44 protein-coding genes, 2 pseudogenes and 1 riboswitch (1 of these 47 running past the window's edge) are annotated in these 57671 nt (G+C 53.5%); of the genes and pseudogenes, 26 read left to right on the forward strand and 20 right to left on the reverse strand.

Annotation, left to right across the window (positions count from 1 at the left end; all coding sequences use genetic code 11):
• Window positions 1-62 precede the first annotated feature (62 nt).
• Both tnpA and asnS read right to left on the reverse strand, forming a co-directional pair.
• Window positions 63-497, reverse strand: a pseudogene (gene tnpA / locus ACMHXH_RS01755) (IS200/IS605 family transposase).
• 162 nt (window positions 498-659) lie between these two features.
• A complete protein-coding gene (gene asnS / locus ACMHXH_RS01760) occupies window positions 660-2060 on the reverse strand; it encodes an asparagine--tRNA ligase (RefSeq protein ID WP_039035280.1) in 1401 nt (466 codons plus the stop codon).
• A gap of 200 nt (window positions 2061-2260) precedes the next feature.
• Between asnS and ACMHXH_RS01765 the strand changes: the two genes are divergently transcribed.
• Window positions 2261-2596: a hypothetical protein gene (locus ACMHXH_RS01765; protein WP_039035279.1), complete on the forward strand. Its 336-nt coding sequence runs from the start codon at window positions 2261-2263 to the stop codon at window positions 2594-2596.
• A gap of 135 nt (window positions 2597-2731) precedes the next feature.
• Here ACMHXH_RS01765 and ACMHXH_RS01770 read toward each other — a convergent pair whose 3' ends face one another.
• Together ACMHXH_RS01770 and pabB are read right to left on the reverse strand one after the other, a co-directional pair.
• A complete protein-coding gene (locus tag ACMHXH_RS01770) occupies window positions 2732-3301 on the reverse strand; it encodes a CoA pyrophosphatase (protein ID WP_039035278.1) in 570 nt (189 codons plus the stop codon).
• A gap of 97 nt (window positions 3302-3398) precedes the next feature.
• A complete protein-coding gene (gene pabB / locus ACMHXH_RS01775) occupies window positions 3399-4808 on the reverse strand; it encodes an aminodeoxychorismate synthase component 1 (protein ID WP_335911711.1) in 1410 nt (469 codons plus the stop codon).
• 255 nt (window positions 4809-5063) lie between these two features.
• On the opposite strand from pabB, the gene ACMHXH_RS01780 reads away from it, so the two are divergent.
• Both ACMHXH_RS01780 and ACMHXH_RS01785 read left to right on the forward strand, forming a co-directional pair.
• Window positions 5064-6581 carry a fumarate hydratase gene (locus ACMHXH_RS01780; protein WP_039035276.1) on the forward strand — a complete coding sequence of 506 codons (1518 nt, stop codon included), beginning with the start codon at window positions 5064-5066 and terminating at the stop codon, window positions 6579-6581.
• Window positions 6582-6647: 66 nt separating this feature from the next.
• Complete coding sequence (locus ACMHXH_RS01785; protein ID WP_335911710.1) at window positions 6648-8693, forward strand: S9 family peptidase; 2046 nt, start codon at window positions 6648-6650, stop codon at window positions 8691-8693.
• A gap of 479 nt (window positions 8694-9172) precedes the next feature.
• Here the strand turns inward: ACMHXH_RS01785 and fadE are convergent, their stop codons facing one another.
• On the reverse strand, window positions 9173-11623 hold the full coding sequence (gene fadE, locus ACMHXH_RS01790; protein ID WP_335911709.1) for an acyl-CoA dehydrogenase FadE: 2451 nt from the start codon (window positions 11621-11623) through the stop codon (window positions 9173-9175).
• Window positions 11624-11876: 253 nt separating this feature from the next.
• Between fadE and ACMHXH_RS01795 the strand changes: the two genes are divergently transcribed.
• A complete protein-coding gene (locus tag ACMHXH_RS01795; RefSeq protein WP_039035273.1) occupies window positions 11877-12677 on the forward strand; it encodes a class II glutamine amidotransferase in 801 nt (266 codons plus the stop codon).
• Here the strand turns inward: ACMHXH_RS01795 and ACMHXH_RS01800 are convergent.
• Window positions 12621-13349: a DUF3108 domain-containing protein gene (locus ACMHXH_RS01800; RefSeq protein ID WP_243757109.1), complete on the reverse strand. Its 729-nt coding sequence runs from the start codon at window positions 13347-13349 to the stop codon at window positions 12621-12623. The two genes, ACMHXH_RS01795 and ACMHXH_RS01800, sit on opposite strands and share 57 nt — an antisense overlap.
• Before the next feature lie 19 nt (window positions 13350-13368).
• Window positions 13369-13731 (reverse strand): MGMT family protein, encoded by a 363-nt coding sequence (locus ACMHXH_RS01805; protein WP_413737535.1) that lies wholly within the window; start codon window positions 13729-13731, stop codon window positions 13369-13371.
• Window positions 13732-13907: 176 nt separating this feature from the next.
• Between ACMHXH_RS01805 and def the strand changes: the two genes are divergently transcribed.
• A complete protein-coding gene (gene def / locus ACMHXH_RS01810; RefSeq protein WP_039035272.1) occupies window positions 13908-14402 on the forward strand; it encodes a peptide deformylase in 495 nt (164 codons plus the stop codon).
• Here def and ACMHXH_RS01815 read toward each other — a convergent pair.
• Window positions 14399-15826 carry an ATP-binding protein gene (locus ACMHXH_RS01815; RefSeq protein WP_335911708.1) on the reverse strand — a complete coding sequence of 476 codons (1428 nt, stop codon included), beginning with the start codon at window positions 15824-15826 and terminating at the stop codon, window positions 14399-14401. The genes def and ACMHXH_RS01815 overlap by 4 nt on opposite strands.
• Before the next feature lie 209 nt (window positions 15827-16035).
• On the opposite strand from ACMHXH_RS01815, the gene ACMHXH_RS01820 reads away from it, so the two are divergent.
• The 4 genes from ACMHXH_RS01820 to ACMHXH_RS01835 are packed head-to-tail and all read left to right on the forward strand — an operon-like array spanning window position 16036 to window position 22759.
• The gene (locus ACMHXH_RS01820) at window positions 16036-17151 is read left to right on the forward strand and encodes a hypothetical protein (protein WP_413737537.1); all 1116 of its coding nucleotides are present in this window, start codon (window positions 16036-16038) and stop codon (window positions 17149-17151) included.
• Window position 17152: 1 nt separating this feature from the next.
• On the forward strand, window positions 17153-18886 hold the full coding sequence (locus tag ACMHXH_RS01825) for a DNA polymerase Y family protein (RefSeq protein WP_335911706.1): 1734 nt from the start codon (window positions 17153-17155) through the stop codon (window positions 18884-18886).
• On the forward strand, window positions 18886-22104 hold the full coding sequence (locus tag ACMHXH_RS01830) for an error-prone DNA polymerase (RefSeq protein ID WP_413737539.1): 3219 nt from the start codon (window positions 18886-18888) through the stop codon (window positions 22102-22104). The genes ACMHXH_RS01825 and ACMHXH_RS01830 overlap by 1 nt, the downstream gene beginning before the upstream one ends.
• 28 nt (window positions 22105-22132) lie before the next feature.
• Window positions 22133-22759 (forward strand): tRNA-uridine aminocarboxypropyltransferase, encoded by a 627-nt coding sequence (locus tag ACMHXH_RS01835; protein WP_335911704.1) that lies wholly within the window; start codon window positions 22133-22135, stop codon window positions 22757-22759.
• A 74-nt stretch (window positions 22760-22833) separates the two neighbouring features.
• Here the strand turns inward: ACMHXH_RS01835 and trhA are convergent, their stop codons facing one another.
• Window positions 22834-23514 (reverse strand): PAQR family membrane homeostasis protein TrhA, encoded by a 681-nt coding sequence (gene trhA / locus ACMHXH_RS01840; RefSeq protein ID WP_234500593.1) that lies wholly within the window; start codon window positions 23512-23514, stop codon window positions 22834-22836.
• 376 nt (window positions 23515-23890) lie between these two features.
• Window positions 23891-24094, reverse strand: coding sequence for a hypothetical protein (locus ACMHXH_RS01845; RefSeq protein WP_143078444.1), 204 nt, complete (start codon window positions 24092-24094; stop codon window positions 23891-23893).
• 24 nt (window positions 24095-24118) lie between these two features.
• Here ACMHXH_RS01845 and ACMHXH_RS01850 point away from each other — a divergent pair, with 24 nt between their 5' ends.
• From ACMHXH_RS01850 to ACMHXH_RS01885, 8 genes are all read left to right on the forward strand, one after another.
• On the forward strand, window positions 24119-25048 hold the full coding sequence (locus ACMHXH_RS01850) for a hypothetical protein (protein WP_335911703.1): 930 nt from the start codon (window positions 24119-24121) through the stop codon (window positions 25046-25048).
• A 164-nt stretch (window positions 25049-25212) separates the two neighbouring features.
• A riboswitch (TPP riboswitch) is annotated at window positions 25213-25312 on the forward strand.
• A 228-nt stretch (window positions 25313-25540) separates the two neighbouring features.
• Window positions 25541-27643 carry a phosphomethylpyrimidine synthase ThiC gene (gene thiC / locus ACMHXH_RS01855; protein WP_335910627.1) on the forward strand — a complete coding sequence of 701 codons (2103 nt, stop codon included), beginning with the start codon at window positions 25541-25543 and terminating at the stop codon, window positions 27641-27643.
• 1 nt (window position 27644) lies between these two features.
• On the forward strand, window positions 27645-30233 hold the full coding sequence (gene thiE, locus ACMHXH_RS01860; RefSeq protein WP_335911702.1) for a thiamine phosphate synthase: 2589 nt from the start codon (window positions 27645-27647) through the stop codon (window positions 30231-30233).
• Window positions 30223-30423, forward strand: coding sequence for a sulfur carrier protein ThiS (gene thiS / locus ACMHXH_RS01865; protein WP_039035260.1), 201 nt, complete (start codon window positions 30223-30225; stop codon window positions 30421-30423). Before thiE ends, thiS begins: the two co-directional genes overlap by 11 nt.
• A 1-nt stretch (window position 30424) precedes the next feature.
• On the forward strand, window positions 30425-31204 hold the full coding sequence (locus ACMHXH_RS01870; RefSeq protein ID WP_039035259.1) for a thiazole synthase: 780 nt from the start codon (window positions 30425-30427) through the stop codon (window positions 31202-31204).
• The gene (thiH, locus tag ACMHXH_RS01875; protein ID WP_208184732.1) at window positions 31197-32354 is read left to right on the forward strand and encodes a 2-iminoacetate synthase ThiH; all 1158 of its coding nucleotides are present in this window, start codon (window positions 31197-31199) and stop codon (window positions 32352-32354) included. Before ACMHXH_RS01870 ends, thiH begins: the two co-directional genes overlap by 8 nt.
• A gap of 124 nt (window positions 32355-32478) precedes the next feature.
• The gene (locus ACMHXH_RS01880; protein ID WP_025888106.1) at window positions 32479-32733 is read left to right on the forward strand and encodes a hypothetical protein; all 255 of its coding nucleotides are present in this window, start codon (window positions 32479-32481) and stop codon (window positions 32731-32733) included.
• Between the two features lie 360 nt (window positions 32734-33093).
• On the forward strand, window positions 33094-34140 hold the full coding sequence (locus tag ACMHXH_RS01885; protein ID WP_413737543.1) for a putative metalloprotease CJM1_0395 family protein: 1047 nt from the start codon (window positions 33094-33096) through the stop codon (window positions 34138-34140).
• A 141-nt stretch (window positions 34141-34281) separates the two neighbouring features.
• On the opposite strand, the gene ACMHXH_RS01890 is transcribed toward ACMHXH_RS01885, so the two are convergent.
• The 10 genes and pseudogenes from ACMHXH_RS01890 to cmoA all read right to left on the reverse strand — a co-directional run bounded on the left by ACMHXH_RS01890 (window position 34282) and on the right by cmoA (window position 44854).
• Entirely contained in the window at window positions 34282-34827 is a 546-nt protein-coding gene (locus ACMHXH_RS01890; RefSeq protein ID WP_144361517.1) for an NMCC_0638 family (lipo)protein, read from the reverse strand.
• Between the two features lie 275 nt (window positions 34828-35102).
• A pseudogene (locus ACMHXH_RS01895) lies at window positions 35103-35189 on the reverse strand (Mobile element protein); the annotation flags it as partial.
• Window positions 35190-36071: 882 nt separating this feature from the next.
• Window positions 36072-36968, reverse strand: coding sequence for a LysR family transcriptional regulator (locus ACMHXH_RS01900; protein WP_028779246.1), 897 nt, complete (start codon window positions 36966-36968; stop codon window positions 36072-36074).
• A gap of 58 nt (window positions 36969-37026) precedes the next feature.
• A complete protein-coding gene (locus ACMHXH_RS01905; RefSeq protein WP_335911700.1) occupies window positions 37027-38097 on the reverse strand; it encodes a DUF3541 domain-containing protein in 1071 nt (356 codons plus the stop codon).
• Entirely contained in the window at window positions 38057-39895 is a 1839-nt protein-coding gene (locus ACMHXH_RS01910) for a M3 family metallopeptidase (RefSeq protein ID WP_221052858.1), read from the reverse strand. Before ACMHXH_RS01910 ends, ACMHXH_RS01905 begins: the two co-directional genes overlap by 41 nt.
• Window positions 39867-40814, reverse strand: a complete 948-nt coding sequence (locus tag ACMHXH_RS01915) for an alpha-L-glutamate ligase-like protein (protein ID WP_025009688.1) — start codon at window positions 40812-40814, stop codon at window positions 39867-39869. Before ACMHXH_RS01915 ends, ACMHXH_RS01910 begins: the two co-directional genes overlap by 29 nt.
• A 1-nt stretch (window position 40815) precedes the next feature.
• Window positions 40816-42321 carry an inactive transglutaminase family protein gene (locus ACMHXH_RS01920; RefSeq protein WP_039032904.1) on the reverse strand — a complete coding sequence of 502 codons (1506 nt, stop codon included), beginning with the start codon at window positions 42319-42321 and terminating at the stop codon, window positions 40816-40818.
• An 8-nt stretch (window positions 42322-42329) separates the two neighbouring features.
• Window positions 42330-43094, reverse strand: a complete 765-nt coding sequence (locus ACMHXH_RS01925; protein ID WP_039032905.1) for an ATP-dependent zinc protease — start codon at window positions 43092-43094, stop codon at window positions 42330-42332.
• Window positions 43095-43157: 63 nt separating this feature from the next.
• Window positions 43158-44126 (reverse strand): tRNA 5-methoxyuridine(34)/uridine 5-oxyacetic acid(34) synthase CmoB, encoded by a 969-nt coding sequence (gene cmoB, locus ACMHXH_RS01930; protein WP_039032906.1) that lies wholly within the window; start codon window positions 44124-44126, stop codon window positions 43158-43160.
• Window positions 44123-44854, reverse strand: a complete 732-nt coding sequence (cmoA, locus tag ACMHXH_RS01935; RefSeq protein WP_039032907.1) for a carboxy-S-adenosyl-L-methionine synthase CmoA — start codon at window positions 44852-44854, stop codon at window positions 44123-44125. The genes cmoB and cmoA overlap by 4 nt, the downstream gene beginning before the upstream one ends.
• 156 nt (window positions 44855-45010) lie before the next feature.
• On the opposite strand from cmoA, the gene ACMHXH_RS01940 reads away from it, so the two are divergent.
• The 9 genes from ACMHXH_RS01940 to ACMHXH_RS01980 form a co-directional block, all read left to right on the forward strand.
• Complete coding sequence (locus tag ACMHXH_RS01940) at window positions 45011-47818, forward strand: diguanylate cyclase domain-containing protein (RefSeq protein WP_412513576.1); 2808 nt, start codon at window positions 45011-45013, stop codon at window positions 47816-47818.
• A gap of 188 nt (window positions 47819-48006) precedes the next feature.
• A complete protein-coding gene (gene aspS, locus ACMHXH_RS01945; protein ID WP_335911698.1) occupies window positions 48007-49788 on the forward strand; it encodes an aspartate--tRNA ligase in 1782 nt (593 codons plus the stop codon).
• Between the two features lie 106 nt (window positions 49789-49894).
• A complete protein-coding gene (locus ACMHXH_RS01950; RefSeq protein WP_039032909.1) occupies window positions 49895-50641 on the forward strand; it encodes a YebC/PmpR family DNA-binding transcriptional regulator in 747 nt (248 codons plus the stop codon).
• A gap of 11 nt (window positions 50642-50652) precedes the next feature.
• A complete protein-coding gene (ruvC, locus tag ACMHXH_RS01955) occupies window positions 50653-51174 on the forward strand; it encodes a crossover junction endodeoxyribonuclease RuvC (RefSeq protein WP_039032910.1) in 522 nt (173 codons plus the stop codon).
• Window positions 51171-51788, forward strand: a complete 618-nt coding sequence (gene ruvA, locus ACMHXH_RS01960) for a Holliday junction branch migration protein RuvA (protein ID WP_039032911.1) — start codon at window positions 51171-51173, stop codon at window positions 51786-51788. The genes ruvC and ruvA overlap by 4 nt, the downstream gene beginning before the upstream one ends.
• Before the next feature lie 35 nt (window positions 51789-51823).
• A complete protein-coding gene (gene ruvB / locus ACMHXH_RS01965) occupies window positions 51824-52828 on the forward strand; it encodes a Holliday junction branch migration DNA helicase RuvB (protein ID WP_039032912.1) in 1005 nt (334 codons plus the stop codon).
• A gap of 341 nt (window positions 52829-53169) precedes the next feature.
• The gene (locus tag ACMHXH_RS01970) at window positions 53170-55158 is read left to right on the forward strand and encodes a cation:proton antiporter (RefSeq protein ID WP_071476682.1); all 1989 of its coding nucleotides are present in this window, start codon (window positions 53170-53172) and stop codon (window positions 55156-55158) included.
• 174 nt (window positions 55159-55332) lie between these two features.
• Window positions 55333-56067: a 5,6-dimethylbenzimidazole synthase gene (gene bluB / locus ACMHXH_RS01975; RefSeq protein ID WP_071476681.1), complete on the forward strand. Its 735-nt coding sequence runs from the start codon at window positions 55333-55335 to the stop codon at window positions 56065-56067.
• A 252-nt stretch (window positions 56068-56319) separates the two neighbouring features.
• Window positions 56320-57671, forward strand: partial view of an acyl-CoA dehydrogenase family protein gene (locus ACMHXH_RS01980; RefSeq protein ID WP_071476680.1) — the 5' portion only. It continues 421 nt past the right edge of the window; the window shows 1352 of its 1773 coding nt (coding positions 1-1352); the start codon lies at window positions 56320-56322; its stop codon lies off the right edge, out of view.

The raw sequence follows: 57671 nt of genomic DNA on the forward strand, positions 1-57671 counted from the left end.
AGTAAAGAATCCACCTTCTGAAGAAGGTGGCTTTGTATATGCCCCCTCAAAGGGGGCGTTGTTTACTCCAGCGTTAACTGAGTTTGCTCCTGCTTTTCTTCTTTCTCTTGATGCCGGACATAACGCCTTATTATCTCTTCATTTATTCCAACCGTATCGACAAAGTATCCTCGCTGCCAAAAATGGTTACCCCACATTTTGTTCTTCCTCAAGTATGGATATTTACTAAATAGTTTTAGTGCTATTTTGCCTTTGAGCGCTCCCATCAGTCTTGATATCGATAACTTTGGCGGAACTTTTATAACTAAATGAACATGGTCTACCTGAACATTTAACTCTACTACTTTGCACCCAAGTTACTCACTGTAAACGTGAATACAGCGGTAAACCTCCTTACCTACTTTGTTTTTGAGAATCCTAAAACGGTACTTTGGAGTCCAAACTATATGATATTGACATCGCCAATACACATGCGATGCTTGCTCGTATCTACTCATGCTTTTTGTCCTTTGACTTCGCTAAAAATCAAAAGAGCAATTAGCATGGGTAGCCTTTACAGGCCAAGCCTAAATTGATGATAACCACCTACTGAAGTAGGTGGTTTAGGGGCTGAAAATAAAAAACGCGCCCGGAAGCGCGTTTTTTTGGATAAGAACTCGTTAGAAGTTGGCGCTTCTTGGGGCGCGAGGGAAGGGGATTACATCGCGGATGTTGGAAACACCGGTAACGTAAGACACCAGACGCTCGAAGCCCAGACCGAAGCCTGAGTGAGGCACAGTGCCGTAACGACGCAGATCTCTATACCACCAGTAATCTTCCTTGTTGAGATTCATCTCGGCCAGGCGCATATCCAGTACGTCCAGACGTTCTTCACGCTGTGAACCACCGATAATTTCACCAATGCCGGGGGCCAATACGTCCATCGCTGCCACTGTCTTGCCATCTTCGTTGAGACGCATATAGAAGGCCTTGATATCTTTTGGATAGTTCTTCACGACCACAGGAGCCTTGAAGTGCACTTCGGCCAGATAACGCTCGTGCTCGGATTGCAGATCTATGCCCCATTCGACATCATACTCAAACTGCTTGCCGCAGTTTTTGAGGATCTCAACGGCATCTGTGTAGTCCACCTGGGCAAAGTCACTGCTGACAAAGTTTTCCAGGCGCTCAATCACGCCTTTATCGACGCGCTGGGCAAAGAACTGCAGGTCGTCCATTCGCTCTTCCAGCACCGCCTTGAAGGCGTACTTGAGCATAGCTTCGGCCAGACCGGCAATGTCGTTCAGATCGGCAAAAGCCACTTCCGGCTCAACCATCCAGAACTCGGCCAAGTGGCGGCTGGTGTTGGAGTTTTCAGCACGGAAAGTTGGGCCAAAGGTGTAAATCTTCGACAGGGCACAGGCGTAGGTTTCACCGTTGAGCTGACCCGATACGGTCAAAAATGCCTCTTTACCGAAAAAGTCTTCTTCGTAATTTACCTTGCCATCGGCGGTACGTGGCAGGTTTTCCATGTCCAGCGTTGATACCCGGAACATTTCACCGGCGCCTTCACAGTCGGAGGCGGTGATAAGTGGGGTAGAAACCCAGATAAAGCCGTTTTCGTGATAGAAGCGGTGAATCGCCTGTGACAGGCAGTTACGTACTCGGGCAACCGCGCCAATGATGTTGGTACGTGGACGCAGGTGCGCCAGTTCCCTCAGGTGTTCAACCGAGTGACGTTTGGCCGCCATAGGATAGGTATCAGGATCTTCCACCCAACCTGTGACTTCCACTTGGGTCACTTGCAGTTCAAAGTCCTGGCCTGAGCCTGGGCTTTCAACCACTTCACCTGTGACAATCACGGAGCAGCCGGCAGTGAGCTTCAGCACTTCGTCATTGTAATTGGGTAAGCTATTTGGCACCACGCCCTGGATAGGATCGAAACAGGAACCATCATAGACGGCAAGAAACGAGATGCCGGCCTTGGAATCACGACGGGTTCTTACCCAGCCACGTACAGTGACCTGTGAACCGACCGCATGCTCGCCTTTAAATACAGATGCGACAGATGCAATGCTCATTATTGCTTAGTTCTCCAATGAAACGTTTTATGCTTCAATTCGCCCCGAAAATAGTTCGAGAGCAGAAATCAGGCAAATCCCTGACTATATTGATGACACAGGAAAAAATTTGGAGGTTAATATTACCTTGCTGGTGGCTTTTCTCAAGCTGAAAAAGGTATTCTGGGGACAATATCCCCCTTCAGACGGAAGGAGTTTGGATGAAAAAGGTCAAAATCTTTCAATATCTGTTGGCGAGCCTGTCGATTATTGGTTGGTCACTGGCGATTTACGCCCTGCTGATATTTGATAAAGCGCGGCCCGATAGGGCCGTAGGCTATTTCTTCAGCAAAGGGGCGCCGGTGCGTTTGTACTGGGACCCTCAGCAGACCATGCTATTGGAATATATCATCTGGGCTTGCGCTGCCATCAGTTTCATTAGTCTGGCTTTCAACTGGTATGTGGCTCATCACAGCCGCTTGGGTTATTGGTTCAATATTCCACTTTTGCTGCTCTCATCCACCGCCGCTGGCTTGTATCTGCGTTTCTTCATCTAAGGAAGGTGCGAATAAGTCCTCGCGGCCTTCTCTTTTGTAGAGAGTGGCTTACACAGCAATTGGCATTCAAGGCATCTGACTGAAGGCATGCCGGGGCCTGTCAAAGTCTTCCCTAACTGCCTTTATGCTGTGCTGTCAGCGCAGTTGTCGACAAAGCATATCGATAATCGCCGCGGTGGCGCCCCAGATAAAGTGCCTGCGATAGGGAATAAAGGTGACAGGGTAGAAATGGCCGCGGCGCTCGAACATAGCCGTGTGACGATTTTCCTCTTCCAGTAAAAACGCCAGCGGCACCCGAAATAGCTCCTGCACTTCGGCCGGGTCAATTTGGGCCTCAAAGGGTGACTTTACCCAGCCAAGCACAGGGGTGATCTCAAAGCCGGTAAAGGTGGGATGATTGGGCAGTTGACCTATGATTTCGACATTATCCGGCGCCAAGCCTATCTCTTCTTCAGCTTCTCTGAGGGCTGTCATGATAAGGTTCTGATCTTCGGCTTCCGGTTTGCCGCCGGGAAAGCTCACTTGACCTGGATGAGCCTTAAGATGCTTCGGTCTCTGGGTCAGGATAAGTTCCGGCCCCTGCAAACCCGGCTCCAGCGCGATAAGTACCGCCGCGGCCCTGAGTTTGGCCGGGAGCAAAGGACTTGAATGGTATCGACTCAGGGCCCTGAGTTGAAAACGGGTCAGTAGCTCGTCTTTATCCATAGCGTCCTTGAAGTAAATTGAAGTAATCAATAACCCAAGCCATTACTGTCCTGTCTTCGCAAAGAACTATCATCAAGCTTAAATGGCAAGCTTAAGGCTAAGGCGAGTCTGGCTCAGGGGTCAATAGCGGCAGTATTCGACTCACTTTATCATAGGTTTCCTGGTATTCGGCATCCACGTCTGAGTCGGCTACTATCCCGCCGCCGGCCCAGCAATAGAGTTGTCCGGAATCGGCAACCAGGGTTCGAATGGTGATGCTGCTGTCCATTTTGCCATCCTGACTCAGATACCCGATGGAGCCGCAGTAGAGTGAGCGGCGACTGGGTTCCAGCTCTTCGATAATTTCCATGGCGCGGATTTTGGGCGCGCCTGTGATTGAGCCGCCGGGGAAGGCGGCTCGCAGCAAGTCTGTGGCCTGATAACCCGGTGCCAGTTCGGCAGTCACTGTACTGACCAGATGGTGCACCGCCGGAAAGCTTTCTATGGCAAACAGATGCGGCACGGCCACACTGCCTGGGCTGGCAACCTTACCGATATCGTTGCGCAGCAAGTCCACTATCATCAGGTTTTCGGCTCTGTCCTTTTCCGACTCCGCCAGCTGTTTGGCAAGCTGCCTGTCTTGCTGTTCATCGGCACTGCGGGGCAGGGTGCCCTTGATGGGCTTGGTTTCAATATGGCGGTTGGGATCCAGGGCAATAAAACGCTCGGGTGAGATGGACAGGATGCAGTTGTGCTCCAGGCGAATAAAGGCAGAGAAGGGCGCGCCGTTGGCTTGTCTTAGCTTACGATAGGCTTGCCATTCATCGCCTTGATAGTCGGCCTGGAATCTTTGGGTCAGATTGATTTGATAGCAATCGCCGCTGTGAAGATATTGCTGCACTTGGGCAAACTTGTCGCCATATTGCTCGCGGCTAAGCTGCGAGCGCCACTTACCACTGAGCCGGAACGCTTTCTGGTCAAGGTGCTTATTGGGACTGTTTGCGACTTTGGACGTCAGCCGCGACAGGGTGTCAATCAGCGCCTTTTCACCGCGGTAGTGCACCAACTGCCAGCACGCTGATTCCTTATCTCGAATAAGGGCCCAGTTATAGAGGCCGACATTCATCTCCGGCAGAGCGATATCGGCTGCGGCCAGTTTCGGCAGTTTTTCCAGTCTGCGGCCAAGATCGTAGCTGAAGGCGCCCACAGCGCCGCCGCTGAAAGGCAGATTGACCGGCATGGCGTTGGGAAAATACTGTTGCAGCAGTTGTTGCAGCAAGGCAAAAGGATCGTCACTTGAGCGTCGTACGCTGCCTGCCTCAGCGATTTGGGTGGTTTCACCTGTGGTGACTAGCGTGGCTATCGGCTCGGCGACTATGATGTCGTATCTGGCGTCAGAGTGTTTGGCATCGGCCGAATCCAGCAGCATGGCCCAAGGCTCACCGCTGAAGTGGGAAAACAGCTCTAAGGTTGATAATTGCCAGTCAAGAAGGCGAATGGCGGGAGGGCAAATAGCCTGCTGGTACATCGAACGACCCTATCTGAAAATGTGATGTAGCCCAAAAAGGAACGAAAGAGTATCATAACGGCCACAAAAAACTAATAAAACCACCCCTGGCCCTTGGTGAAAACGCGTTGTATCACGGCTTTGCTATCGTTTTGAGCATTTTTGTGTCGCAAAACCGGCAAGCGGAGCCTGAAATTCAAGGCTTTGGCTTGAATCTCTGTTGAGCGTTGATCCTGAGCTGAAGGGGCGGATCCTTAGGCTAATGGAGCGCCAAACATGTCTGTAATCAAGCAAGCTGACTTTATCGACAGCATCACTGATGCCCTGCAATATATCTCCTATTACCATCCGAAAGATTTTATCGATGCCATGGCTGCCGCCTATGAGCGTGAGCAGAGCCAGGCTGCCAAGGATGCGATTGCCCAGATTTTGATCAACTCGCGCATGTCTGCCGAAGGGCACAGACCCTTGTGTCAGGATACCGGCATTGTGACCTGTTATGTCTATCTGGGGATGGGCGTGCAGTGGGACAAGACAGATATGACAGTACAGCAGATGGTGGATGAAGGCGTACGCCGCGCTTACACCAATCCTGATAACCCGTTGCGGGCTTCAATTGTGGCCGACCCGGCCGGCAGCCGTAAAAACACCCGCGATAACACGCCTTCTGTGGTGCATATTCAGATGGTTCCCGGCGATCATATCGAAGTGGCCATTGCCGCCAAGGGCGGCGGCAGTGAAAACAAGGCCAAGATGGTGATGCTCAATCCGTCTGACGATATCGCCGCCTGGGTTGAGAAGACACTGCCAACCATGGGCGCCGGCTGGTGTCCACCGGGTATGCTGGGAATCGGCATTGGCGGCACCGCCGAGAAAGCCGCTGTGCTTGCCAAGGAAGCCTTGATGGAGAGCGTGGATATTCATGAACTGATGGAACGCGGCGCCGAAACCACGGAAGAGAAGCTGCGTTTGGATATCTTCGAGCGCGCCAATAACTTAGGCATTGGTGCCCAGGGCCTGGGCGGTTTGACTACTGTACTGGACGTTAAAATCAAGACAGCGCCAACCCACGCCGCCTCCAAGCCTGTGGTGATGATCCCCAACTGCGCCGCCACCCGCCATGTACATTTCCATCTTGACGGCAGCGGCCCAGCCGAGCTGACTCCGCCAAGCCTTGATGACTGGCCGGAAATCACCTGGGAAGTGGGTGAGAGCGTGCGCCGGGTCAATCTCGATACCGTTACCCAGGAAGAGATTGAAAGCTGGAACAGCGGCGATACTCTGCTGCTCTCGGGTAAGATGCTCACCGGCCGTGACGCGGCTCACAAACGGATCCAGAGCCTGATTGAAAGCGGTGAAGGCTTGCCTGAAGGGGTTGATTTCACTGGTAAATTCATCTATTACGTAGGTCCGGTCGACCCCGTAGGTGATGAAGTGGTTGGCCCGGCCGGTCCGACAACCGCTACCCGTATGGATAAGTTCACCGATCTCATGCTGGATAAGACAGGGTTGATGGGCATGATAGGCAAGGCTGAACGTGGTCCGGCCACTGTCGAATCTATCCGCAAGCACAAGGCGGTATACTTGATGGCCGTCGGCGGCGCCGCTTATCTGGTGTCCAAGGCGATTAAGCAATCCCGTGTGGTGGCGTTTGAAGATCTCGGAATGGAAGCTATCTATGAGTTTGACGTCAAGGATATGCCTGTTACTGTAGCGGTTGACTCCAACGGGGTGAATGCGCACGAAACCGGCCCGGCAATCTGGAAGGTGAATATCCAGAACGCCAAGGCTTAAGCTGAACCTTGAGGGGCCTATTGGCCCCTTTTGCATTGCAATCAACAACCAATAAGAAGATTTATAATGAAAACCAACCCACTATTGATGGCGCTGCTCGCCGCAGGACTGGCTCAGCCGGCGCTGGCTGCCGATAAGGCCCCTTTTACTGTCCAGGATCTGGTCAAGCTCAACAAACTTCATTCTGCCGCTGTATCCAATGACGGCACCAAGCTTATCTACGGCCTGAAAAAGGTTACCGATGATGGCAGCAGCTCAGATCTCTATCTGTTGGATCTCAGCGACAAGCATGCGACTCCCAAGCAGCTGACTTCTGCACCGGGTACCGAACACGATGTGGCCTTCAGCAGCGACGATAAGCAAGTCTATTTTATTGCTGCCCGTGATGGTAGCAGCCAACTGTATCGCTTGCCGCTGGATGGTGGTGAAGCCCAGGCCGTATCTGATCTGCCTCTGGGTATCGACGGCTACAAATTATCGGCCGATGGCAAGCAGGTGGTGATGAGCATTCGTGTGTTTCCCGAGTGCGACACCCTGGAATGTTCAAAAGCCAAGTTTGATAAAGAAGCCGAGCGCAAGAGTACAGGTCGTGAATACGATCAGTTGATGGTGCGTCACTGGGACACTTGGTCTGACCATGCCCGTAATCACCTGTTTGTGGCGCAGCTTGAAAACGGCAAGCTGGGTAAGCCGGTGGATGTGACCCAAGGCCTGGATACCGAAACCCCGCCAAAGCCATTTTCCGGCATGGAAGAGGTGACATTCAGCCCGGATGGCAAATATATTGTCTACAGTGCCAAGGCTCCGAGTAAAGATCAGGCCTGGACCACCAACTACGATCTCTGGCAGGTGCCGGTCACAGGTGGCAAGGCCAAGAATCTCACCGAAGATAACCAGGCCTGGGATGCTCAGCCGGTGTTTTCCGCCGATGGCCGTTATCTGGCCTATCTGGCGATGAAAAAGCCTGGGTTCGAGGCCGACAGATACCGCATCATGCTCAAAGACACAGTCACGGGTCAGAGCAAGGAAGTGGCGCCTATGTGGGACAGAAGCCCAGCCTCACTGAGCTTTGGTAAAGATAACAACACCCTGTATGTGACCGCTCAGGATCTGGGCCAGGTGTCTGTATTTGCCATCAACACCCAGTTTGGTGATGTGCGCGCCATCTACAACGATGGCAGCAACAGCCTGGTGGGTCTGGCGGGCGATCGTTTGATCATCAATCATAAGTCTTTGGTGGAACCGGGCGATCTCTACTCCATCAACATGGAAGGGCAAAACCTGACCCGTTTGACTGAAGTCAACAAGGCCAAGCTGGACAAGGTCAAGTTCGGTGAGTTTGAGCAGTTCAGCTTCAAGGGCTGGAACAACGAAGAGGTTTATGGTTACTGGCTCAAGCCGGCGAATTTCCAGAAAGGCAAGCAGTATCCGGTGGCCTTCCTGGTACACGGCGGCCCACAAGGTTCATTCGGCAACAGTTTCAGCTTCCGCTGGAATCCTCAGCTGTGGGCCGGTGCCGGATATGCGGTGGTGATGGTGGATTTCCACGGCTCTACCGGCTATGGTCAGGCCTTTACCGATTCCATCAGCCTGGATTGGGGCGGTAAGCCTTTGGAAGATTTGCAAAAAGGTCTGGCTGCGGTTGCCAAACAGCAGAAGTGGATCGATGCCGATAACGCCTGCGCCCTCGGCGGCTCCTACGGCGGTTACATGATGAACTGGATCCAGGGTAACTGGAATGACGGTTTCAAGTGCCTGGTTAACCACGCGGGCTTGTTCGATATGCGCTCCATGTACCATGTGACCGAGGAACTCTGGTTCCCTGAGCATGAGTTTGGCGGCAGCTATGAGCAGGCCAAGGATCTTTATGAGAAGTTCAATCCGGCCAACTATGTGGAAAATTGGAAGACTCCTATGCTGGTGATCCACGGTGAGAAAGACTTCCGGGTTCCTTACGGTCAGGGTTTGGCGGCGTTCAGCTATATGCAGCGCAACAATATCCCTTCGGAGCTGCTGATCTATCCGGACGAGAACCACTGGATCCTGAATCCCAATAACCTTGAGCAGTGGTACGCCAAGGTGCTGGGCTGGATGGACCGCTGGACCAAGTAGAACAGGGAAACATGGCACAAGCTTGGTTATATGTTGCAGCGACATATACAGTTTATAGCCACAGATGCTGACTTGAACCACAAAGAGCCAAATCCGACGACTTCAGGTTGTCGGATTTTTTGTGTCTATAAGTAAAAATTTGATATCAGCGACGGTTAATAGCCGTTTTTAATAGGATGTTTTGCTAACAGAGAAAACGCTATCTATACGACAAGCATAAAGGCGTCATTTTCTTGGGAATGAGATCTACTGTTAACTTCTGAATACGGGGCCAATCATCTGATTGTTTTACCTATTTTAATGCTGTGCAGACTGCTTTTTACACCTGGGTTAACTATGTCCCCATTTATTCTTTAAGTTTTGATGCTAGTTATCTTGAATGAAGACCAACTATTGAAGTGAAGGTTGGGAAGGACAATAAAAATGCCGTCCACAATTGTGAACGGCATTTTGTGTTTCCAGTGATATTATCGACAGTCTTAAGCGGCTTGTTCTTCGCGGTTTTCCGGCTCCAGGCTCTGAGCCTTGAGTTCGGCGGGGTCAAAGTCATCCACGTTGATGGACTTCATTCGGCCGATTTCAGCGCGCTCCAGCAGGGCCACTTCTGCATCGCTCAGAACACCCAGCGCCTTGCCTTCTGCGGCCACTTTATCCAGCCACATGAAGGGCAGACGTTTGCCGGCAGCCTTACAGACTTTGTCATACAAGGGCTCTGCCGCCAGTATGTCTTTGAAGGTCTGTTCCTGAATACCTACGGCATTATTGTCGCAGGCTTCCCAGAATTGTCCCTTACCCAGACGGTCACGGCTGGCACAAGGGGTCTGCATTATCTTGGCTACCTTGTGGTCCAACACATCACTTGGGCGCTTCAGTGGTCGACCGAAGGGGAACAACACCAGGCGCAGTACGCCGCCGAGGCCAGCAGGGAAGTTATCCAGCAGCTCATCCAGAGAAGACTGCAGCTTGTAGAGCGCGTCTTCAACCGCCCACTGTACCAGTGGCAGATCTTCACTTTGACGGCCTTCATCCTGATAACGCTTGAGGGTTGCCGATGCCAGATACAACTGGCTGAGCAAGTCACCCAGGCGGGCAGAGATCCGCTCCTTACGTTTGAGGTTACCCCCTAAGGTCGCCATCGCCAGATCCGACAGCAAGGCCAGGTTGGCACTGAAGCGGTTCATATGCTGATAGTAACGCTTGGTCTTGTCGGCAAAAGGCGCATTGGAGAAGCGACTGCCGGTGAGGCCCATCCACAGGCTGCGGATAAGGTTACTTGTGGTAAAGCCGATATGGCCAAACAGCGCCGCATCAAAGTTATTCAGGCCGCGGTTTACGTCGGTATCAAAGGCTGACTCCATCTCTGCCAGCACATACGGATGGCAGCGAATGGCACCTTGACCATAGATGATCATGGAGCGGGTCAGAATGTTGGCCCCTTCAACCGTAATGGCGATAGGTGCCGCTTGATATCCGCGTCCCAGATAGTTGTTGGGGCCAAGACATACGCCTTTACCACCGTGAATATCCATGGCGTCGATAACGCATTTCTGCATTCTGTCGGTCAGGTGATATTTGACTATCGCCGAGATGACGGAAGGCTTTTCACCCAGATCAATACCTGTGGTGGTCAAGGAGGTTACAGCGTCCATCAGATAGGCGTTACCGCCGATGCGCGCCATTGGCTCTTCAATGCCTTCCAGCTTACCGATAGGCAGCTTGAACTGACGACGAATGCGGGCATAGGCACCGGTTGCCAAAGCCGCGGTTTTAACGCCACCGGCTGAGTTGGAGGGCAGGGTGATGCCGCGGCCAACCGACAGGCATTCCACCAGCATGCGCCAGCCTTGTCCCGCCATTTTCGGGCCACCTATGATAAAGCTCAGAGGAACAAACACCTCATTGCCTCGGGTTGGACCATTTTGGAACATACAGTTGAGCGGGAAGTGACGACGGCCGGTTTCCACACCTTCAACATCGGTTGGGATCAGGGCGCAGGTAATGCCCAGCTCTTCCTTATCGCCAAGCAGATGCTCGGGATCTTTAAGCTTGAATGCCAACCCCAAAACTGTGGCAACAGGTGCCAGGGTGATATAGCGCTTGTTCCAGGTCAGTTTCATCCCCAGCACTTCTTCACCTTGCCATTGGCCTTTGCAGACTACACCGAAATCCGGAATGGCGCCGGCATCTGAGCCGGCTTCAGGACTGGTCAGGGCAAAGCAGGGAACTTCCAAACCTTTGGCCAGGCGGGGCAGGTAGTGATCCTGCTGCTCCGGGGTACCATAGTGCTGCAGCAGCTCACCCGGGCCCAGTGAGTTGGGCACACCTACGGTCGAGGCCAATTCACTGCTGACACCGGCCAGTTTTTGCAGTACCCGGGATTGGGCGTAGGCAGAGAATTCCAGACCACCGTACTTCTTCTTGATGATCATCGCAAAGAAGCCTTTGTCTTTGAGGAACTGCCATACTTCGGCAGGCAAGTCCGCCAATTGATGGGAAACCAGATGTTGGTTAACCATGCGGCAGACCTCATCCACAGGTCCTTCCAGGAAGGCATGTTCTTCGGCGCTCAGACGGGCAACCGGATAGTTGTGCAGCTTCTTCCAGTTGGGATTACCGGCGAAGAGATCGGCTTCCCACCAGGTAGTACCGGCTTCAATCGCCTCTTTTTCGGTGGAAGACATCTCCGGCATGATGCCGCGATAGAGTTTAAGTAATGGCCGGGTTATCACACTCTGCCTGAAGGCACTCAGGTTCAGCGGCAGGGCAATAACCAGGAAAATTATCCAGCTAATCAGTCCAGTTACATCCAGCAGGCTGCCTGCTGCCATGACCACTGCGGCGGCTATGGTTGCAGTCAGCAGGGATACTCTGAGGTACGCTGCTGCTCCTAAAACCAAGAGCAATGCCAGGATCCATAGTAGGGTAGTCACTGTTTGTTCTCCTTAATAAAACGACCACTTTATTCAGTGTAGAACGCCTCGCTTGAGAGCGATCAAGATCACAATTATAGTATGTGGTCAGACCTGTGTCGCAATAAAATTAAACCTAAGCGAAATCGAATACAAGCATTTTTCAAACAATTGTTTAAATTTTTTATTGCAAGCAATAATTCCCCTGCCGACAAGGCTTGGCTACAATGCCGCAGATAATGAAATAACAGATTCAGTGACAGGAAAAACCAAGATGTGTGAGCTGCTGGCGATGAGTGCCAATGTGCCAACGGATATTGTCTTCAGCTTTACCGGGCTGGCGGAGCGAGGCGGGGTGACCGGGCCCCATGTGGATGGTTGGGGGATCACCTTTTATGAAGGCAAGGGCAGTCGCACCTTCAAGGATGCCAGCCCCAGCAGCCAGTCCCATGTGGCAAGCCTTATCAAGTCATACCCGATCAAGAGTGAAGTGGTGGTCAGCCATATTCGGCAGGCCAACCGCGGTGAAGTCTCGTTGGAAAATACCCACCCCTTTACCCGCGAGCTTTGGGGGCGCTACTGGACCTATGCCCACAACGGCCAGTTGTCTGACTATGAACAGAAGTTTCAAAGCGGCCGCTTTCAGGCCGTAGGTGATACAGACAGTGAGCAGGCCTTTTGCTGGATAATGAGCCGCCTGGCCGAGCGTTTCGGTGAATCCGAGCCGGATGATATTTTGCCCGTGTTTGAATATGTCGCCCAGCTTGCCGAGGAGATCCGCACTCTAGGGGTGTTTAATATGATCCTCAGCGATGGCCGTTATTTGATGAGTTATTGCAGCAATAACCTTTGCTACATCACCCGCCGGGCGCCCTTTGGCCGGGCTCAGCTGATAGACACGGATGTGGTGATTGATTTCGACACCCAGACCACCCCCAAGGATGTGGTCACTGTCATAGCCACCCGGCCGCTGACCGGCAATGAAAACTGGCAGCTATTGGCGCCGGGGGATTGGAAATTATTCCGTCTTGGCGAGCTGGTTATTGACTTCCGAGCCCAGGCTCAGCTTGGCTAACTTGATATCGAGCTGCTTGCTGCCTGACTCGAAATGGGTCAGGCGCACCGGCAGCCAGCCGAGATCCGGTGCCATCCAAATAAAGGTCTGCCGTTTGCTGCTGTCGCGGACCACTTCCAGTTTCACCGTGTTATAAACGCCACTGTCCAGTGTCATCCGCTCTTTGCCGACTATCTTGAAACTATAGTCATCTATCTCGTTGTCCTTGACCAGCTCATAGGCCAGTGGCTCCTTGCCGGCGGCGAGATCCAGCCGAAACTGCAGCTGTACCATCAGGGCATCGTAGAGGGCGCCTGAGTAGTCCAGCTTGCTCTTTTCATCCTTGTAGCGACTGAAAATTTTGCCCTGCTCCTTGGCAAAGGCTATCTGCTCATTGAAGTTGGGGCCTGTGCCGGTTCGCTGATGGCTGAAGCGCAGCGGCGTCAGCTGACCATCCTGATAGGTAAATTCACTGCGGATATGGCGTTTATCGCTCAGCACCAGCAGGCTGAGATCGCTGTCCAATTTGTATTGATAGAAGTCGCCCTCTGGCGGCAACAGCATAAAACGGGCGCCACCGAGATTGATTTCGCCATAATTGACCTGATATTCGGCGGTATGGGGTGCCAGGGGGCTGGTCTGCGCCCATAGCGACAAGGGCAGTAACAGTACAAAGAGTTGAAGTGAACGGATCAAAGGCAGTCTCCTGTGGTTAAAACGGCATGGACAAGACCAGAGTGGCCATATCCGGCCGCCACTCATATTCAGACAGGGCAATTCTGCCTTGGTTCACTGGTACGCCTTCGCTGCGCAGCAGGCTCATCTGCAGTTGAAACGCCTGGGTATCCTTGGCAAAGGAGATTTTCCCCTGACTGTTGATAACCCTGTGCCAGGGCAGTGCCAGGCTGTCCGGCGCCTGTTTCAGTGCCCGGGAAACATAGCGTGCCCGTCCGGGCAAGCCGGCATAGTCGGCAATCTTGCCATAGCTTGCCACCCGACCTTCGGGGATCAGTGCAACTATGTGCCAAATCTTCTGCATTGGACTTCGTGGCGGGGCGCTCGTTTCCGGGGTCATCTTGGCTCCTGATGCTATTGGCGCAAATTATAATACCATTCCATAGCGGAGGTTACTCACTTGGCAAAAGTGTCATGGCGGCTCTTCGCTGCACACGCAAGGTTTGCCTTTTGATGCTTTTTCGCCATAATGGCGCCCATTGAACGCCAAGTCGAGTAAATTGAGAATATAACCCTATGGCAATTATGGATATTTTGACGGTTCCCGATCCCAGGCTCAAGCGTAAAGCCAAGCCTGTCACCGAAATAGAAGCCGTGCAGCCTTTCATCGATGATCTGTTGCAAACCATGTATCACACAGACGATGGTATCGGCTTGGCCGCGACCCAGGTGGGCAGTGAACACGCAATAGTCGTCATTGATATCTCAGAAGAGCGCAATCAACCTTTGGTGCTGATCAATCCGCAGATCACTGAGTCCAGCGGCGAATTTATCGGTGAAGAGGGCTGTTTGTCCATTCCCGGTTATCGCTCCAAGGTAAAACGCTTCGAGTCGGTCACTGTCAGCTATCTGGATCGCCAGGGCCAAGCCCAGACGCTCCACAGTGATGATTTCCTGGCCATAGTGCTGCAACATGAAATCGATCATCTGCACGGCAAGGTATTTATCGAGCATCTCTCTCGCCTTAAACAGGAGATGGCACTGAAGAAGGTGCGTAAGTTTACCGCTTAAGCGATAGACTTAAGTTGGGCTTCGCTGCAGCTTGGCAGTTGCAGCGGCAGCTCAAGCAATATGCTCAAACCGCCCTGAGGCCGGTTGACCGCTAGGGCCGAGCCGCCCAGGAGCTGCATACACTGGCGCACAATCGCCAATCCCAGCCCATAACCTCCCTGAGAGCTGTGACGCGCTTCATCCAAACGGGTGAAAGGGTTGAACAAGGCTTCCAGTTGCTCCTTGGGGATCCCGGGGCCATCATCGCTGACACTCAGCTGCAGCCTGCTATCACCTAATTTGTCGTCACCCAACTGAGATACCTGGATTTCCACCCGGCAGGTTTCACCGGCATATTTGAGGGCATTGCGACAGACATTTTCCAGCGCCCGCTTCAAGTAGGCCATATCGGTATGCAAAGTTTGCTCATCAATGGGGGCCTGTGCCCAGACTATGCTTTGCTTGGGGCCAGACTCAAACTCCAGATCCTGCAGCAGTGAGCGGCGTAATTCTGTCAGGGTAAAAGGCGCTGCCGTCAGCTTGATGAAGCCGTTGCTCAGGCGGCTGAAGTCTAAAATGGTGTTGATCAATTGCGCCATCTCTTCGCCCTGGCGTCTTAGCCTGGCAAGCGGTTGTTGATGTTCCTCCCCCAAGCGATTTTCCAACAGGTGTAAGGCCAGCTCCTGCCGGGCAAGAGGAGTGCGCAGTTCGTGGGAGACATCCCTCAGTAACCGCTGCTGGGTTTGAATGCTTTTTTGCAGCTGCTCGGCCATATGGTCAAAGTCGGTCGCCAACTGGAAAAACTCCGGCTGCTTTATCGAAAAATGGCCGGCAATCCGGGTATCGAGTTGACCCTGTGCCAGCTGACGGGTGGCACTGCGCAGTAAACTCAGCGGCTGGATCAGATAGCGGCTCAACAGACGACTGAACAACAAGAGCACCAGTAGTCCTACCAGGATACGGATAAGCCAGAGGCTTTTATCCAGTTGCTGCGCCGGGTGTAAAGAGGCGTTGAGCTGCACCACCAAGAGCAGGGGATTGTCCGGCTCCAGGCTATTGCGTAGTGGCAGGCCTATCAAAGGTTTTTGCACCCTGTCCCCCATAGGCTGCTGCAACTGCTTGAGGAAATTGAGTTTGTAAACAAAGTGCGGGTGCATTTCCCGCTGACTCACCGCCTGTTGCTCGCTATCCAGCACATAGAGTACAAATGCCTGCCGTCCCTCCCAATCCGCCAGTCCCGTAATATCGCCCCTGACGATATAGTCGTTGGCCTCATCGGCCAGTTGCTGTAACTGGCTTTGGGTCTGCTGGGGCAGCAGTAACAGGCGGTTTAGCAGCATGGCTTCAATACCACTGGCGAGCAGCAGGATAAGCAGTAATGACACACCAAAATAGCCAAACAGTCGCCATTGGAGTTGGGAAAACAGGCCGGAAAAGGGCAGCAAGGCACGCTCCTGAATTATTCGCTGAAGTCGAGAATATGTTTCGATAATCATTCTCATTTATTCTATCTCGGGTTAAGGCTTTGGCGCCAGCACGACTTGTCAGTTGGCTAAAGTTAGTTATACTGTATAAAAATACAGTATCGGTGTTTTTCATGCCTGTTTCAGCCAAAACTCACTCTGTAAAATCTAATTCAGCAAAATCTCAGGCCTTGAACAGCCTGCTGGAGCGCCGGGATCTCTGGTTGGGGCCGGGCAGTCAGGGCAAAACATTGGGGTATCCCAGTGGTTTTGAAGCATTGGATGCGCAGCTCAGTGATGCAGGGTGGCCAAGGCAGGGTATTTGTGAACTCTTCAGCCAATCTCCTGGGCACGGGGAACTCAGCCTGTTGCTGCCTTTGATGCGTTATTTACTGCCGGCTCAGTGTGGCTCTTATTCCGAAAGAAATCATTCTGAAATAAATCATTCGACAACAAGTCAGTCCGCAAAAAATCAGTCCAAAAGAAATCAATTTAGAGGGGATGAGTCCAGAGATGCCATGATAATGCTGATAGCGCCGCCACTGCAGCCGCTGGCACAGAGTTTTGCCCAGCACGGTATTGCCGCCGAGCGTATTTTGTGGCTGGAGTTAACCCAGCGTAAAGAGGTGCTCTGGGCCATGGAGCAAGGGTTGAGCAGCGGCGCCTGTTCTTTGGTGCTGGCTTGGCTGGACAAGCTGACACTGAGTGAGGCCAGAAGGTTGCAACTTGCCGCAGAGCAGGGCAAGGCGCTGGGAATTTGCCAGTTGCCTATGGCTCAGGCCGATAGTAATCATCCTGTTACCCTAAAGCTGGCTATCAGCGCGGCTGGCGTTAATACCGCCAGGCTGCAAATTTTAAAGCGTCGCGGTGGTTGGCCCGTCCCTGAATTGCATCTGCGTGGCTTGCCGGCACTGGCGCTTGAACTGCCCCATGTCGAGCCGGGCGTGGTAACCCTGAGAAGCGGCAAGGCGGGTCTCAATCATAGTTTAAGTAACTCAACAGATTTAATTGAGCCAAACCATTCCGGCCGCAAGGCCAATGGCCCTGTGCTTCACGACTCTGGTTTACATGGCACTGGTCTTCACAACTCTGGTTTTCATAGCACTGTGCTTCATGGTCCTTGGGGGATGGCGCAGTCAAGGATTGCTGCATCCAATGAATGCGCGGCTAATCCCTGGACGGCACGGCAAGAGTCAAATAAACCCGCGGGGCTTTTCCCAAGCGCTAATCCGCAACCGGCCAATTCTCAAACGGCACAGAGCCAAGCCGCTCAAAGCTATACTGCTCAGAGTCAAGAGGCTATCTGAGATGCCCCAGGTATGGATGGGAGTCTGGTTTCCACAGCTATTGCTGCAATATCAGCGTTACCGCCTGGCTATGCTGGGCAATATGGCGGGCACTATTACCGGTTCTATGACCGGTACTATGACCGACACTGTGACAGGTACTATGACCGACACTATGACTGGAAGTATGACAGGCAGTGGTGCGGCTCAGGTTCAAATACGCGTTCAAACTCAGTTCCAAACCCAAAATCAGCCCAAAGCAGTGCCAACCGCTGCGGCGTCAGAGCCTTTTGATCCCCAAGTCCCCATGGCCTTGTATGACAGCCGGAAGCTGGTTATACATTCGGCCTGTCCCGCCGCTCAAGCAAAAGGCGTTACAGCTGGGATGAGTATCGGCAGCGCTCAGTCGCTGCTCGGAGAGTTGCAACTTTGGCCGCTGCAGGAGGTGGACAGCGAGGCGTTGCGGGATTGGTTATGTCAGTGGAGCTATGATTTCAGCGCCAGAGTCTGGCCGCCGTTGTTATCCGGGCTTACCGAACAAGCGGCTCAAAGTGCGGCCGATGCGCGCTGGCCTACAGATACCCTGTTGCTGGAAGTGGGGTCCATGGTCAAACTGTTTGGCAGTTTGAGCGCCATTGTCGAGGCTTATCTCAACAAAGTCGCCGACTATGGTCTGAAATGTTCATTGGTGCTGGCACACAGACCGCTGGATGCGGCGATATTGGCGCGGCATACTCACGTCGGCATCAGCGCGGTATCAGCTGCCTTCATGAGCACGCCCACAGCTGAAAAAGCCGGGCGCCTCAAGGTGCATCACGGCTTACCGCCGGATTTACCACTGGATTTGCTGCCATTGACCCAAGAGGAACGGCAGCGGCTCGGCGCGCTTGGGCTGACGACTCTAGCCATGCTTGATGCTTTACCCCTTGCCGAGTTGGGGCGGCGCTTTGGTCAAGGTTTGCTGCAGCTGCTGGCACAAATCCAGGGGCGTTTGCCCTGTTGCCGCAAGGGATATGAGTTACCCGAACAGTTTCAGGCCAGGTTGACCTTGCTGCATGATGTTGAGTGGGTTCAGGGATTGCTGTTTCCATTGCAAAAACTGCTGGGGGAATTGGCAACCTATTTGCGGATCAGGCAGTTGGCGGTGCAACAGTTGGAGCTGTGGCTGAAGTTTCGCGAGCCAGAGACCCCGGCGCTGCAACTGACACTCAACTATCCCTTCGGGGAATATCAACTGCAGGGACTATCTCAGCTCTGCCGCTTACAGCTGGAAGGATTGCAACTGCCGAGCCCGGTCGTCGATATTGAGCTGCGAGCCAAGCAGTTTGTGTCGCAGCAGCAGGGCAGTCGAGAGTTGACCGAGTCCAGAGAAGGGCAGCAGCAGGATGCCAATCAATTACTCGCCAGATTACAGGCCAGGTTAGGTAACCATAAGGTGCGCTCTTTGGTGTTGGCGGCCGATCCCATGCCTGAACTGGCCAGTACAGCGACTCCCCTGACTCGCTGGCCGCCACCGGCAAGGCCGCCCGTTCAGCCGTCGCTGGCGCTGCGGCCTCTTTGGCTGCTGCAAGAGCCGCAAGCCATTGCTCCTGAAGCCGTGGAGCTGCTTAGGGGGCCGGAAAGGTTACAGAGCCCCTGGCATTCAGGGCCTTTTCCCTGCCGGGATTATTTTCTTGCCCATCATAAGGAGAGCGGCGGTCTGTGTTGGCTGTTCCGCACCGCTAATGGGCTCTTTCTTCATGCTTGGTTCAGCTGATGTACGCCGAATTGCATGCTATTTCCAATTACAGCTTTTTGCGCGGGGCTTCCCACCCGGATGAGTTGGTGCAGCAGGCCGCCAAACTGGGCTATGAGGCCATCGCCATTACCGATGAGTGCTCTCTGGCGGGTGTGGTCAAGGCGCATGAGGCCGCCAAAAAAAGCGGTATCAAGCTGATTGTCGGCGCCGAATTCCACCTGCCGGAAGGCTGCCTGGTGCTGCTGGCAAGAAATCGCCGGGGCTATGGTCTTATCAGCACTCTGATAACTAAAGGGCGGCGCCGGGCCGATAAGGGCAAGTATCGGTTAAGCCTAGATGATTTTGCGGCCATTGACCGCGGCTGCTTTTGCCTGTGGCGGCCGCCATCTGTGAGCGAGTTGCTGGTGCAAGCCGACTTGCAAAGCACTGAGCACCAGAGTCTTGGTCAGCAGAATGTCGATCATCAGAACTCTAAAAACCAGGGAATAGGCAACCAAAGCCCAAGTCAGCAAACCCCTTGGCTGACGCAGCTGCAGCAGCGCAGTCTGGCACAGTTGAATACCCTGACGGCACGGGTTAAAGCCGCGTTTTCACTGCCGCTTTATCTCTTGATGGAGCGGCAACTGCAACCCGGAGAGGCCTGGTATCTCGAGGCCTGTGAGGCGCTGTCGAGTTGTTTTTCCCTCCCCTGTGTCGCCGCCGGTAATGTGCAGATGCATCTTGCCGAGCGGCAAAGGTTGCACGATGTACTCAGCTGTATCCGTCATGGCTGCGCCGTGCCCATGGCCGGCAAGCTGTTATCGGGTAATGCCGAGATGGCGCTTAAGCCGATAACTGCTATGGCCAGGCGTCACCCTCAAGCCTGGTTGGCAAGGAGTTGTGAGCTGGCGTCCCGGTGTCATTTCAGTCTGGATGAACTCAAGTATGAGTACCCGGCCGAGTTGGTGCCAAGCGGCCTAAGTGCCAGTGAATATCTGGCACAAGAGGTGGAAAAGGGCGCCCGCAGGCGTTTTGGCGAGGCGGTTCCACCTGAAGTGCAGACTCAGTATCGGCGCGAGCTCAAGCTGATTGCCGAGCTTAATTACGAATACTTTTTCCTGACTATTTATGATCTGGTCTGTTTTGCCGCCAGGCAAGGGATACTGCATCAGGGACGAGGTTCGGCCGCCAACTCTGTGGTCTGTTATTGCCTCGGGATCACCGAGGTGGATCCCACCAAGGTCAACATGCTGTTTGAGCGTTTTATTTCCAAGGAGCGCCATGAGCCGCCGGATATCGATGTCGATTTTGAACATGAACGCCGCGAAGAGGTGATCCAGTATATCTACCAAAAATATGGCCGTGAGCGTGCAGCCCTGGCCGCCAGTGTGATCACTTATCGTTTCAAGAGTGCCATGAAAGATGTTGGTAAGGCTCTGGGGCTCAGCGAGCAACGGCTGGATGAGCTGATAGGCGCTGTCGATCGCCGCGATCCGCAAGTGCCTTGGCAGCAGCAGTTGCAACAAGGCAAGCTGTTGCCACAACAAGGTTTGGGGCAGTGGCTGCTGCCGCTGGTGGAGACCCTGATGGGTTTTCCAAGGCACTTGTCGCAACATGTCGGCGGCTTTGTGATTTCGGCCGGGCCATTGGCCGAGCTGGTGCCGGTAGAGAATGCCGCCATGGCCAAGCGCACAGTGATCCAATGGGACAAGGATGATCTCGAGAGCCTGGGGCTGTTAAAGGTTGATGTGTTGGCGTTGGGAATGCTGACGGCGATCCGCAAATGTTTCGAGTTGATCTCCCGCCACATTCATCCCTTTGCCATGTCGGATATTCGTTGGGAAGATCCGGCTGTCTATCGTATGTTGCAGCAGGGCGACAGTATGGGGGTGTTTCAGGTGGAGTCACGAGCCCAGACCAGCATGCTGCCCAGGCTTAAACCCGCCTGTTATTACGATCTGGTGATACAGATAGCCATAGTGCGTCCGGGGCCAATTCAAGGAGACATGGTGCATCCCTTTCTGCGCCGCCGCGATAAAATCGAGTCGGTCACTTTTCCTTCGGCCGAGGTGGAAAATGTATTGTCACGCACTCTGGGGGTGCCCATTTTTCAGGAGCAGGTGATCCAATTGGCCATGGTCGCCGCCGGTTTCAGTGGCGGGGAAGCCGATCAGCTGCGCCGCGCCATGGCTAGTTGGAAACGCAGTGGCGAGCTGGAGCAATTTGAACACAAGCTGCTTCAGGGGATGACGGCCCGAGGCTACAGTGACACCTTTGCCAGGCAGATATTCAGCCAGATCCGCGGCTTCGGCGAATATGGTTTTCCCGAGTCTCATTCGGCCAGCTTTGCGCTCCTGGCCTATGTTTCGGCCTTTCTCAAACACTATTACCCGGTGGCGTTTTGCTGCGCCTTGCTCAACAGTCAACCCATGGGCTTTTACAGCCCGTCACAGCTTATTCAGGATCTTCGTCATCATGGCGGCCAGGTGTTGCCGGTTTGCATCAACCTCAGCCAGTGGCACAGCACACTGGAGCGACAAACCGATGGTTCCTTGGCACTGCGCCTCGGGTTCAGGTTGGTCAAGGGATTATCCGAGCACAGCGCCGCCAAGATAGTAGCGGGTCGGGGCGAGGGCTTTACTCACTTGTCGCAGTTGGCTGCTCTGGCACTGCCAAGGCGTGAGCAGGAGGCGCTGGCCAGCGCCAATGCCTTTGCTACCCTGGGGGGCGATCGCCATCAGATCAGGTGGCAGTTGGCCGCCCGTCAGCAGAGTTTGCCCTTGTTTGAGCTGCCGGACGAGGCCGATTTTCGCCTTGAAACCGCCTTGCCTGAGGTCACTGAAGTCGATGCCTTGCTGGCTGACTACGCCTGTACCGGGCTGACCCTGGGACGCCATCCTCTGGCACTGCTCAGAGAACAGGGGTTACTCGGCAAGTGTCACAGCGCCACCTCTTTGTGGCAGTGCCGTCATGGCCAGAATGTGACTGTGGCTGGGCTGGTGGTCGGCAGGCAAAGGCCTGGCACCGCCAGTGGAGTCACCTTTATCACCCTCGAAGATGAAACCGGTAATGTTAATCTGGTGGTATGGAGTGATACGGCCAGAGCCCAGAGACAGGCTTATTTGAGCGCCAGGATCCTCAAGGTGAGTGGGGTCGTGGAATTTTCGTCCGGCGTATTACATCTGCTGGCCGGTCGGCTGGAGGATATCTCGGGCAGTATGCACGCGCTGGTGGTACACTCGCGGGATTTCCATTAGCCGATAAGTCATTAAGCTGCTGTTGCCTGTGAAAATAATCCTGCTGACCCATGAAAGAGAGCTGAATCGAGCCAGTAATACAGCCACCCTGGCGCTTAATGCTTATCCGACTCTGTGTAAGCGGGTACTGTGGGCGCGTAAAGCCCCGGATGCTTGGTTAATGGAGCACTTGTCTTTGGGGCGAACCGCCTTACTCTATCCGCAAACCGAAGAAAGTACTTCCGAAGAAAGTATTTCGCGAACTCAAGCTGCAAATGAAAGCCCAAACGTAACTCCAGACCCAAGTTCAAAGCTAAACCCAAGCCCGGCTCAGGGCGCAACATTGCCTCAAGACGCTACTCAGGAAGCCGTTCAGAAAACTGCTCTGAAATTAGGGAAGCCGCTAAATTCGCTGGTCATACTCGATGCAACCTGGCAGGAGGCCGGCAAGATGTATCGCCAAAGCCCCTATCTGCAGTCGCTTGCCAGAGTCGAACTGCAAGCAGAGCAGGGCTCAGCGTTTCGGTTACGGCGCAATCAGCGCCAGGGCGGGTTATGTACCTTGGAATGTATTGCGGCTGTTTGGCAAGACTTGGGTGGAGGCTATAGTATCGCCGCTCGGAGGTTACTCAGTGAATTTAATCAATGGCAGGCTGAGATAAGAGCTCCGGCCTAGCTGCACTAGAGTTGGCACAGCAAGCCGGAAGCCGTCTCTCTAGGGCGGCGCTGAGTTAAGCCTATTCGCCTGCGTTAGATCACCGTCAGATAAACACACAGGAAATGGCAAACGGCGCCGCCCAATACAAATAGATGCCAGATGGCATGATTGAAAGGGATCGCCTTGGTGGCGTAGAAGATCACCCCCAAGCTATAGCTCAGGCCTCCGGCCAACAGCAAGTTGAACCCGGCAGTTGACAGGTTATCGATAAGCTCAGGCAACACGGCGACGCAGAGCCAGCCCATGGCCAAATACAATATCAGGCTCAGCGCCTTGAATCTGTGAATAAAGCAGCTCTTGAACACTATTCCCCCCAGTGCCAATAACCAGATGGCTACCAGTACCCATTCTTCCTGGGCATCGGCCAAAGTAATTAACATCAGCGGGGTATAGGTTCCGGCTATCAACAGATAGATGGCGCAGTGATCCAGCATCTTGAGGCGCCGTTTCCACTCTGGCTGAGGAATGCTGTGATACAGGGTCGAGCAGAGGAACAGCAGGATAATACTGCTGCCATAGATGGTTACACCTGTTAACTGAATGGTGTCCAGCGAATGCCAGCCCTTGAGTAACATCAGCACTAATCCCAGAATGCCGGCAATCACCCCCAAACCATGGCTGACGGCATTGGCTATCTCTTCATTCAGACTGTATCCAGCGGAAAACTGGCCATTGAACTGGGCTTCGGCTGCTGGGACTTTGCTGTTGGGCATGATTGACTCTCTGGTTCGACCTCATTGAAAGTGAGTCTAACAGCGCTATGGCACTCTGGCTAGATAAAAGTGTACAGCTGTTCGCTGAGATTGATTTGTTCTTTAAACCGTATCATCTGCATTTTTTGCAAACGTCTAATGCTGCACCTTAACAACTCGTTGCTCGGCTTCCAAGTCGCTTTTTACAGTTATTTTGTTCAGAGGATCCCGTCAGCCTTATTCGACAAAGGTTTTACCTGTTTTGTTTGAAGCCATCGATTTGAGTTTGTAGCGTAAATTGCTTTTCAAACAAGGGAATGAACTTTTTACCGAGGGTTTTCTCTAACACTGAGTTTACATTTGGCGAAAGATAAATCAGCGGCTTATGCCTCCACATTCAGATAAATTGATTGCCAGCCGAGACGAAAGCCCGGCGACAATGGCAAGCTTGAGCTTCAGCATTCCGGGTAGGGATGCTGCCTTTGAGCTTGATCTGGATGAAATCCTTAACACAGGTTCCTGCCAACCAAGCCATTTTCAAATACATTCGATTGACCCTTTCTTTGACCAATCGCTTTTTAGTCAACAGCTTGGGGTTCAACCCCAATGCCTGGCGCAAGTTGGCATGACTAAAAAAGCAGAGCAGGGGGATGCTGAGGCAAAGGGCAACGCCATCAGTAGTTGGACCGTGGCGGGAGCCGCGCACTTAGTGCTATTGCTGGGGTTATCCTGGTTTTGGCAGCAGGCCGAATGGCGAAGAGTGGTGACAGAGCCTGCCAAACCCAAGGCGTTGCAATCCTATCTTTATTTCAGTCAGCCCAGCCCCAAACCGTTAACGCCAGTGCCGGAAGCCTTGGCCGAAGAAGCAATAATCCAGTCCAAAGAAGCGATAGAGGTTAAAAAAGCTGACTCAAGCAAGCGTTCTGAGCCACCAAAGCAGGCCGCCGAAGAGCCGCTGCAAGAGACTGAACAAGTGGCTGTGCAAGAAACTGTTCAAGAAGCTGAGCAAAACCCTCGGAAAGACAGAGTTAAAAACCTGAATGAGCAAAGCGTCCCCAAGATTCGGGATCAAAGCGTTAAACCTATTGGTAGCGTCATTGAAGAAACGAAAAATGCAGCCGTACCTGCGCCAGAGCGAGCAAATGACTTTAAATCGCAGCCGGCAGAGCAAGCTCAGCTGGACTTCAGTTCAAACGCATTAAAGTCTGCCCGAAAAGTATTGCAACACTCGCAACAGCAGGCGCTGCAGCAGCTATCACAGCAATATGCGGATAAGGCTACGGGACGCAAGAGCCTCAGTGAAATGGATGGGGAGATGGAGGTGCTTTGGGTCAATGACGCCGATGATTTCAATAAAGTGGCCAGTCTGGATCTGCCGCTCGACCCTAACCGTATCGTCAAGGATGGTGATACCTGCTATCGGGTCGTCAAGGTGCCGACTCCGCTCAATCCCTACGCCGAAAACTTGGGGTTTCCATTTAAGTGCGGTCAGACAGAGATGGAAAAAGCACTCAAGGAGGCGGTGGCCAGCCGTCTAAAGCGGCTTGGTAAGTGAGTTTTGCAATCAATTTATTTGATTGGAAATAGATTGGTTTCCAGATTTTTGTAAATATTTGTATTAACTTCAAATGATTAACTTGTGATTTTAATGGATTAGATTCTGCGGCGCGTTTTGCTGTCGGGCTTGTTTCCCGCTTCCGCTTGTGCTTATACTCGGCAGTAATCTTGTCGGAGTGCCCTCTGGGCTGAGACCGTTTATTCGGGATCCGTTGAACCTGATCAGGCTAGCACCTGCGAAGGAAACAAGCATTCAGCTGCAGCATTACCGCAGCCACTGCGAGCAAAAATCTATGCCAAAGGCTTTAAAGAGCCGAGGCGATATCTGGCTTCTCCAGCGGACATTGAACTGACCTGAAACCACGAGGTCAGTCTGCCAACACCGCCGGAGGAAGACTCCAAATCAAGGAGTTTAACCAGTCAGCTTGCGCCGCTTATTATTCAACTCTCCTGACAAGCAATTTCATTTTCCAAAAGAGTGAGCTTGCTTATGTCAAATCGTCAATCCAATCGTCGTCAAACCCGAGAGGCCGCCCAGGCTTTTATCGATAACCTTAAACCCTTGCAGCATCCCAATTCACAGAAGCTGTTTGTTCAGGGCTCCCGGGCCGATATTCAGGTTGCCATGCGCCAAATCAGGCAGACAGACACCCGAATACCAACCCAAGATGGCAGCGCGCAATTTGAACCCAATCCCGTTGTACGTGTTTATGATTGTGCCGGCCCTTATTCAGATCCCAACGCGGCTATCAATGTGCGCCAGGGCCTGGATAAACTGCGCCAGGGCTGGATCTTAGAGCGTGATGATACGCAAGAGCTGACCGAGGTCAGTTCCAGTTTTACCCAGCAGCGACTGGCGGATGAAGGGCTGGATCATCTGAGATTCGACGCTTTGCCCAAACCGCGCCGGGCCAAGCCGGGTAAGCGAGTGACCCAATTGCATTACGCCCGCGCCGGCATTATCACTCCTGAAATGGAATATATCGCCATTCGTGAAAATATGGCCCGGGCCAACGAAGCGCTTGCCAAAGATCCGCAACTGGCCCGCAAAGCCAAAGGAGAAGCCTTTGGCGCTATAGTTGCCACGCCGATAACCCCTGAGTTCGTTCGCAGCGAAGTGGCCCGTGGCCGCGCCATTATTCCCGCCAACATCAACCATCCGGAAGCCGAGCCTATGATCATCGGCCGTAACTTTTTGGTGAAGGTCAACGCCAATATCGGTAATTCGGCGGTGACCTCTTCCATCGAGGAAGAGGTGGAAAAACTGGTGTGGGCCACCCGTTGGGGCGCCGATACGGTGATGGATCTGTCCACCGGCCGTTATATCCACGAAACCCGTGAATGGATAGTACGCAACTCGCCTGTGCCCATAGGTACCGTGCCCATCTATCAGGCGCTGGAAAAGGTCAACGGCATTGCCGAAGATCTCAGTTGGGAAGTGTTTCGCGACACCCTGATAGAGCAGGCCGAACAAGGAGTGGATTACTTCACCATTCATGCCGGGGTCTTGCTGCGCTATGTGCCCATGACGGCCAATCGGGTGACCGGCATGGTATCCCGCGGCGGCTCCATTATGGCCAAGTGGTGCCTGAGCCATCATAAGGAAAACTTTCTCTACAGCCATTTCCGCGACATCTGTGAGCTTTGCGCCGCCTATGATGTGTCACTGTCGCTCGGTGACGGCATGCGCCCCGGCTCGATTGCCGATGCCAACGACGAGGCTCAGTTTGCCGAGCTGGAAACCTTGGGTGAGCTGGTGAAAATCGCCTGGGAATACGATGTGCAGACCATAATCGAAGGGCCGGGCCATATTCCTATGCAGCTGATCAAGGAGAATATGGACAAGCAGCTTGAGTACTGTGATGAGGCGCCTTTCTACACCTTGGGGCCCCAGACCACGGATATTGCGCCCGGCTATGATCATTTCACCTCTGGCATAGGCGCGGCGATGATTGCCTGGTACGGCTGTGCCATGCTCTGTTATGTGACCCCCAAGGAGCATCTGGGCTTGCCTAACAAGGAAGACGTTAAACAAGGGCTTATTGCATACAAAATTGCGGCGCATGCCGCCGATGTCGCCAAAGGACATCCAGGTGCCCAGCTGCGCGACAATGCGTTGTCAAAGGCCAGATTCGAGTTTCGCTGGGAAGATCAATACAACCTGGGGTTGGATCCCGATACCGCCCGGGCGTTCCACGATGAATCCCTGCCTCAGGAGTCTGCCAAGGTGGCGCATTTTTGCTCCATGTGCGGCCCCAAGTTCTGCTCGATGAAAATCACCCAGGATGTACGCGACTATGCAGCGTCTCTGGCTGCATCCTTGTCTGCATCTCAGCTAGCTTCGGGGGATTCGTCAGGGCCAGACTCGGCAGAGCGCCAAACCGAGCCTGTGCAGGCAGAAGAATTGACGGCACAGCCGCTGGAAGTACTGGATGCCGAGGCAGGGATGGCGCGGATGTCGGCGCAGTTCAAGGCCGCTGGCAGCGCCCTGTATCAACCGGCAACAGTAGGCGAAAAGTCCGAGTCCAATCCCAATCCAAAGCCTAAGTCCAAGTCCAAGCCAGAGGCTACACGCTATGAAGAGGAAGCCTGAAATGGCGGCTGATAAAAGGCCGATAGTCTGGAGCATAGCCGGCTCAGACAGTGGCGGCGGCGCCGGTATCCAGGCCGATCTTGCCACCTTGAGTAATCTTGGCTGCCATGGCTGCTCTGTCATCACCACTTTGACCGCCCAAAGCAGTGTGGCAGTGACGCTAACCGAGGCGGTGAGCGAGGAGATGTTGCTGGCGCAGCTCAATGCTCTGCTCGGAGACTTACCGCCCAAGGCGATAAAAATCGGCTTGCTTGCCAATCAAGCGCAGCTGCAGCTGCTTTGTGACTGGTTGGCTCGGCACCTGCCTGATGTTCCTTTGGTGGTCGACCCTGTCATGGTGGCCAGTTGCGGCGATGCACTCTCTAAGAGTACTGCAACGGGCGCAGCGCGGCTCGATTACCGGCCGCTGGCGGTGCTCGCCACTGCGCTGACCCCCAATATTCACGAGCTGGCGTTGCTGAGTCGCAGCGATATTCATGACTTTCCTTCCTGGCAAGATGCGGCAACTTGCCTGGCAAACGAACTGCCTTGCCATCTCTTGGCCAAGGGCGGGGATTTCGAGGCGGGGATCGCGCGCGGTCTGGCAGAAGACTTATTGCTTTTTAAAGACTTGCCTCACAGCTCAGGGTTGCATCAACGGCAGGGGTTTGTGTTGGCGAGCCCAAGGCAAGCATCCAGCAACAACCATGGCAGCGGTTGCACGCTATCCAGTGCCATAGCGGCATTTTTGGCCCACGACTGGATCTTGCCCGATGCGCTAATTCTGGCCAAGGCCTATATCAATGGCGCTTTGGCGCAGAGTTATCGGGTAGGCAGTGGTCCCGGGCCCTTAGGTCGACCCGGGGCTTGTCTGGCCGCCGAGCTTATGCCTGTCATCTGGCCGCTGGAGGATTATCCCTGGGCCAACCCAGCCCAAGTGCTCGGCGCCCCCTGGCTTGCAGCGCCAACCTCTGCTGATGCTGTTAGTGCTAAAGGCGTTGGTGTTAAAGGCGTTAGTGCTGAAGGCTTTAAAACACTGCCCCATAATCTGGGTATCTACCCGGTCGTGGCCGATGTCGAATTGCTGGAAGCCTTACTCAAGGCAGGTTGCCGCACTATTCAATTGCGGCTCAAGGAGGAAGTGTTGCCCGGCTCGAGCGCCGAGCGGGCGATCATTCGCGCCATCGCGCTCGGGCGCCAATATCAGGCGCGGGTATTTATCAATGATCACTGGCAACTGGCCATTGCCCACGGCGCCTTTGGTGTGCATTTGGGCCAGGAGGATCTCAGCCAGGCATCCCTTGAGGCCATCCAAGGGGCGGGTATGGCGCTGGGGTTATCCAGTCATGGTTATTTCGAGGCGCTGCTTGCATTGCGCCACAGGCCCAGTTATCTGGCCCTCGGACATATCTTTGCCACCAAGACCAAAGTGATGCCGTCTCTGCCCCAGGGACTGACGCGCCTTGCTGCCTATAGCGAAACCTTCGGCTCCTTGCTGCCGACGGTCGCCATTGGCGGCATTGACGAGCATAACCTTGATGCCGTCAAACATACCGGTGTTGCCAATGTCGCCGTGGTGCGGGCCATTACCGAGGCCGCCGAGCCGGTAACGGCCTTCAGGCGCCTGACACAAAGCTGGATAGGGCGAGCAGCCGCTATTGCAAGTGGGATTAGCCATGCTCAACAAAATGGCGGGGGTCAGGAAGGTGCAGCTGAGCGGGACGGTACTGGAGTTCTGGGCCGTGCTGGGGTTCAGGACTGTGCTGGGGGTCAGGACTGTACCGGGCTGAGCGATCGCGACTTTATCCGTTACGGTAGCCAGTTGCTGCTGCCCAGAGTCTCAGAAGCGGGGCAGCTCGCCTTACAGGTAATGACGGTCGCCATAGTGGGGCTCGGAGGTCTTGGTCATCATCTGGCGCGCTCTTTGGCCGCCGCCGGAGTAGGGCGTCTCATTCTAATCGATCCCGATATTGTCGAGTTGGGTAATCTGCCGAGGCAACTGCTCTACAACGAGCAGGATATCGGCCGTTTGAAGGTCGACGTGGCCAAGGAAAAGCTGGGGCGCGATTATCCAAACTGCCTGATTGAGATTGAGCCCAAGCTATTTGGCCCCAAGAGCGCGGAGCTTATTCGTGAGGCGTCACTGGTATTGGATGCCAGCGATAATTTCCTTTGCCGTCATAACCTTAATCAAGCCTGTGTGAAGCTGGGCAAAGAGCTGATTGCGGCGGCGATCAGCGCCGATTCCGGCCTATTGTGTCATACCGCCCCTTGGCTTAACCCCGAGGCGGGCTGTTACGAATGCCTGTTCCCGCGAGACAGCACAGGCTCGGGGCGCTGCCGCGACATGGGGGTTCTGGGTCCTGCGGTGCAAACCCTGGCGGCGATGCAGTCGCTGGCCGCCATCAATACCCTGCTTGGAGAGCGCAGCACCCTGGGACGGCTCATCAGCCTGGATTGCCGAACGTTAACCGTACGTGAGGCTGCGCTTTGCGCCGACCCGGCATGTCTTTACTGTCAAACCCACACTCAGGCTGGACATAAAACACAAACCCAATTCATGAAAGGGCGCCCAGAGCTTAGCCGTGAGGAGAATTGCGATGCAAATTAAGATAAACAATCAAGTCAAAGAGTTGCCTGAGGCTATGACGCTGTTACAGCTGCTCGAGTGGTGTGAGATAGCGCCTGGCAGCGTGGCGCTGGTGCGTAATGGCGCCGTAGTGCCCAGATCTCAGTGGCCAGAGCTTGAATGTCAAAACGGAGACAGCCTCGAGCTGTTTTCCGCCGTTGCCGGAGGTTGATATGTTGCAAATTGGCGAGTTTGAGTTTCAATCCAGGCTGTTTGGCGGCACCGGCAAGTTTGCTTCGGCAGAACTGATGCAACGCTCGCTCGTGGCCAGCGGCGCCGAGTTGGTTACTGTGGCGATGAAGCGGCTCGATTTTAACCAGGGCAGTGATGAATTGCTGGCACCGCTCAAAGAGCGCGGCGTGCAGCTGCTGCCCAATACCGCCGGGGCCCGCAATGCCAGGGAGGCAATTTTTGCCGCCGAGCTGGCGCGGGAGATGCTGGGCACCCAACTATTGAAGCTGGAGATCCACCCGGATCCCCGTTATCTATTGCCGGATCCGGTAGAAACACTGGAAGCGGCCCGGGTCTTGTGCAGCGATGGTTTTACCGTACTGCCTTATGTGCATGCCGATCCCGTGCTGTGCTTGCGCCTCGAAGAGGTAGGCTGCGCCGCCGTGATGCCGCTTGGCAGTCCCATAGGTTCCAATCAGGGGCTGGCCACAGAACCCTTTTTGAAGATCATCATAGAGCAGGCCAATGTACCTGTGGTGGTGGATGCCGGGATCGGCGCGCCGTCTCAGGCGATGCGGGCGATGGAGTTGGGCGCCGATGCCGTGCTGGTCAATACTGCCATCGCCTCCAGCTTGGATCCCGTGACCATGGCGAGTAGCTTCAAAGATGCGGTGCGCGCCGGGCGAGCGGCCTATCTTGCCGGACTCGGGGCCATCAGCAATCGAGCCCAAAACACCAGTCCGCTGACCGGGTTTCTCAATCTGGGAGAAAACCATGGCTGATTTTCTCGAGCGTTTTACCGCTATCGACAGAGATCTACTGCGCCTTGCTATTGCCAGTGTCAGCGCCGCCGAGGTTGAGCGCTGTTTGGCGCGGCCCGAGACGATAGCGCACAATCCCTCGGCCTTGCCTATTCTCTTGTCACCGGCGGCCCGGGAGTTTCTCGAGCCTATGGCGCAGCTCTCTGCTGCGCTCACCCGCAAGAAGTTTGGCGCCAACATAGGTCTCTATGCGCCGCTCTATGTTTCCAATCTGTGCGCCAATGATTGCGACTACTGCGGTTTCAGCATGAGCAACAAAATTCGCCGCAAGACCCTAAGCCAGGCCGAACTGGATGCTGAAATTGCCATTCTCAAGCAGCGCGGCTTTGATTCTGTGTTGCTGGTTTCCGGCGAACATGAAACCAAGGTAGGGCTGGATTATTTTGCCAAGGCGCTGTTGAGGCTCAAGCAGGACTTCAGCTATCTGGCGATTGAAGTGCAGCCCCTCGCCGAAGCGGGCTATCGGCGCCTGGTTGATGAGGGACTGGATGCCGTGATGGTATATCAGGAGACCTATCAGCCCGCCACCTATGACCGCCATCATCTCAGAGGCAATAAAAAGGACTTTGGTTTCAGGCTTAATACACCGGACAGGGCCGCCAGGGCCGGGGTCGACAAGATAGGCCTGGGGGTTTTGCTCGGGCTGGATGATTGGCGCCTGGACTCGGCACTGATGGGATTACATCTGGACCATCTGCAGCAAAAGTACTGGCGTAGCCGCTTCAGCGTGTCGCTGCCAAGGCTCAGGCCGTGCGTTGGTGGGGTAACGCCGGCTGTGACTCTGGATGATGCCGGATTGGTGCAGTTAATCTGCGCCATGCGCTTGTTCAGCCCGGCGCTGGAGTTGAGTCTCTCTACCCGGGAGAGCGCCTCACTCAGGGACAATCTATTGCCCCTTGGGATCACTCATGTGAGTGCCGCCAGCTCAACAGAGCCAGGTGGTTACAGCAATCCCAAGTTGCAGCTGGATCAGTTCCAGATAAGTGATGAGCGAACTGTCCCTGAGGTGGTCAGTGCCATTCGAGCACAAGGCATGCAACCTGTGTGGAAAGATTGGGACGCGAGTTGGCTCGCAGGCGCCTCTTTTGCGGTAACCCATCAAGGCGCATGAACCTTTCGGGCTGTACATCTGCACCGAATTGACCAATAATCGTTCAAAGCTGTGGTTGAAATGGTAGCAACTGATTTTAACCACAGAACGACAATCCACAGTCCAATACAGACAAGGGGCAATTATGCAAATTCCATCGGCTTTTTCGGCGGGAGTTCAAGGGCTGCAAAGCGCCCAGTCCGGCCTGACTCAGGCAACAGTGGATATCGCCCGTCCGGCACCTGCGCAGCAGGCCGATTCGGCCCGCCCAGTTGAGGAGGCAGACAAAACCTCGGCACTGGTATCGGCATTGGAATCCAAGGCCCAGGGTCAAGCTTCAGTAGAGGTGATTGAACGCGCATCCGACACCTTGGGCAGTATCATAGATATCGAGGTGTAATATATGGTTGGCGCGCTGGCCGGCGCGGGGCTGACGGCAACAGCCGTGTCCCGGCGGCCAAGCTCGTCAATTGCCAGCTTAAGCAGTGGCAGCTCCATAAACCAATCGCCTCTCAGTGCCAACCCTGCCGGTAAAATCTCCGCCAGTCAAAATCCCTCTCAGGTAAGTGGCGTAAAGCCAACCCCATTAAACCCGAGTCAATTAAACCCGAGCTCGGGAAATCAAAGCCCAATCAATACAAGCGCACTCAATACAAGTTCAGTTAATCCAAGCCCAGTCAATTCAAGCCTGCACCAAGGTTCAATTGCGCAACATTCAGAGCCTCAAACCGTAAAACCGCCGCGGGAAGCACTGGTCAGTTTGACTAAAGGAGCCCTGGGGGCAGCGGCCTTGTCCAGCTCAGGCCATTGGCATGGAGAGGTTCAAGCATCGACGCAGCTCGCGGGGACATCGACTCAAGCATCTGCCTTTTCCGGCCAAGGGGCTGACATTGCCGGCGGCCCTGCGATACCAGTAACTTTAGTGGGAGAAGCGCCTGAGGTTCCCGCTTTTAATGGCACAAATACTTCCGCCAACTCTATGGGTGAGGCAGAGCAGGATTTTGACAACACTTCCGGCAGCTCTTCGAGTCGCTCATCGAGCCAGGCAGGAAGCGAAGTAAAAGAAGGGGACGAGGGGGCGGCTCGTCAGTCAACCGGGGAGTCGAATACTACAAGCGCCGCTGAACCCAAGCCGGATGAGGCACAACAGAAACAGCAGCAGAAGCAGAAGCGTGAAAGCCGTGAGCAACAGGCGCTTGAGCGGGAAATCGACTCCCTGATGAAGCGCGATACCCAGGTGCGCTCCCATGAACAGGCTCATGCCGCAGTAGGTGGGAGCCATGCCGGACAACCGGCATTTGAATTCGAGAAAGGACCCGATGGCAAGCGCTACGCGGTGGAAGGCGAAGTTCAGATAGATGTCTCTGTGGTGAACGGCGATCCGCTGGCGACCATGGCGAAAATGAAACAGGTCTATGCGGCGGCGATGGCACCTGTCGATCCCTCCATGGCCGATATCCGGGTCGCCGCCGAGGCGATGCGTAAATATAACCAGGCAAGGGAAGAGGCCGGCACCCAGAGACTTGCCGCCGCGCCGAAGCCTGAGCTGAGTCAAAACCTGATGGGAGCCGTAGATCCGGCCGCTGAAAAGTCCGCGGCTTCCTTTGAACCCAAGGCTGGCGAATCTGCAAACTTTCCCATAGGCCTGTCTCGTCTGATGGGCGCCATAGCACAGCAGTCAAATGCCTTGAATGAACAGACTTTCAGTCCATCCAAGGCCGAGTTGCAGCTTGAGTCGGGTTCAGTTGCCGATGTGATAGCCGCTGAGCAGCAACAGGCGCAGCGCATTCGGGATGAGAGTCGTTAGTGCTTCACCTATCTTCAAGGCCAATTTGAGTTCGGCGATGGCGCGGCATAATAACCTCCTTGTTAAATGCTTAAACAAAGCATAGTCGGGGGTTTACTTCCGCGTCATTAACGCTGGGTGTCCATATTCTCGCAAGGCATACTAGACGCCTTTGTATGACATTACAGCAACTAAATCACTAGGTTTAGCACTATTTATTGTTATTACCCATTGCTCTAGAAAACTACTGCCTTGATACAATGTATATGAAGTTGTACTCAGGTTGGCAGATTGAGAAATTAGTTCTTTTTTATATGTAAAACCGCTACCTTTGGGTGGTAACCAAGCCTCCATGCTCGCTTGAATAGTATTTGGGTCACCTTGATGTACGTATACGGAACAAAGTTTATTTTGCAGTAGTGCTAACCCGAAACTACCCTCACTATTATTCAAGTGCCACGCTTTACCAGCATTACCCTTTAAGTAATTTTGAGCAATTTGTTTAGGAGCGAGTACGAAACCTTTTCTTTTAGCTGACTCTTCAAGAGCCGCTGGGCTTTGACGACCAACTACACATGTCCCCATGAACAGTTGAATTGGTGTTGATTTTCGTAAAGCAAGACTTTCATCTTCTTTTTCTGAAGTTGATTTACACCCAGCAACTGATACTAGAAAAATTGCAATAATATAAGACTTAACTCGATTCATATTCCGTATGCCTAACAGTTGTATAGTACGCTTACGCGTTTTAGTCCTCGGATGAGTGAAACGCGCATCGCTATTTTTTTGTATCCTATCTATTTGTATCGATTGGTTAAATAGGCTTTAGTCCTAATATCCCTCGCAGCTAAACGCACATACGCGGTTTCCAAACCTGTTATCTAACAAAAAATCGAGCCACCCATTATAAAACAATAACCTAACCTTCTTTCTGTCTGCGTTCAAGCACAGTTAGGTGATTTGACAAAAGATATCCTTGTAGTCAGAAAGCCACGCCGTACCACTCGGCTACAACAGTGATAGTAAGGCGTATCTTCAAGACTAATTTGAGTTCGGCGAGGGCGCGGCACAATAACCTTCTTGTTAAATGCTTAAACAAAGCATAGTCGGGGGCGTGCCATTAACGCAGGGTGTCCATATTCTTTCAATAGAGCTCATAACCAACTTGCTACTTGATTTGGCGCACAGTAATGGTATCGCTAACACCATCGACTTTTAGCGTGCAACCACCGCTTACAGGATAAATCATGACTTTTGGCATGAACGAATACATATAGGTGTAGGAGTAGCTGCTCTGCTGCCAGATTTGCCCATTCATAAGCTTAAAAATGGTTTCACCTTCCCAGCCTTCAAAATCTCCATCTATCTGAGATTCGATTACTGGCTCGCAACCACCGCCTCCCGATCCACCAAAGCCCCTTAGTCTGTTGTGGACTTCGAGTGCCCCCTTAGCCTCGGCTGGGGATAAATCATTAGCCTTCTTTTGCCTTTAACGATAAGCAGATAGTTTTCTAAAGCTCGTTCAAGATCAGCCATAGCTACAGATGGTGCTACCCAGGCAAGCATGGCGAGAGAAAAACCAATGGAAAATCTGATAGTTTGGTTGCTTTTCCTCAGAGAGTTTTCCTGTAAATGGCCCGTTACTTTTTACACATACCAGCCATATAGTGCGCATGCGCGGTTTCCAAACCTATTATCTACCAACAGTGTTTTATATCTATATGACTTTAATGATACTTTCTGTGATATTACAGAAATCACGCGCCAGATTATCTTCAAATTTCCGAGGTTTTTGTCAAAACCTCAATAATACTGTGTGAAAAACAAGCACTATAGTGTGCTTCCGGAGCTGTTCGAGTCTTTTTCTAACTGATATTTGTGACGTCATACCTTACGGACACAGGGTAAATATGAAGTTGCTCCGTTTCTTACTCTTTATAATGAGCTCAGATTTATACTGAGCCAGATTTATGTTGAGCCAGGATCAGTGATTCCAGCAGCTTACAGGCCGGGCCTTGTTTATCTCTCTGTGGCACCACCAGACTGAGCAGTATCTTGCGGCTGCTGGAACCTTTGAGACTGAGCCGTACCAACTCTCCATTTTCCAGCTCCTGCTTGACCAGATGCGCCGGGATCCAGCAAAAACCTATGCCTTTGGCCAGGATCACCTTGGCTTCGTGGAAGTTGCTGACGGTCCAGCGCTGCTCGGCCTTGAGCCAGCCGATTTCCTGCTGACTATTGACGCCGGTATCTTTGATCACAATTTGCAGATGCTGGGCCAGCACTCTGTCGTCTTCAATTTCCACTTGAGCCGCCAGCGGATGGGAAGGGTGGCAGAGCAGGTAGAAGTCCAAGTCGCAAAGGGGCTCTGAGATATACCCCATGGGCGGGGTACCGCAAATCGCAATATCCACCTGATGGTTTTTGATCATCTCCTGAGTACCGCTGATCACAGTGTCCCGCACTGTGACCCGGGTTCCGCGACTCTGGGGCAGAAAGGCGGCCAGCGCCTCGGTCAGGGTTTCCATGGGGTAGACCAGCTCCCTGGCGATACTCAGACTCGGCTCCCAGCCCTGTTCCAGATTGCTGGCGAGCTGCTCCAATTCCCCCACAGCCTGAGTGACGTGACGAGAGCGGCGCAGCAATACTTCGCCGCATTCGGTCAGATAGGCCTTGCGGCCACGCACTTCGAGGAGTTGGATCCCCAACTGATGCTGCAGCTTGGCCACAGCATGGTTGAGGGATGATTGGCTCTTGTTGAGCTGCTCGGCGGCCTGGGCGTAACCACCGAAGTCGACGACGGCCTGCAGGATCCGCCACTGTTCCAATGTGGACTTGGGTCTGTTCATTTTCTAAAAACTCGTCAGATTTCGGCCTATCATGGGTGGAAACTGCCAGTTTTTCAAACTATTTAGCCTTTTTCGTCGACTCGGTCGCCTGTTTGACCGACTCGAGTGGCGTCACCTGCATCGGCAGGTATTTCCGGGTCGCCTTGAGTTCACTCAAATAGGGGCCTTTATGCAGTTTTTCCGGCCATTTGAGCAGCATCATCGCCAGCACATTACGGTGTTCCCCCAAGGCCAGCGCCGGGTTACCTTTGGGGGAGCGAATAAAGTCCACCTCAGGATCGAAGGACTTGATGATGTGCGCCTGGGTGGCTTTCACCATGGGATGATCTTTGTCCTTGCCGGCGAGCAAATAGCTTATTCCTACTTCGGCAATAATATCGTCGGTGGCATCACTGAGGATCCGCTGGCGGTTGGCTTCGAAGTAGTCGAGGATCCAGGCGAACTCCTTGGCATCTACCGGGTGCTGATAGTATTCACTGGCGGCGAAGATAAAGTGAGTCAGGCCATAGAGCTTATTGCGATATTGTGCCTTACTGAGCTTGCCATCCTCGGCATCCGGGTAGACACGTTTGAAGGCGGCTTTGTAGTCTTCCAGGTAATCGCCAACACCAAGTTGCTTGGCCCAGTAAACATAATTGATCAGCTGCGCCGCCCAGGCTTCAATCATGGCTTCGTCGGTCAGGCCGTGCTCCAGATCTGTACTTTTGAGCCCTTTGAGCAACTTGTCGTGGCAGGGGCCGGTAAAACCAAACTCATTTATACGGCTGGCGTAGCGCAGCAGCACATCGGTATAAAACAGAAATTCGGGGAAGGGTTTGAGCGCTTTTTTGCGTGCCTTGGCCCGGGGGCCATTGCCCAGTTGGGATATTGCCTTGAGTGATTCACTTTTGACAAATTCAGGGTCGTCCAGTTGGCAGGCATAAAAGCTTTGCGCTTCAGTAACCGCAAACAGATCCACCAAGGCGGCGTTGGCGTACTGCTCGTCACCTGTCATCCGATAGAGACGGATCCCGTAATGACCCTGCACCCTGGGTGGCAGCTGGTAGAGATGCTGCTCCAGATTCTGCTGAATGCGTTGATAAACCTCGTCAGCGCTGGGCTGGCTCTTGGCGGCCAGCGTACTGCTCATCACTCCCAGGCAGAGGGCAAGTGTCAGTTGACCGGTTCTCTTGAGTATTGGCATCGCGTATCCTCCGGATGAGTGTGGCCGCATCGGCAGCGCCAAACAGGCTTTGCAAACGGGCGACCATAGGTTGGGCTGATTCGTTGACCAGCAAGAGATCAAATAGTTGCGCCGGGTTGCAGCCCCGGGTGTGAACATCTATGGCTTTGGCAAGCTGTTGTTGCCAGAGCCCGAGATAATAGAGCGGCCCCTGATCGCTGATGGCGCCAAAGCTGTAGCTATAGTCACTGACTTCGGGCCAAGAGCCATTAAAACTGGCTTCAAACGCCTTGTGCAGCTGTGGGTATTGGCTGTTGCCAAAGGCTTCAAAGCTGGCGAGGGCCACTTTGGCACGAAACACCTTGAGCTGCTGCTGGTATTCTTCGGCCAGTTGTTCGCGCGAGCCGGGAGCCGGCTTGAGTGAAAATGCAAAGGCGCCGCTCAGATAGCGCTCAAGCCAGGCTTTGCCCACTCCGGCGCCATCCTGAGGCAACTCCAGACTGTTATTGAGATAGTAACGACCGCCGCCACTGAGTTGGGCTATGGCGGCGCTCAGGGAAGAAACTGCGGTCTGATAGTCCTTGAGCTTCACTTGCTGAGGCTTAAGCACCAGCTCGCTCTGGCCGGTTTGTTGGCCGACAACGGCGCGGCGCAGCATTTTGTGGCGGTTGTGTTTGCCTTCGCTGATAAGCAGTTCACCCAGCAGCCGACCATGGTGATACACCCTGAGCCAGTCGTCGTTAATCTGCTCTGTGGTTAATCCCAGCGGTTTGAGATGGTCAAACAGGGCTTTTAGTACTTCAGAGCCTTTGAGGGCGACCATTTCAGTTGACTGGGCCTGCTGTAACTCGCGCCCCAGATCCCAAGGGGCGTAATCCAGTTTTTGGGTGCTGGCATCGAGAAATTTGGCCACATCGCTTGGCGTGCTCAGCAACTGAGAACTGAGGATAAAATCACTGTAGCTCGGGTAACCATGCGCTTTGGCTTGTTGTTGTCTCAGGGCAAACACGGATGAAAGCGGCAGTTGATTGCGTAATCTGGCGCGGCCCTGATAAGTGCGCCAAACCTTGGCGCGACAATCACTATCGGCCTGTTGCATCAAGTAAGAGGCGATATTGACTGCAAAAAAGCCGGGCTTTTGGGCTGATTGAGCAGCTTCCTGCTCCGCTGAATCCTCTTCGGGGTTAAGAGCCTGTTGCATGCCGGGCAGGGCACATTGTCCCAACTCCAGCTTGAGATCGTCACTGCGCATTCCCTGGCGAATGCTGGCCTGGGCGCCATGAAGACGGGCTTTTTCCTCTATGCCCAGATGTTGTTGCATTAACCAGTCCAACCTCTGGGCCAATGCTTGAAGCTGTGGCTCATCATCCTGGTTCAGTTCGGATGTCAGGCTTATCAGCGCCGGTTCGCTCAGGAATCTATCCATGGTGTCGGCCAGTTTCAACTGACACTGCAACAGCAGCTCATGCTGAGCCGCTGACAGGGGGAAACTCCGATAATAACCGAGGCGGTCATTGATATTGTGCAGCCCGAGGGTTTGTCGCTCCAGCAACTGCAGATCCTGAAATTCAGGTTGAAAATTGCTGCTGTATTCTACACATTGAGCCGTCAGCAAGGGGACGGCATCAGGCGCGGCCAGGGCAGGGGAAATGCCCGAGGCCATTGTCGATGCCAGCAGGGACGCCAACAACGACAGTGGCAGTCTGGACTTGAGGCGAGATTGACTCAGGCCGGAGTTAGCGGCTGGCAAAGTGCTTCTTGGCATAAGCGACCCGTTCTTCCACTGACATGGGTTTGCCCGTCATTCTTTCCACATGCTGCAGCCTTGGCAATATCCCCATGCCATTGGCTATCTGGATGGCAAGCCCGGGACGGGCGTTGAGCTCCAGTAGCAGTGGTCCCTTGTTTTGATCCAGTACCATATCGGTTCCCAGATAACCCAGTTCGCACATCTCATAGGCGCTCGAGGCCGTGTGCAACAAGGTATCCCAGTGGGGCACCTCGATTTCAATCAAGTTACGCCCCGTGTCCGGATGCAAATCGACCGGGCAGTCAAACTGCACCGCATGCAGACCGCGGCCGGTGGCGATATCCAAGCCGACACCAACCGCGCCCTGGTGCAGGTTGGCCTTGCCATCGGAAGCGGCGGTGGACAACCTGAGCATTCCCATCACAGGAAACCCCTTGAACACTATCAGGCGGATATCCGGAACCCCTTCATAGCTGAAGCCATCGAATACGGGATCGAACTCAATCAAGCCCTCAATAATGGCCACATCCGGCTTGCCACCGAGGGAGAACAGGCCGCTGAGGATATTGGAAACGTGGCGGTCGACCTCGCTCGGGGTGACTTCATTGCCATTGGGCTTATAGAAGCGACCATTCTCGACATGGGTGATCACCAAGATCCCTTTGCCGCCCGAGCCTTTGGAGGGTTTGATCACAAAGCCGCTGCGATCTTTTACTTGTTCGGGAATGCTATTGATACCGTGTTGCTCGCGCACCACGCCTATGAGATCGGGCACGGCAATATCATTGGCAAGCGCAAGCTGCTTGGTGGTGAGCTTGTCGTCCACCCGTTTGTAAAACTTGCGCGGATTGTAGCGGCCAATATAGTCGATATTGCGCTTGTTCATATTCAGCACGCCAGCGCGGCGCAGCTGCCATGGCCAGGCAAAATTCATCTTATTCTCCTGCCAGTGGCTTGAAGCGCTTGAGCTCCAGCAGTCGATAACCCGTGTACTGACCCATCAGCAGCACCAGCGCCAGGATCACCAAATGAATACCCAGGAAGTTGAACACCCAGTGCTGTACCCAAGTGGCGCTCATGGCCAGATAAGCCAGAGTGGCTACCAGAAGTGAACCGCCACCTTGCACCATCACCTCTTTGGCGCCTTCCTCTTCCCAGAGGATAGACATACGTTCAATGGTCCAGGCGAGAATGATCATCGGGAAGAAAGTGATAGTCAGGCCTTCACTGAGGCCAAACTTGTACGACAGCAGGGTAAACAGGCCAATAATGCCTATCACCACTATGATCACCGCCGATATTCGCGAAATCAGCAACAGGTTCAGATGCGATAGATAGGAGCGGATCATCAAGCCAAAGGCCACAATCAGCAGGAAACCTATCAGGCCGGTCAGCAGTGTGGTCTGGATAAAGGCCAGGGCGATAAGCACAGGCATAAAGGTACCTGAAGTCTTTATTCCTATGATAACCCTAAGGAATACCACCATCAGCACTCCGATGGGGATCAGCAAAATCCCCTTGAACAGGCTCTGCTCTTCCAGCGGCAGTTGGTAGAGAGAGAAGTCGAAGGCGCTGTTTTTGGCCATCATATCAATGGAGGTCGCCAGGGCTGAACGTGTGTCTTTCAGCATGGAGAAGTTGACCTGGGAGTTGCTGCCACCCAGTACGTCCAATACCGATTTGCCATTGCGCTCCCACAGCACCATGTTTTCCGGACGGCCCTCTGTGCCTTTGACCAGATCGAACAGGTGCCATTTACCGTCCTGATAGACTTCGACAAAGGGAGACAGTTGCTGCCGACGACGCTGATCTTCCAGATACAGACCATTGACTTCCTGAGTTGGAATACCGCGGCTATTGAGCATATGGACAAACAGCTTGGTGGGTGAGTTGGCCGACAGCAGCAGCTCTATGTTCTGACTGCGATCACGGCCGGCAATGGCGCGCATGATCTCACGGGCAAAAGAGAGGTTACCGGCACTGCGGGCCCAGGCTTCGTCCATCACCTGTTCGGCGGCGGCTTTCTCGGTCGCAGACCAGATATAAGGTGCCGGCGGCAGGGGTTCTTCCTGTGCCTTGAGTTCTTCTCGGCCTGTGGGGATCAGGGTGACCTTGTAGTAGAGGTCCTGTTGGCCATTGGCTTGACGAATCGACCAAAGCGCGCGGCGGCCCTGTTCATTGTTGCTGATAGTCAGGCCATAACCCGGGGAGGTGGCATTTTCCATCAAGACTTCAAATGCCGGGTCTTGTGGCAGGGAGAAAGAGACTTCTGCCGGGCCACCCGTGCCCTGAAAACTCACCTTGGCATCGACAGCCCAACTTTGCACCTGCTCACCGGGCAGGAAGGGCACATTGTGTTCAATACCACGATAAATACTGGCGCTTAGCCCAACAATAAACAGCAGAGCTACCACCAGGTAGAAAGGTTTCCGTGAATGCATTACCGCTCCTATTTATGGCTCGAAATCACTAAGTCTTTGGCTTTGCCATGCAGATAGGCTTGGCCTACATCGACAACGGCTATGTCTTTCATAAACTTGCGGCCAAGCAGCAAAGGATATTCGAGGTGACTGCGGTCGGTAAGGTTAAGATCGGTTTCAGCGGCATATTTGCCTATTTTGAGGTGGGCGTGGATTACCGGACGACGATCGTCCTTTTCATCGGCCTCTTGTTTGATACGCACAAAACGCACCACCTTGGATTCGAAGGTTTTTCCCGGTGCATCTGCGCCATTGATCATCACATCGAATCTAACCCACTGGGCGCCGTCACGCTCAAACAGAATTATGTTGCGGGCATCGAGTGACGAAGATTCGGCGCCGGTATCGATACGGGTGTCGAAACTGGCATTCAATTCATCGATAAAGACGCTTTCGACTTCACCGAGAATATATTTGTCGCCAATAGGTGAAGCTTCGCAGGGCGCAGGCACCTGTACTTCCTTGATGGTTTCCTTGGGGGGCTGCTGCAGTTTCTTCATCTGCTGTTGCAAACTCTGAAGCTGAGTATTCAAGGCATCCAGATGCTGTTGCTGTTGATTCTGCGCCTGAGCAATCACATTGACTATGCTGGCTTCCTGAGAGGCGAGGTTGGACTGCAAGGTCTGGGCGTCGACCGGCACCGGGGCATTGGCCACTTCCTGAGTGCTGGCGCAGCCGCCGGCAAGTGTTGCCATGGAGGCCATGACGGCGATTGAAATCGTCTGTTTCAACATGTTGCTTCCTGTATTCTGTTTTCCAGATTGCGTCACTTTTATATAGGGCTCGGTGAGCTCGATTTACTTAATCGCGATAAAGGTAGCCCGTTTGGGGGCGGGGTAACCTTCCACTGTTAAATTGATGTCGGTCGGATCGAGGTAATCCACCAGAGATTCGTTGCGCATCCAGGGCGTGGAGCGTTGCTCGGCCAGTGATGTGACATCGACGTCGACACAGCGAACCTCACGAAAATCGCACTTCTCAAGCCAGAGTTGCAACGCGGCAACGGACGGGATAAACCATACATTATTCATCTTTCCATATCTATCCCGTGGCAGCAGTACGGCATTTTCATCACCTTCTATGACCAAAGTCTCCAAAATGAGTTCACCTCCGGTTCGCAATTGATCACGTAGTTGCAACAAGTGATCAATGGGGGAACGCCTGTGATAGAGCACTCCCATGGAGAACACGGTATCAAAGGCATCCAGTGGCGGCAGTTCTTCTATCCCCAAAGGCAGCAGGTGCACTGGCGGAGTGCCGCCGGTGAGGCGTTTGACCGCTTCGAATTGGCATAAAAACAGTGAGGAGGGATCGACACCGACCACCATTTTGGCGCCTTCACCATACATGCGCCACATGTGATAGCCGCTGCCGCAGCCTACATCCAGCACGGTTCTACCTGCCAGCGGGCTGATATGGGGCGCGACGCGCTCCCATTTCCAATCAGAGCGCCATTCGGTATCGATATGAATGCCGTGAATATGAAATGGTCCCTTGCGCCAGGGATGCAGTAACTGCAGCAGGTTTTCCAGCTTTTCCCGCTGCCCTGTTGCCAATTGCTCACCTGAACCTATGGTGACACTGTCTTTGAAATCCAGACGGTCGGGGGTGGGGTAGTTGAGCTTGGCGAGTACTTTTTCCCACTTGGGCAGGGCGCCGTGTTTGTGTTCTCTTTGCCAGTCGCCGAGTTTGGCCGGCAGTGTTTCCAGCCAATGCTGCAGATTGGAATCGGCAATCTGTTGATAGAAATTACTGAAACTGATCACTTGATAGCTACCATGGATGTGAAATTGAAGCACTGGAACCAGACACCGTAATGGCCAAAACCGGCCTGGGATAATCTGTTGTAGTGATTGTCGAGTTGATCGGGTTTCATCACGTTTTCCAGTGCGCTGCGCTTTTGGCTGATCTCCAACTCGCTATAGCCATTGGCGCGTTTGAAATCCAGATGATGTTCATCCAGTACTTGCTGGATAACTTCATCGCCGAAGCGGATTTTTTCCGACAGTACCAAGGCACCACCGGGGCGTAAGCCGGCATATATTTTCTGGATCAGGGTATCGCGATCCTCGGGTGGCAGAAACTGCAAGGTAAAGTTGAGTACCACCAAGGAGGCGTCTTCGATGGCGACATCACGAATATCACCACAAATAAGCTGCACTTGGGTATCGCTGACATAAGCATTGAGATACTCCTGACAGCGCTCGGTCATCGCCGGTGAGTTGTCGACGGCGATAATCTCGCAGCCCTTGCCTTCAATACGCCTACGAATACTTAAAGTCGCCGCGCCAAGAGAACACCCTAAATCATAGACTTTACTGTCTTGTGTCACAAAGCGTTCGGCGAAATCGCCTATGGTGTTGATGATCTGGCCGTAACCCGGCACAGAGCGACGGATCATATCGCTGAATACGCCGGCCACCCTATCATCAAAAGCAAAGTCTGAGACCTGACCGCAGTCAGTTGCATATATGGTGTCTTGAGAAGTGTTCATCTGAAATCTTGTGCGGGAAAATCAGTGACGTATTTTACCGAATCCCGCCTGAAAGCAGCAAGTGTGCTCTGGTAATTGACGCAAATTTTTTGTCTAATGATGCGGGAATAACAAAATAATTACATCGCCTTATCAGGAAATAAGCACTTGAAATCGCTGACCTCTCTTTTGAGTCTATTGTTGGTGCTCGTATGTCTGCCGCTGGAAGCGGCCACCCAAGATCTGTCTTCTGCCCCCCCTCTTGTCATCGTCATGGGGGAGGACAGCTATCCCTACCAATTTGTTGATGATGCCGGCCAGCCACGGGGGATATTGGTTGACCTTTGGCAGGAATGGAGCCGGGTCAATCAAAGACCCATCACACTAGTGGCACGGCACTGGAACGACTCTTTGAAACAGCTCAAAGAAGGCAAGGCGGATGTGCACCTGGCGTTGGCGCTGACCCCGGAGCGCGAAGCCGAGTTTGAATTTGCCAAGCCCATCAGTCGTATTGACACCTACCTTTATCTGCACTCTGAACTAAGACGCAAGGACAGTTTCGATGAGCTGCTGCCGTATCGGATAGGGATAGTCACAGGCTCGTCCCACGAATCGGATCTTAAGGCGCAGCAGTCCGGCCTGTCATTTGCCTTATACCCAGGTCGCGACGCTTTGCTCAAGGCGGTATCCCGCGGAGAGATCAAGGTGTTTGCCGGCATGGAAGGGTATCTTCGTGATCGGCAATTGGCGCGCAGTATTGCCCAGCAATATCCAACCGCCAACAGGATGCTGATAAAGCACTCGCCGGTGGCGCCGGCTGTTGCCAAAGGCAGGCAGGCATTGGTGGCCGAAATCGATAGTGGCTTTGCCCAGATTACTCCTGAGTTTATCGTCCAGACCCAGAGGCGCTGGCTGGGCTATCGCGCCGATCAGCATGGGATCACGGTTGCCATGCCACTGAATATGGAGCCGTTTTCCGATCTTGGCCCGGATGGTTTACCCCATGGCCTGTATGTGGATATCTGGCACAAATGGTCTGCCAAAACCGGGGTGCCGGTGGAGTTTGTTGCCGGTAGCATGAACAGCACTCTGGAGCAGGTCAAGCAGGGGATTGTTGATGCCCATATAGGCTATCCGGAAAGTGATGACCTCAGCTCAGGACTCAAGCGTGCCTGGCACTTGCACACCCAAAACAGTCGGTTATTTCTCAAAGGGCAGGTGGTGGATTCGCCTGCACTTTTGGACGGCAAACGCTTAGGCATTTTCCCGTCATCACCTTATATCACAGAGCTGAAACAGGCCTTGCCCAAGGTACAGCTCAAATATTTCGACTCTCTCGATGCCATGGTCAATGCCGCCGACCGCGGTGATATCTCAGGCTTCGTCTCGCCCTCGGCCTGGACTCAGCACTACCTGTTGACTCATGGACTCTGGGCCGGTTACCAGCAAGCAAAAGCCTTGCAATTCAGCTCAGATATCTATGTGTTGACCCGCAGGCAGGACCATGGCCTGACCCAAAGACTGAGCGCGGGCTTTAATCTGTTGACCCGCGACGAGTTGGCGGCGCTGGAAAACAAATGGATGCTCAATGGTGACGATCATGTTTACAACAAGGAGCAGAGTCGGCTGCCATTGACTCAGGTAGAGCAGCGCTATCTTGAAAGCTTGCCCGAGCTTAAAGTGGGTTATCTCAAGGATTGGCCGCCCTTTGAATTCAAGGATGAGCAGGGGCAGTTTGCCGGAATTAATGCCGACGTGATGACCAGGGTGGCGCAACAGTTGGGGCTTAAACTCGCGCCCGTGGCTTTCGATGAGTGGCGCGATCTCCTCAAGGCGCTTGGCAGCGGCGATGTGGTGATGGCTGCCAGCCTGGCGGCGAGGGATGAGCAAGATGCTGCGCTGGCTTTTTCCGATGGTTATTGGCCATCGCCCTGGGCCATGGTATCCACTGTAAATCATCTGAATCTTTATAGCCTGGGGCAACTCAATGGCCAGCGGGTGGCGATTGTTGAAGGTTATCAGCTCGCCGGTGAACTTATGGCCAAGAGCCAGGGGATAATCCCGGTATTGGTGCCCGGCATGCGTGAAGGATTGGAGGCGGTCAACCAGGGAAGGGCGGATCTCTTTATCGATAAAGTGATATCGCTGGCCTCGGCACTTTCTACCGGGCAATATCCGGCACTGAAGATGAACCTGATAACCGATATGGCCGATCAAAAGAGCCATATTGGCGTCACGTCAGGCTACAAACCTTTGATGCCTTTGATTAACCGGGTAATAAGCGGTATAGATGACAGCCAAAGGCAAAGGATCCATGAAAAATGGATTGGCACTGTGATTACCGACAAGAGCCAACAATATAAGGAGTGGCTTGGCTATTTTCTGCTGGCACTCTTGATTGCGCTGTTTATTGCACTGCTGGTGTTGCAGCTCAATCGGCGCCTCAGCCGGGAAACGAGCTTAAGGCGCGAGGCCGAGCTCAAGATGAAGCATCTTGCCAATCACGATCCGCTCACCGGCTTACCCAATAGGGCGCTACTCGATGACAGGCTGGAGCAGGCGTTTTTGCAACATGCCAGAGAGCAGGAGCGCTTTGCTGTGCTGTTTTTGGGTGTCGATGGCTTTAAGGCCATTAACGACACCTATGGCCATGAGGTTGGGGATAGAATGCTGGTACAAGTAACGGAACGCTTGGCTACTGTTATTCGCAAATCTGATACCCTGGTACGCTTTGGTGGCGACGAATTTGTGGTGATCCTCAATCGGATTCAGGATTTCGATGCTGTCTGCCAGGTGGCGGAAAACTTGATCCAATCGCTGGCAGGACCTCTTAAGTGGCAAGATATCAGTGCGCAGTTGTCGCTCAGTATCGGGATCAGCGTGTATCCGATGGATGGTGACAACGCCATCGAACTGCTCAAACGGGCCGATCAACTCATGTATCGCGCCAAGAAGGGCGGCGGTAACTGTTATCGCAGTGCCTGATTGTTGTTATTTTGAACGCTCGTGCCTTGACCTGGTTTCAGCCACTGGTCAAAGGGAGCAAACTGTTTGATACTTCACCGTCTGAAAGTGAAGTACTTTGGTAAGCGGCAGATTTTCTCTATAATGCCGCTCTTATCGTGTTGAATCGTTCCAGAGCTCAGCAGGCCGGAATAAAGGATATAAAGCAGATGCGCAGTCATTATTGTGGGGACGTAAACAAGTCCCACGTTGGACAAGAAGTGACCCTGGTGGGTTGGGTAAACCGTAGCCGCGACTTGGGTGGTGTGGTGTTTTTGGATCTCCGGGATCGTGAAGGATTGATCCAGGTAGTATATGACCCGGACTTGCCTGAGGTTTTCGATGTCGCCAGCACACTGCGCAACGAATTCTGTGTCCAGGTTAAAGGTGTGGTCAGAGCCCGTCCCGACAGCCAGGTCAACGCCCATATGCGTACCGGTGAAATTGAGGTGCTGGGTAAGGAACTGACTATAATCAACGCCGCCGACCCTCTGCCGCTGAGTATGGATAACTTCCAGAACAACAGCGAAGAGCAGCGTCTCAAGTATCGCTATCTGGATCTGCGTCGTCCGGAAATGGCCCAGCGACTGATTTTCCGCGCCAAGGTCACCAGTGCCGTGCGTCGTTTTATGGACATCAACGGCTTTTTGGATATCGAAACCCCCATTCTGACCAAGGCCACGCCGGAAGGCGCCCGTGACTATCTGGTGCCAAGCCGCACATACAAGGGGCAGTTTTTTGCCTTGCCTCAGTCGCCTCAGCTGTTCAAACAGCTGTTGATGATGTCCGGTTTCGACCGTTACTACCAAATCGTCAAATGTTTCCGCGACGAAGACTTGCGCGCCGACCGTCAGCCTGAATTTACCCAGATTGATATCGAAACCTCTTTCATGAGCTCTGAGCAGGTGATGCAAAAGACCGAGGAGATGGTGCGCAGTCTGTTCCTCGAACTGCTCAACGTGGACCTGGGTGAATTCCCGACCATGACCTATGCCGAAGCCATGCGCCGTTTCGGCTCCGACAAGCCGGATCTGCGTAACCCGCTGGAACTGGTGGACGTGGCTGATCTGGTCAAGGATGTTGAGTTTGCGGTATTCAACGGCCCGGCCAACGATGTTGAAGGCCGTGTGGCGGTTATCCGGGTGCCGGGTGGCGCCGAGTTGTCCCGTAAGCAGATAGACGACTACACCAAATATGTCGGTATCTACGGTGCCCGCGGTTTGGCCTGGATGAAGGTCAACGATCTGGCTGCAGGCATGGAAGGCATTCAGTCACCTGTGCTCAAGTTCCTCAATGAAGATATCGTTAAGGCGCTGCTGGAACGCACCGGCGCGCAAAGCGGCGATATCATACTGTTTGGTGCCGACAAGGCCAACGTGGTTGCCGAAGCCATGGGCGCGCTGCGTCTGAAACTGGGTGAAGATTTCAACCTGCTCCAGGGCGAGTGGGCGCCGCTGTGGGTGGTGGACTTCCCTATGTTCGAAAAGGCCGATGGTCGCCTGTACGCAGTGCACCATCCGTTTACCGCGCCGCGGGGCGTGACTCCGGCCGAGCTGGAAGCCAACCCGGCCGAGACGGTATCCGACGCTTATGATATGGTACTCAACGGTACCGAACTCGGTGGCGGCTCTGTACGTATCCACAATCAGGAGATGCAGGCCACGGTATTCCGTATTCTTGGGATCACAGATGAAGAAGCCAAAGAAAAATTCGGCTTCCTGCTGGAAGCGCTGCGCTACGGCACACCACCGCACGCAGGTTTGGCCTTCGGTCTCGACCGTCTGGTTATGCTGATGACAGGCGCCAGCTCGATTCGTGACGTAATGGCGTTCCCGAAAACCACTACCGCAGCCTGCCCGCTGACCAATGCACCGGGTGAGGCCAATCCACAACAACTGGTGGAATTGGGTATCAAGGTTGCCGAAAAGGCCGCCGACAAAGCTGAAGTCTGAATGACTGAGCTTGAAGTCATAAAAGTGTGAATCAAACCGGGGCATAAGCCTCGGTCTGTTTTTTTACCGGTCTGAATTTAAGCCGGTATTGAGAGGAGATATACCTATGGCAGGTCATAGTAAATGGGCCAACATCAAACACCGCAAGGCCGCTCAGGATGCCAAGCGCGGTAAACTGTTCACCAAACTTATCCGCGAGCTGACAGTTTCAGCCCGCGAAGGTGGCTCAGATCCGGATTCCAACCCCCGTTTACGTGCCGCTATCGACAAAGCGCTGTCCAACAACATGACCCGTGACACAGTCGATCGTGCGGTTAAGCGCGGTGCCGGTGAGCTCGACGGCCAGGCGCTGGAAACCGTGGTTTATGAAGGTTATGGCCCAGGCGGCACCGCCGTTATGGTCGAGTGCATGACAGACAACCGCAACCGCACTGTGACCGGCGTACGTAACGCCTTCAATAAGTCAGGTGGTAACCTGGGCACAGACGGCTCAGTGGCGTATCTGTTCACCAAGCAGGGCGTTATCAGCTACGAAGAAGGCGTTGATGAGGATGCCATCATGGAAGCCGCGCTGGAAGCCGGCGCCGAGGATGTGGTCAGTAATGATGACGGCTCTGTGGATGTATACACTGCACCTGCCGATTTCGGTGCGGTAAAAGATGCGCTGGATGCGATTGGGGTTGAAGCGGTGAATGCTGAAGTGACCATGGTGCCATCGACCAAGGCCGATCTGGATGAAGATACCGCCGCCAAGTTCCTGCGTCTTATCGACACGCTGGAAGATCACGACGACGTTCAGGAAGTTTATCACAACGCGGAAATTGCCGATGATGTGATGGAACGCCTCGGCTGATAAGGCGGACTATGGCGATTATTTTAGGTGTTGACCCTGGCTCGCGGATCACTGGCTACGGCGTGATCCAGTGTCAGGGAAGACACCAGATTTACCTCGGCAGCGGTTGCATTCGCACCAGCTGCGAGGACCTTCCCTCCCGTCTCAAACAGATATTCGATGGCCTGTCGGAGATTATCCGCCAATATCAGCCGGAGCAGTTTGCCATTGAGAAAGTGTTTCTGGCCAAAAATGCCGATTCGGCGCTGAAATTGGGCCAGGCCAGAGGCGCGGCCATAGTGGCGGCCACAGCGGCGCATTTGCCGGTGGCTGAATACACGGCAACCCAGATCAAAAGCGCCGTGGTTGGGACAGGCAGGGCTCAGAAAACCCAGGTACAACACATGATCCAGCAGCTGCTCAAACTGCCGGCCGCCCCGCAGGCGGATGCGGCAGATGCGCTCGCCGTGGCCGTGTGTCATTATCATACTTGCCAGAGTCTGGTTGCCCTCGGTGGCCGGGCAACGGCCCGCAGCTATGGAAGATACAGATGATAGGGCGTTTACAGGGAATATTGCTGGAAAAGCAAGCTCCGGAAGTGTTGTTGGATGTGCATGGCGTCGGCTATGAACTGCAGATGCCGCTGACCAGCTTTTATGAGTTGCCGGAACTGCAACAGAGCACCACTCTCTATACCCACTTTGTGGTGCGTGAAGATGCTCAACTGCTGTATGGCTTTATTACCAAGCAGGAAAGAGCGCTGTTCAGGTTACTTATCAAGGCCAATGGGGTCGGCCCCAAGTTGGCGCTGACCATACTGTCGGGGCTGACGGCGCAGGAATTTGTCAGCTGTGTCGAGCGCGATGATATCGCCACTTTGGTAAAACTGCCGGGGGTGGGCAAGAAGACCGCCGAGCGTTTATTGGTTGAGATGCGCGACAAGCTCAAGAGCCTGATGGAAGCCTCCAGCGGCAATGAGCGTGAGTTTGTGCTCAAGTCCAATTTTACCCCGGCAGAAGCGCCCAACAACGCCGAAGAAGATGCCATTGCAGCCTTGCTCTCTTTGGGTTATAAACCCGCCCAGGCCAGCAAAGCGGTTTCCAGCGCCTTTGTTGAAGGCATAGATTCAGAAACCCTGATCAAGGCCGCACTCAAATCCATGCTGTAACATGGAGCGGATAACTGAGGAATGAAGGTAAAGGCATGATAGAGGCCGACAGACTGATCCAACCCCAAAGCTCTCCTCAGGAGGAGCTTATCGATCGGGCGATGCGTCCCAAGTTGCTGGACGAGTATACAGGTCAGAATGAGGCTCGCGCTCAGCTCAAGGTGTTTATTCAAGCCGCCAAAAACCGCCAGGAAGCCTTGGATCACATGTTGATCTACGGCCCGCCGGGGCTTGGCAAGACCACCTTGGCAATGATAGTGGCCAATGAGATGGGGGTGAATATCAAGTCCACCTCGGGGCCAGTGCTGGAAAAAGCCGGCGATCTGGCGGCATTGCTGACCAATCTCGAGCCGGGCGATGTCCTGTTTATCGATGAAATTCATCGTCTCAGCCCTGTGGTGGAAGAAATTCTCTATCCGGCGATGGAAGATTATCAGCTGGATATCATGATAGGCGAGGGCCCGGCGGCCCGCTCCATCAAACTGGACTTGCCGCCATTTACCCTGGTGGGCGCTACCACCCGCGCCGGTGCGCTGACTTCGCCGTTAAGGGCTCGTTTCGGGATCCCGCTGCGGCTAGAGTTTTACAATGTGGACGACCTCAGCACCATAGTTGCCCGCTCTGCCAAGATGTTGGAACTGCAGATGGACTCGGACGGCGCCAGGGAAATCGCTCGCCGTGCCCGCGGAACCCCGCGGATCGCCAACCGCCTGCTCAGACGGGTGCGTGACTTTGCCGAGGTGAAACACGATGGCCGGATCACCAAGTTGGTGGCCGAGCAAGCGCTGGATATGCTGGATGTGGACGGCGAAGGCTTCGATTACATGGACCGCAAGTTGCTGCTGGCGATCATCGACAAGTTTATGGGCGGCCCAGTGGGGCTCGACAACCTGGCGGCGGCTATAGGCGAAGAGCGGGAAACCATAGAGGATGTGCTGGAGCCATTTCTTATTCAGCAAGGTTTTATCCAGCGTACTCCCAGGGGCAGGATAGCCACTGCCAGGGCCTACAGCCATTTTGAGATGATAAAGCCGGAATAGTCAGAAAAGGGAAAGGTCTTAACGACTTTTCCCTGTCTAATCACGCAAAATAGGTAAACCCTGCATCTTGGCAAACTGAAAATCGATAGTTAACTTATTGTTTTTATAAAGTTAGTTTTGTAGCCTTATCAACTTCCTTGGAAAAGCACTTTTGCTTAATATTATGTGCATCTTCCAGTTCTTATCAGATTTTATTCTTGTATAACCGGGTTTTGAAAATCATTGATATTCAAAGCTGGTACATATTTCGTTAACTCATATATGCTCATAATGCGAATGCGGCTTTTACTGGGCTGATGGTAGAACGGCTTTCGGGGCGAGCCAAACAAAAGGATTCACTTATGGTTGAAAAAATCACCGCCATGCTGGCGTTGATAGGAGTCTTGTCTCTGGCGTGTCAGTGGATTGGCTGGCGGATGCGTCTGCCGGCGATATTGCCGCTGCTATTGTGTGGTTTATTGCTGGGGCCTGGACTGGGTTTACTTAATCCCGACGCGATTTTCGGTGATCTGCTGTTCCCGATAATTTCCCTCGGGGTGGCGGTGATTCTGTTTGAGGGGGCGTTGACACTCAACTTCAAGGAGATCAAAGATCACGGCCGGATGGTGACGCATTTAGTGTCTGTGGGGGCATTGATTACCTGGGGCTGCATCGCCTCGGCGGCGCATTTTTTGTTGAGCTTTGACTGGCCGCTGGCGTTGCTGTTTGGTGCCTTGGTCGTGGTGACCGGCCCGACTGTAATAGTCCCCATGCTCAGAACTGTTAAACCCAAGTCTCAGTTGGCCAGCATTCTGCGCTGGGAGGGGATAGTCATAGATCCGATAGGCGCCATGCTGGCGGTATTGGTGTTTGAGTATATTACTGTCAGCGCCGGGCAGACGGCGCATGTACTGCTGGCGCTCGGCTCCATGCTGGGGATAGGCCTGGGCCTGGGGGCTCTGGCCGGTTATCTTGTTGGCCGGATGCTGAGAAGTAACCTCTTGCCTCATTATCTCACTAATACGGCAGTGTTAACCATAATGCTCGGGGTCTTTGTCGGCTCGAACCTGCTACAGGAGGAGTCCGGCCTGCTGACAGTGACAGTAATGGGGATTTGGCTGGCCAATATGCGCGGTGTGGATATTGCCGATATTCTTGAGTTTAAAGAGACTCTCACGGTACTGCTTATCTCGGCGCTGTTTATTTTGCTCGCCGCCAGGTTGGACTCATCTGCCATGCTCGACTTAGGGCTGGGCGGTCTTGGGGTACTGGCAGTGGTACTCTTGGTGGCTAGGCCCTTGAGTATCTGGATCTCTGGTATAGGGACGTCTCTTAGCAGCCCAGAAAAGTGGTTTTTGAGCTGGGTGGCACCAAGAGGGATAGTAGCGGCGGCCGTGTCATCACTGTTTGCCATCAAACTGGAGAAGATGCAAGTGCCCGGGGCTGAAACTATAGTGCCGTTGGTGTTCTTAATCATCATAGGCACGGTTGTGATCCAGTCACTCACGGCCAGACGTTGGGCCAATATGCTTGGGGTTCAAGCGGGGTCTGCCCGCGGCCTGCTTATCTTTGGCGCTTCCAAGTTTTCCCGGGAGCTGGCCAAGGTGCTCAAGGGTAAGGATATCAAGGTGATCCTTGCCGACAGTAACTGGGATAACATTCGTTTGGCACGGATGGATAATATTCCGGTTTACTTTGGCAACCCGGCTTCCGAACATGCCGACACCTATCTGGATTTGACCGGCATCGGCAAGGTGTTGATCCTGTCTCCATATCGTCAGCTCAATCCTTTGGTCTATTTCCATTTCCAGGATATCCTCGGGCAGAAGAAGGTTTATGGTCTCAGTAACTCGGAGAACAACGGTACCAGCGCTCGCCATCAGTTATCTGAATCTTACTTGAAGCGTATGTGCCTATTCGGGGAAACAGTTTCCTACGCCAAACTGGCCAGCTTGATGTCTAAGGGCGGAGTGCTTAAGAGCACTAATCTGACGGAGAGCTTCGGCTACAAAGATTTTTACCGTCGTTATGGTGAAACTGTAGTACCACTGATGTATTTGAAAAACGGCAAGGTCACTATGTTGACCGGTAACACGACAGACTTGCCAACGGGAATTGAACTTATCAGCCTTATCCCTAAAGAGGCGATGGCAGAAGCTTCAGCACTCAAGGAAGCTGAAGAAACCCTCAAGCAGGCAAGGGCTGAAGCCGAGCAAAAGGCCAAGGAGCTGGAAGCAAAAGAGCAGCAAGCCGCATTAACGGCATCTGGTGAACAAGGCAAGAACAGCAATGAAGATGGAAAAGCCGGCGGCACGGACAATAAACAAGATCGTGGAGAAGTGAGTGTCTGATAAAGCCTGAACCTTTGCCTTGAACAGTATTGAAAATACCGGGTCATTCAAACGACCTGGTATTTTTCCATAAAGCGCTTGCTGATATGGCATCAAATCCGCGAACGTCGGATTGGCCCAATCAGTAAAATGCCTGCTATAGTCCGGGCACAGCAGTCATCAAAGAGGTGAACCATGTCTGATTTTACCGTCTCCTCCGAAGCACAGGCGTTTTCTCTGCAAGAAAGAGAAGCCCTCTACAGGGCGATATTTGCCCGTCGTGACGTACGTAGCCAATTTTTGTCAAAACCGGTTGCCGAGGATAGTTTACAGCGGATCCTTGATGCCGCGCACCATGCGCCCAGCGTTGGCTTTATGCAGCCTTGGGACTTTATTCTGGTGCGTAGTGACGCCAAGCGCCAGGCAATTAAAGAAGGGTTTGACGCTGCCAATGCGCGTTCTGCCGAGCAGTTCAGTGGTGAAAGACGACGCCATTATCAGCGACTAAAACTAGAAGGTATTGTTGAAGCGCCTTTGGGTATCTGCGTGACTTGCGACCCAACCCGCAGCGGGCCTGTGGTACTTGGGCGCACCATCAAACCGGAAATGGACAACTACAGTGCGGTTTGTGCCGTGCAAAATCTGTGGCTTGCTGCCAGAGCGGAAGGTCTTGGAGTGGGTTGGGTCAGTATTCTCGATGATGAAGTGCTGCGTGAGACATTGGGGATCCCGGAGCAGATAAGAATTATCGCCTATCTATGTCTGGGTCGTGTGAGTGCCTTTAGCGATATCCCTGAGCTTGAACGTAAAGGCTGGTTGCCACGGCGACCACTTGAGTTGGCTGTCCATGAAGATGGCTGGCAAGCGACCCAGCAGCAACAAACAGAGCAACTTTTGGCTGAATATCTCCATGAAAAGGGATATGAATAGATTTCACAACTCAATGCGACAGTTTTGACTGTAACTACTTGATGAGACTGAAGAGTGGCCCGGCGGAAAGCGGCAGGGGATATCCGCTTTGGGTTTGGTCGTTGTGCTTGATAATCAGAATATGATTATACCCATAAAACCCTCATTTCTGTGGATATCGCCTCGGTAATTCTACCTTTGGCGCATTGTATTACTGCGTTAACTGAGTTAGATTGAAACAAGTGTTTAAATCCAACGTTTAAGAGTCTTTAGATGAATCCCTACCAAGCTCCGTTAACTGACATGCGCTTCTTGCTTGAACATGTTTTTGATGCCGAACAAACCTGGTCTTCATTGCCGGCAATGGCCGATATGGTCGATCTCGATACTGCCGCTGCCATCCTCGAAGAAGGCGCCAAACTGTGCCGCGATCTTATTCATCCTATAAACCGCAATGGTGATGAACAAGGAGTCCGTTTCGAGGCTGCCAAGGTGATCACACCCGATGGTTATAAAGAAGCTTATGCCGAGTTTGCCGCCGGTGGTTGGGTAGGGCTGTGCGGCGACCCTGAGCTGGGGGGGATGGGGATGCCGAAAATGCTCGGTGTCATGGTCGATGAAATGGGCTATAGCGCCTGTAACGCCTTTACACTTTACAGTGCACTGACTTCAGGTGCTGCACTGTGTATTCACGCCCACGGTAGTGAGGAGCTCAAGGCCAAATATCTGCCTAAACTCTACTCAGGTGAATGGGCCGGCGCCATGGATATGACAGAGCCTCAGGCCGGTTCGGACTTGCGTAATATCCGCACCCGCGCTGAACCAACTGACAGCGGCAGTTTCCTTATCAGTGGTTCAAAAATTTTCATCACAGGTGGCGATCAGGACTTGACCGAGAACCTGGTTCACCTGGTGCTGGCCAAAATCAGCGGCAGCAAAGGCATCTCGCTATTCCTGGTACCTAAGTTCAAAGTGGCCGATGACGGCAGTTTGGGCGCAGCCAACGGTGTAACCGTCGGTGCCATCGAGCACAAGATGGGTCTCAAGGGTTCGGCGACTTGTGTGATGAATTTTGATGATGCCGAGGGGTATCTTATCGGCGAGCCCAATCGTGGCCTGGTGTGCATGTTCACCATGATGAACTATGAACGTCTGTCCATAGGTATCCAGGGGCTTGGCAGTGCTCAGGGCGCTTATCAGATGGCGGCCGATTATGCCAAAGAGCGCCTCCAGGGCGTCGCCGCCGGTGGCTCACCCACCGGCAGCGATTCAGATCCTATTTTGGTACATGGCGACGTAAGGCGCATGCTGCTGAATATCCGCGCCATGACAGAAGCGGGTAGGGCCTTGGCTATGCTCACAGGTAAACAGCTGGATCTGGCCAAGTTTGCCGAAGATGAAGCGATTAAAGCCAAAGCCAGTCGTTACGTGGGTCTCTTGACTCCGGTCGCTAAGGCGTTCCTGACCGATCGCGGTCTGGACGCTACCATATTGGCGCAGCAGGTATTCGGTGGCCACGGCTATATTCGTGAGACCGGCATAGAGCAATTGGTGCGTGATACCCGTATCGCCCAGATTTATGAGGGCACCAATGGTATTCAGGCCATCGACTTTTTGGGGCGCAA

Source organism: Shewanella sp. BJSY2023SW001, from assembly GCF_047314685.1.
GTDB lineage: Bacteria > Pseudomonadota > Gammaproteobacteria > Enterobacterales > Shewanellaceae > Shewanella > Shewanella indica.

Coding starts and splice junctions, on each gene's coding strand:
- asnS (WP_039035280.1), bottom strand. CDS start 2,060: ATGAGCATTGCATCTGTCGCATCTGTATTTAAAGGCGAGCATGCGGTC.
- ACMHXH_RS01765 (WP_039035279.1), top strand. CDS start 2,261: ATGAAAAAGGTCAAAATCTTTCAATATCTGTTGGCGAGCCTGTCGATT.
- ACMHXH_RS01770 (WP_039035278.1), bottom strand. CDS start 3,301: ATGGATAAAGACGAGCTACTGACCCGTTTTCAACTCAGGGCCCTGAGT.
- pabB (WP_335911711.1), bottom strand. CDS start 4,808: ATGTACCAGCAGGCTATTTGCCCTCCCGCCATTCGCCTTCTTGACTGG.
- ACMHXH_RS01780 (WP_039035276.1), top strand. CDS start 5,064: ATGTCTGTAATCAAGCAAGCTGACTTTATCGACAGCATCACTGATGCC.
- ACMHXH_RS01785 (WP_335911710.1), top strand. CDS start 6,648: ATGAAAACCAACCCACTATTGATGGCGCTGCTCGCCGCAGGACTGGCT.
- ACMHXH_RS01795 (WP_039035273.1), top strand. CDS start 11,877: ATGTGTGAGCTGCTGGCGATGAGTGCCAATGTGCCAACGGATATTGTC.
- ACMHXH_RS01805 (WP_413737535.1), bottom strand. CDS start 13,731: ATGACCCCGGAAACGAGCGCCCCGCCACGAAGTCCAATGCAGAAGATT.
- def (WP_039035272.1), top strand. CDS start 13,908: ATGGCAATTATGGATATTTTGACGGTTCCCGATCCCAGGCTCAAGCGT.
- ACMHXH_RS01825 (WP_335911706.1), top strand. CDS start 17,153: ATGCCCCAGGTATGGATGGGAGTCTGGTTTCCACAGCTATTGCTGCAA.
- ACMHXH_RS01830 (WP_413737539.1), top strand. CDS start 18,886: ATGTACGCCGAATTGCATGCTATTTCCAATTACAGCTTTTTGCGCGGG.
- trhA (WP_234500593.1), bottom strand. CDS start 23,514: ATGCCCAACAGCAAAGTCCCAGCAGCCGAAGCCCAGTTCAATGGCCAG.
- ACMHXH_RS01850 (WP_335911703.1), top strand. CDS start 24,119: ATGACTAAAAAAGCAGAGCAGGGGGATGCTGAGGCAAAGGGCAACGCC.
- thiC (WP_335910627.1), top strand. CDS start 25,541: ATGTCAAATCGTCAATCCAATCGTCGTCAAACCCGAGAGGCCGCCCAG.
- thiE (WP_335911702.1), top strand. CDS start 27,645: ATGGCGGCTGATAAAAGGCCGATAGTCTGGAGCATAGCCGGCTCAGAC.
- thiS (WP_039035260.1), top strand. CDS start 30,223: ATGCAAATTAAGATAAACAATCAAGTCAAAGAGTTGCCTGAGGCTATG.
- ACMHXH_RS01870 (WP_039035259.1), top strand. CDS start 30,425: ATGTTGCAAATTGGCGAGTTTGAGTTTCAATCCAGGCTGTTTGGCGGC.
- thiH (WP_208184732.1), top strand. CDS start 31,197: ATGGCTGATTTTCTCGAGCGTTTTACCGCTATCGACAGAGATCTACTG.
- ACMHXH_RS01880 (WP_025888106.1), top strand. CDS start 32,479: ATGCAAATTCCATCGGCTTTTTCGGCGGGAGTTCAAGGGCTGCAAAGC.
- ACMHXH_RS01890 (WP_144361517.1), bottom strand. CDS start 34,827: ATGAATCGAGTTAAGTCTTATATTATTGCAATTTTTCTAGTATCAGTT.
- ACMHXH_RS01900 (WP_028779246.1), bottom strand. CDS start 36,968: ATGAACAGACCCAAGTCCACATTGGAACAGTGGCGGATCCTGCAGGCC.
- ACMHXH_RS01905 (WP_335911700.1), bottom strand. CDS start 38,097: ATGAGCAGTACGCTGGCCGCCAAGAGCCAGCCCAGCGCTGACGAGGTT.
- ACMHXH_RS01910 (WP_221052858.1), bottom strand. CDS start 39,895: ATGCCAAGAAGCACTTTGCCAGCCGCTAACTCCGGCCTGAGTCAATCT.
- ACMHXH_RS01915 (WP_025009688.1), bottom strand. CDS start 40,814: ATGAATTTTGCCTGGCCATGGCAGCTGCGCCGCGCTGGCGTGCTGAAT.
- ACMHXH_RS01920 (WP_039032904.1), bottom strand. CDS start 42,321: ATGCATTCACGGAAACCTTTCTACCTGGTGGTAGCTCTGCTGTTTATT.
- ACMHXH_RS01925 (WP_039032905.1), bottom strand. CDS start 43,094: ATGTTGAAACAGACGATTTCAATCGCCGTCATGGCCTCCATGGCAACA.
- cmoA (WP_039032907.1), bottom strand. CDS start 44,854: ATGAACACTTCTCAAGACACCATATATGCAACTGACTGCGGTCAGGTC.
- aspS (WP_335911698.1), top strand. CDS start 48,007: ATGCGCAGTCATTATTGTGGGGACGTAAACAAGTCCCACGTTGGACAA.
- ACMHXH_RS01950 (WP_039032909.1), top strand. CDS start 49,895: ATGGCAGGTCATAGTAAATGGGCCAACATCAAACACCGCAAGGCCGCT.
- ruvC (WP_039032910.1), top strand. CDS start 50,653: ATGGCGATTATTTTAGGTGTTGACCCTGGCTCGCGGATCACTGGCTAC.
- ruvA (WP_039032911.1), top strand. CDS start 51,171: ATGATAGGGCGTTTACAGGGAATATTGCTGGAAAAGCAAGCTCCGGAA.
- ruvB (WP_039032912.1), top strand. CDS start 51,824: ATGATAGAGGCCGACAGACTGATCCAACCCCAAAGCTCTCCTCAGGAG.
- ACMHXH_RS01970 (WP_071476682.1), top strand. CDS start 53,170: ATGGTTGAAAAAATCACCGCCATGCTGGCGTTGATAGGAGTCTTGTCT.
- bluB (WP_071476681.1), top strand. CDS start 55,333: ATGTCTGATTTTACCGTCTCCTCCGAAGCACAGGCGTTTTCTCTGCAA.